At 54.1% G+C, this 57671-nt stretch carries 48 protein-coding genes, 1 tRNA gene, 1 pseudogene and 1 riboswitch (2 of these 51 only partly in view); of the genes and pseudogenes, 33 read left to right on the forward strand and 17 right to left on the reverse strand.

Features of this window, described 5'->3' with window-relative positions:
- The 4 genes from G604_RS13170 to G604_RS0101055 form a co-directional block, all read left to right on the forward strand.
- On the forward strand, window positions 1–630 hold the 3' portion of the coding sequence (locus G604_RS13170) for a Cof-type HAD-IIB family hydrolase (protein WP_155941819.1). It extends 255 nt beyond the left edge of the window; 630 of the gene's 885 nt are visible here — the last part of the coding sequence; its start codon lies beyond the left edge, outside the window; it ends in the stop codon at window positions 628–630.
- A 147-nt stretch (window positions 631–777) separates the two neighbouring features.
- Window positions 778–1959: a MalY/PatB family protein gene (locus G604_RS0101045; protein ID WP_028908920.1), complete on the forward strand. Its 1182-nt coding sequence runs from the start codon at window positions 778–780 to the stop codon at window positions 1957–1959.
- A 130-nt stretch (window positions 1960–2089) separates the two neighbouring features.
- The gene (locus G604_RS0101050; RefSeq protein ID WP_028908921.1) at window positions 2090–2431 is read left to right on the forward strand and encodes a type II toxin-antitoxin system RelE/ParE family toxin; all 342 of its coding nucleotides are present in this window, start codon (window positions 2090–2092) and stop codon (window positions 2429–2431) included.
- On the forward strand, window positions 2403–2708 hold the full coding sequence (locus G604_RS0101055; RefSeq protein WP_028908922.1) for a helix-turn-helix domain-containing protein: 306 nt from the start codon (window positions 2403–2405) through the stop codon (window positions 2706–2708). The genes G604_RS0101050 and G604_RS0101055 overlap by 29 nt, the downstream gene beginning before the upstream one ends.
- A 203-nt stretch (window positions 2709–2911) precedes the next feature.
- Here G604_RS0101055 and G604_RS0101060 read toward each other — a convergent pair whose 3' ends face one another.
- Entirely contained in the window at window positions 2912–5926 is a 3015-nt protein-coding gene (locus G604_RS0101060; protein ID WP_028908923.1) for a TonB-dependent receptor, read from the reverse strand.
- A 148-nt stretch (window positions 5927–6074) separates the two neighbouring features.
- On the opposite strand from G604_RS0101060, the gene aroB reads away from it, so the two are divergent.
- From aroB to G604_RS0101085, 5 genes are all read left to right on the forward strand, one after another.
- Entirely contained in the window at window positions 6075–7151 is a 1077-nt protein-coding gene (aroB, locus tag G604_RS0101065) for a 3-dehydroquinate synthase (RefSeq protein ID WP_028908924.1), read from the forward strand.
- A gap of 5 nt (window positions 7152–7156) precedes the next feature.
- Window positions 7157–8194 (forward strand): o-succinylbenzoate synthase, encoded by a 1038-nt coding sequence (locus G604_RS0101070; protein WP_028908925.1) that lies wholly within the window; start codon window positions 7157–7159, stop codon window positions 8192–8194.
- A gap of 134 nt (window positions 8195–8328) precedes the next feature.
- Window positions 8329–9357 carry an AMP-binding protein gene (locus tag G604_RS0101075; RefSeq protein ID WP_028908926.1) on the forward strand — a complete coding sequence of 343 codons (1029 nt, stop codon included), beginning with the start codon at window positions 8329–8331 and terminating at the stop codon, window positions 9355–9357.
- 76 nt (window positions 9358–9433) lie between these two features.
- The gene (locus G604_RS0101080) at window positions 9434–10981 is read left to right on the forward strand and encodes a DUF438 domain-containing protein (protein WP_028908927.1); all 1548 of its coding nucleotides are present in this window, start codon (window positions 9434–9436) and stop codon (window positions 10979–10981) included.
- 102 nt (window positions 10982–11083) lie between these two features.
- Window positions 11084–12385, forward strand: coding sequence for an NAD(P)/FAD-dependent oxidoreductase (locus G604_RS0101085; RefSeq protein WP_028908928.1), 1302 nt, complete (start codon window positions 11084–11086; stop codon window positions 12383–12385).
- Between the two features lie 20 nt (window positions 12386–12405).
- On the opposite strand, the gene G604_RS0101090 is transcribed toward G604_RS0101085, so the two are convergent.
- Complete coding sequence (locus G604_RS0101090; protein ID WP_028908929.1) at window positions 12406–13740, reverse strand: MATE family efflux transporter; 1335 nt, start codon at window positions 13738–13740, stop codon at window positions 12406–12408.
- A 166-nt stretch (window positions 13741–13906) separates the two neighbouring features.
- Between G604_RS0101090 and G604_RS0101095 the strand changes: the two genes are divergently transcribed.
- Complete coding sequence (locus G604_RS0101095) at window positions 13907–16546, forward strand: beta-glycosidase (protein WP_028908930.1); 2640 nt, start codon at window positions 13907–13909, stop codon at window positions 16544–16546.
- 197 nt (window positions 16547–16743) lie between these two features.
- Here G604_RS0101095 and G604_RS0101100 read toward each other — a convergent pair whose 3' ends face one another.
- Complete coding sequence (locus G604_RS0101100; protein ID WP_028908931.1) at window positions 16744–17124, reverse strand: fluoride efflux transporter FluC; 381 nt, start codon at window positions 17122–17124, stop codon at window positions 16744–16746.
- 267 nt (window positions 17125–17391) lie between these two features.
- On the opposite strand from G604_RS0101100, the gene G604_RS13175 reads away from it, so the two are divergent.
- From G604_RS13175 to G604_RS0101125, 5 genes are all read left to right on the forward strand, one after another.
- Window positions 17392–18288, forward strand: coding sequence for an APC family permease (locus G604_RS13175; RefSeq protein WP_196801075.1), 897 nt, complete (start codon window positions 17392–17394; stop codon window positions 18286–18288).
- A gap of 19 nt (window positions 18289–18307) precedes the next feature.
- Complete coding sequence (locus tag G604_RS0101110; protein WP_028908932.1) at window positions 18308–19681, forward strand: ethanolamine ammonia-lyase subunit EutB; 1374 nt, start codon at window positions 18308–18310, stop codon at window positions 19679–19681.
- A gap of 87 nt (window positions 19682–19768) precedes the next feature.
- On the forward strand, window positions 19769–20593 hold the full coding sequence (eutC, locus tag G604_RS0101115) for an ethanolamine ammonia-lyase subunit EutC (RefSeq protein ID WP_051220146.1): 825 nt from the start codon (window positions 19769–19771) through the stop codon (window positions 20591–20593).
- 143 nt (window positions 20594–20736) lie between these two features.
- Entirely contained in the window at window positions 20737–21885 is a 1149-nt protein-coding gene (locus G604_RS0101120; protein ID WP_081657600.1) for a sensor histidine kinase, read from the forward strand.
- 23 nt (window positions 21886–21908) lie between these two features.
- Entirely contained in the window at window positions 21909–22733 is an 825-nt protein-coding gene (locus G604_RS0101125; protein WP_036904227.1) for a LytR/AlgR family response regulator transcription factor, read from the forward strand.
- 256 nt (window positions 22734–22989) lie between these two features.
- On the opposite strand, the gene G604_RS0101130 is transcribed toward G604_RS0101125, so the two are convergent.
- Entirely contained in the window at window positions 22990–24414 is a 1425-nt protein-coding gene (locus tag G604_RS0101130) for an alanine/glycine:cation symporter family protein (RefSeq protein ID WP_028908936.1), read from the reverse strand.
- Window positions 24415–24563: 149 nt separating this feature from the next.
- Here G604_RS0101130 and G604_RS0101135 point away from each other — a divergent pair, with 149 nt between their 5' ends.
- Both G604_RS0101135 and G604_RS0101140 read left to right on the forward strand, forming a co-directional pair.
- Window positions 24564–25202 carry a CatA-like O-acetyltransferase gene (locus G604_RS0101135; RefSeq protein ID WP_028908937.1) on the forward strand — a complete coding sequence of 213 codons (639 nt, stop codon included), beginning with the start codon at window positions 24564–24566 and terminating at the stop codon, window positions 25200–25202.
- Between the two features lie 119 nt (window positions 25203–25321).
- A tRNA-Val gene (locus G604_RS0101140) sits at window positions 25322–25396 on the forward strand.
- A gap of 44 nt (window positions 25397–25440) precedes the next feature.
- On the opposite strand, the gene G604_RS0101145 is transcribed toward G604_RS0101140, so the two are convergent.
- The 5 genes from G604_RS0101145 to lysS all read right to left on the reverse strand — a co-directional run bounded on the left by G604_RS0101145 (window position 25441) and on the right by lysS (window position 32593).
- A complete protein-coding gene (locus G604_RS0101145; protein WP_028908938.1) occupies window positions 25441–27558 on the reverse strand; it encodes a Tex family protein in 2118 nt (705 codons plus the stop codon).
- Between the two features lie 175 nt (window positions 27559–27733).
- Window positions 27734–28411, reverse strand: a complete 678-nt coding sequence (locus tag G604_RS13180) for an HAD family hydrolase (protein ID WP_051220148.1) — start codon at window positions 28409–28411, stop codon at window positions 27734–27736.
- The gene (locus tag G604_RS0101155; RefSeq protein ID WP_028908939.1) at window positions 28404–29759 is read right to left on the reverse strand and encodes a glucose-6-phosphate isomerase; all 1356 of its coding nucleotides are present in this window, start codon (window positions 29757–29759) and stop codon (window positions 28404–28406) included. The genes G604_RS13180 and G604_RS0101155 overlap by 8 nt, the downstream gene beginning before the upstream one ends.
- A gap of 26 nt (window positions 29760–29785) precedes the next feature.
- Window positions 29786–30838, reverse strand: coding sequence for an NAD(P)H-dependent glycerol-3-phosphate dehydrogenase (locus G604_RS0101160; RefSeq protein ID WP_051220149.1), 1053 nt, complete (start codon window positions 30836–30838; stop codon window positions 29786–29788).
- Between the two features lie 15 nt (window positions 30839–30853).
- The gene (gene lysS / locus G604_RS0101165; RefSeq protein WP_028908941.1) at window positions 30854–32593 is read right to left on the reverse strand and encodes a lysine--tRNA ligase; all 1740 of its coding nucleotides are present in this window, start codon (window positions 32591–32593) and stop codon (window positions 30854–30856) included.
- Between the two features lie 289 nt (window positions 32594–32882).
- Here lysS and G604_RS0101170 point away from each other — a divergent pair, with 289 nt between their 5' ends.
- The 12 genes from G604_RS0101170 (at window position 32883) to G604_RS13200 (ending at window position 44519) form a co-directional block, all read left to right on the forward strand.
- On the forward strand, window positions 32883–34013 hold the full coding sequence (locus tag G604_RS0101170; RefSeq protein WP_028908942.1) for a TlpA disulfide reductase family protein: 1131 nt from the start codon (window positions 32883–32885) through the stop codon (window positions 34011–34013).
- A gap of 114 nt (window positions 34014–34127) precedes the next feature.
- Complete coding sequence (locus G604_RS0101175) at window positions 34128–34583, forward strand: PaaI family thioesterase (RefSeq protein ID WP_028908943.1); 456 nt, start codon at window positions 34128–34130, stop codon at window positions 34581–34583.
- On the forward strand, window positions 34576–35712 hold the full coding sequence (locus tag G604_RS13185; protein ID WP_051220151.1) for an isochorismate synthase: 1137 nt from the start codon (window positions 34576–34578) through the stop codon (window positions 35710–35712). The genes G604_RS0101175 and G604_RS13185 overlap by 8 nt, the downstream gene beginning before the upstream one ends.
- A 104-nt stretch (window positions 35713–35816) precedes the next feature.
- Window positions 35817–37451, forward strand: coding sequence for a 2-succinyl-5-enolpyruvyl-6-hydroxy-3-cyclohexene-1-carboxylic-acid synthase (menD, locus tag G604_RS0101185; protein ID WP_028908944.1), 1635 nt, complete (start codon window positions 35817–35819; stop codon window positions 37449–37451).
- 13 nt (window positions 37452–37464) lie between these two features.
- On the forward strand, window positions 37465–38289 hold the full coding sequence (gene menB, locus G604_RS0101190; protein ID WP_028908945.1) for a 1,4-dihydroxy-2-naphthoyl-CoA synthase: 825 nt from the start codon (window positions 37465–37467) through the stop codon (window positions 38287–38289).
- Window positions 38290–38490: 201 nt separating this feature from the next.
- Window positions 38491–38589, forward strand: a riboswitch (TPP riboswitch).
- A gap of 69 nt (window positions 38590–38658) precedes the next feature.
- Window positions 38659–39432, forward strand: a complete 774-nt coding sequence (locus G604_RS0101195) for a thiazole synthase (protein WP_028908946.1) — start codon at window positions 38659–38661, stop codon at window positions 39430–39432.
- 58 nt (window positions 39433–39490) lie between these two features.
- Window positions 39491–39691 (forward strand): sulfur carrier protein ThiS, encoded by a 201-nt coding sequence (gene thiS, locus G604_RS0101200; protein WP_028908947.1) that lies wholly within the window; start codon window positions 39491–39493, stop codon window positions 39689–39691.
- Between the two features lie 5 nt (window positions 39692–39696).
- On the forward strand, window positions 39697–40824 hold the full coding sequence (gene thiH / locus G604_RS0101205) for a 2-iminoacetate synthase ThiH (protein ID WP_028908948.1): 1128 nt from the start codon (window positions 39697–39699) through the stop codon (window positions 40822–40824).
- Entirely contained in the window at window positions 40821–41636 is an 816-nt protein-coding gene (gene thiD / locus G604_RS13190; RefSeq protein ID WP_036904231.1) for a bifunctional hydroxymethylpyrimidine kinase/phosphomethylpyrimidine kinase, read from the forward strand. Before thiH ends, thiD begins: the two co-directional genes overlap by 4 nt.
- The gene (locus G604_RS13195) at window positions 41623–42261 is read left to right on the forward strand and encodes a thiamine phosphate synthase (RefSeq protein ID WP_051220152.1); all 639 of its coding nucleotides are present in this window, start codon (window positions 41623–41625) and stop codon (window positions 42259–42261) included. Before thiD ends, G604_RS13195 begins: the two co-directional genes overlap by 14 nt.
- Before the next feature lie 89 nt (window positions 42262–42350).
- Window positions 42351–43916 (forward strand): phosphomethylpyrimidine synthase ThiC, encoded by a 1566-nt coding sequence (thiC, locus tag G604_RS0101220; RefSeq protein WP_028908949.1) that lies wholly within the window; start codon window positions 42351–42353, stop codon window positions 43914–43916.
- 9 nt (window positions 43917–43925) lie between these two features.
- Window positions 43926–44519 (forward strand): thiamine phosphate synthase, encoded by a 594-nt coding sequence (locus tag G604_RS13200; RefSeq protein WP_036904233.1) that lies wholly within the window; start codon window positions 43926–43928, stop codon window positions 44517–44519.
- A gap of 337 nt (window positions 44520–44856) precedes the next feature.
- On the opposite strand, the gene upp is transcribed toward G604_RS13200, so the two are convergent.
- The 4 genes and pseudogenes from upp to mnmA all read right to left on the reverse strand — a co-directional run bounded on the left by upp (window position 44857) and on the right by mnmA (window position 49444).
- Window positions 44857–45513: a uracil phosphoribosyltransferase gene (gene upp, locus G604_RS0101230; protein WP_028908950.1), complete on the reverse strand. Its 657-nt coding sequence runs from the start codon at window positions 45511–45513 to the stop codon at window positions 44857–44859.
- Between the two features lie 124 nt (window positions 45514–45637).
- Window positions 45638–46135 (reverse strand): anaerobic ribonucleoside-triphosphate reductase activating protein, encoded by a 498-nt coding sequence (nrdG, locus tag G604_RS0101235; RefSeq protein ID WP_036904237.1) that lies wholly within the window; start codon window positions 46133–46135, stop codon window positions 45638–45640.
- A pseudogene (locus G604_RS13205) lies at window positions 46135–48087 on the reverse strand (anaerobic ribonucleoside triphosphate reductase); the annotation flags it as partial. The gene nrdG and the pseudogene G604_RS13205, both read right to left, overlap by 1 nt.
- A gap of 271 nt (window positions 48088–48358) precedes the next feature.
- Window positions 48359–49444, reverse strand: coding sequence for a tRNA 2-thiouridine(34) synthase MnmA (gene mnmA, locus G604_RS0101245; protein ID WP_036904331.1), 1086 nt, complete (start codon window positions 49442–49444; stop codon window positions 48359–48361).
- 176 nt (window positions 49445–49620) lie between these two features.
- Here mnmA and G604_RS0101250 point away from each other — a divergent pair, with 176 nt between their 5' ends.
- Together G604_RS0101250 and G604_RS0101255 are read left to right on the forward strand one after the other, a co-directional pair.
- Window positions 49621–50190 (forward strand): hypothetical protein, encoded by a 570-nt coding sequence (locus G604_RS0101250; RefSeq protein WP_155941820.1) that lies wholly within the window; start codon window positions 49621–49623, stop codon window positions 50188–50190.
- 129 nt (window positions 50191–50319) lie between these two features.
- On the forward strand, window positions 50320–51186 hold the full coding sequence (locus tag G604_RS0101255; RefSeq protein WP_028908954.1) for an aldose 1-epimerase family protein: 867 nt from the start codon (window positions 50320–50322) through the stop codon (window positions 51184–51186).
- Between the two features lie 288 nt (window positions 51187–51474).
- Here G604_RS0101255 and G604_RS0101260 read toward each other — a convergent pair whose 3' ends face one another.
- Genes G604_RS0101260 through rsmA form a run of 4 tightly spaced genes read right to left on the reverse strand, consistent with a single transcriptional unit; the run spans window position 51475 to window position 54726 of the window.
- Window positions 51475–52347 carry a DMT family transporter gene (locus G604_RS0101260; RefSeq protein ID WP_028908955.1) on the reverse strand — a complete coding sequence of 291 codons (873 nt, stop codon included), beginning with the start codon at window positions 52345–52347 and terminating at the stop codon, window positions 51475–51477.
- Window positions 52348–52379: 32 nt separating this feature from the next.
- Entirely contained in the window at window positions 52380–53312 is a 933-nt protein-coding gene (rsgA, locus tag G604_RS0101265) for a ribosome small subunit-dependent GTPase A (protein ID WP_028908956.1), read from the reverse strand.
- 4 nt (window positions 53313–53316) lie between these two features.
- The gene (gene frr, locus G604_RS0101270; RefSeq protein ID WP_028908957.1) at window positions 53317–53877 is read right to left on the reverse strand and encodes a ribosome recycling factor; all 561 of its coding nucleotides are present in this window, start codon (window positions 53875–53877) and stop codon (window positions 53317–53319) included.
- Window positions 53878–53907: 30 nt separating this feature from the next.
- Window positions 53908–54726 carry a 16S rRNA (adenine(1518)-N(6)/adenine(1519)-N(6))-dimethyltransferase RsmA gene (gene rsmA / locus G604_RS0101275; protein WP_028908958.1) on the reverse strand — a complete coding sequence of 273 codons (819 nt, stop codon included), beginning with the start codon at window positions 54724–54726 and terminating at the stop codon, window positions 53908–53910.
- Between the two features lie 517 nt (window positions 54727–55243).
- On the opposite strand from rsmA, the gene G604_RS0101285 reads away from it, so the two are divergent.
- Together G604_RS0101285 and G604_RS0101290 are read left to right on the forward strand one after the other, a co-directional pair.
- Complete coding sequence (locus tag G604_RS0101285; protein ID WP_028908959.1) at window positions 55244–56233, forward strand: lysylphosphatidylglycerol synthase transmembrane domain-containing protein; 990 nt, start codon at window positions 55244–55246, stop codon at window positions 56231–56233.
- A 61-nt stretch (window positions 56234–56294) separates the two neighbouring features.
- Window positions 56295–57671: the 5' portion of an aminoacyl-histidine dipeptidase gene (locus G604_RS0101290; protein WP_028908960.1), read on the forward strand. It continues 69 nt past the right edge of the window; only the first 1377 of its 1446 coding nucleotides appear in the window; the start codon lies at window positions 56295–56297; the stop codon falls past the right edge of the window.

Raw genomic sequence — 57671 nt, forward strand, 5'->3', positions numbered from 1 at the left:
AACCAGAGTCTCAACCCGCAATATGTGCCCCTCCTCTACCATGCCGCCATGGATGCGGGCATGGAGATCCTCACCTATCAGGGCGAGGGCATCGCCGCGACGAAGAAGGAGAACAAATATGTGCTCCATGAGGCGTTCATCAACAAGATGCCCGTCAAGCAGTATGACGACTTCCTCCATCAGGTACAATACCCGATCAATAAATGTCTCATCGTCGGTGACCCGAAGCCGCTCCATGAGTTGGAGCAGAAGCTCACCATGGAGCTCAGAGGCAAGATGGAGGTATATCGTTCTGCCGGTTTCTTCCTCGAATGTGTCCCTCTGGGCATCGAGAAAAGTAACGCCATCGACATGCTCGCCCACACCCTCGGTATTGACCGCAGTGAGATCATCGCTGTCGGTGACGGTTACAACGACAAGAGCATGATCGAATATGCCGGCCTCGGCGTCGCCATGGCCAACGCCTCCACGGAGGTACAAGATGCCGCCGATTATATCACCTACAGTAATGAGGAGGACGGTGTGGCCCATGTCGTCGACAAGTTCATCCTCAAGAAGGAGTCCCGTCCTGACTTCGTCTCCAACCACCGCGAGGAGGAAGAGGAGGAGGAAGAAGACTTAGAAGAATAAAGCCCATTCCCTTCTGCAGGGGCCGTCCCTTGTGGCGGCCCGTCGGCGGAACGCCGAATTATTTTTGTACACCTTCTGAATGCCGTACCGGCATCGGGCCGCCACAAGGGACGGCCCCTGCAAGAAAATAAATAAACACATCCGACAATGTACGATTTTTCAACGGAAATAGAACGCCGCGGCAGTGGGGACCTCATGCATGAGGCCCTGCTGCCACGTTGGGGCCGTGACGACCTGCAACCGATGTGGGTCGCCGATATGGACTTTGCCGTCTGCCCCGATATCCTCAATGCCATACGCCGTCGCCTCGACCATCCCATCCTCGGCTATACCGTGGAGCCAGAAGACTTCTGGCCGTCAGTACAGTACTGGATCCTCTCCCATCATGGCTGGCAGGTGGAACGGCCATGGCTGAAATTCATCCCCGGTATCGTCAAGGGTATCGGAATGGTCATCAACGTCTTCGTCAAGCCCGACGAGAAGGTCATCGTCATGCCGCCTGTCTACCATCCCTTCTTCCTCACGCCCCGGGGAAACCATCGGGAGGTTGTGTGGAATCCGCTGCGACGCCGTGATGGCGGCTACTACGACATCGATTTCGACAACCTCGAGAAGGTCTGCGACAACAAATGCCGCCTTCTCATCCTCTGCACCCCCCATAATCCCGCGGGAATCTGTTGGGATAAGGAGACATTGCAGAACCTCGCTGCCTTCTGCTATGACCACCACCTCCTTGTCATCAGTGATGAGATCCACTGCGACCTGGCCCTCTTCGGTCACAAACATATCCCCTTCGCCACCGTCAGCGATAAGGCCCGTGACATCAGCATCACGTTCCAGGCACCGACGAAGACCTTCAATATCGCCGGTGTCATCAGCTCCTATGCCATCGTGCCGAACCCGGAGATCCGCCGGAAATTCTATGGCTGGATCACGGCCAACGAACTCGACGAGGCGAATCTCTTCGCACCCATCGCCACCATCGCCGCCTACCGCCATGGAGAGCCGTGGCGACGGGAACTTATCGCCTATCTCGAGGATAACGTCCGCTTCGTGGAGGACTACTGCCGTCAGTATATCCCCGGCATCCGTCCGCTGCGCCCACAGGCCAGCTTCCTCGTATGGCTCGACTGCCGGGATCTCCATCTCTCCCATGACGCCCTCCTGGACCTCTTCATCGACAAGGCCCATCTGGCCCTCAACGACGGTGAGATGTTCGGTCCCGGTGGTGAGGGTTTCATGCGTCTGAACATCGGATCGCCCCGCAGCTACATCGAGCGTGGTCTCCGCCACCTCGCCGACGCAGTGAACTCCACCGTAGGGACATGATTTATCATGCTCCGCCCCAACAAAAAAAGACAGAGTAACAGAAGAAACATATACTGCGCAGTGTATGTAAGTTACACTAAAAATCGAGATAAAAGTTGTATGATATGGAAACTTTTTGTATCTTTGCAACATGGAACGAAGGATCCTGACATATGGCGGTTATTTTGAAGCTTTCATGGAAACGCTTTCAGAAAAAGAGCAGACTAAGATACAGTATGGTCTTCTCCTCTTAAAAACGCAAGATAGGTTGCCAAAGAAGTTTGTCAAACTTATTCGTGATGGTATTTATGAATTAAGGACAGAATGGAGTGGCAATATTTATCGAGTATTCTTTATATTTGATGAAGGAAGAATAGTCGTTCTGTTTAACGGATTTCAGAAAAAGACTCAGAAGACACCACAGTCAGAAATAGAAAAAGCTATAAAGATAAAGGAGGCATATTATGCAGACAAACAATCACAAGATCGTTGATTACGACGCAATACTGGATCAGAAATTTGGCAAGCAGGGAACACCTCAGCGTGCAAAGGCTGAGGAAGATGCTTATGCTTTTTACTCAGGACAAGTGATTCATGATGCCAGGAAGGAGGCTAATGTCACACAGGCGGAGTTAGCCAAGCGAACGAATATGACAAAGTCTTATATCTCGAAAATAGAGAATGGGGTGATAACTCCAAGTGTCGGTGTCTTTTACAGAATTATCGGTGCTCTTGGAATGAGAGTAGAAGTTGTTAAACCTGTGTATTAGTTATTATTTGAAAAAGACAGAGTAACAGATGAAACATATACTGCGCAGTGTATGTAAACATCTGTTACTCTGTCTTTTTCGTTTCCCTTTGCAGGGGCCGTCCCTTGTGGCGGCCCGTCGGCGGAACGCCGAATCCCAATACCGCCAAAAAAGAATGCCGTACCGGCATCGGGCCGCCACAAGGGACGGCCCCTGCAGGGCGATCAGAACATCGGACGACCACCGGGACCGCCGCCGGGACCGCCCATGCCGCCACGACGGAACTCCGGACGGCTGAAATCGGGACGGGGACCATCACCGGGACCTTGTCGGCGGGCCTGCTTGCCACCGAAGAGGTTGAAGCGGTAGATGGCATGGAGCATGATGTAACTGTTGATACTGTTATACTCCACATCACTGCGCTGCAGGGCAGAGATCGTACGGGAGATATTGCTCTGGTTATGGAGGATATCGTAGAACTGCAGGGAGAAGGTCAGCGCCTTGCCCTTGAGCATGCTCTGAGCTATCTGTGCGTTCCAGACGAGCTCATTCGTATTCATCGAGGCATCACTGTATCCGCGGCGGCTGTTCTCCGAGAGATCGGTGGAGATGCTCATGCCCCAGGGTAGCGTCACCGTCGCCGTAGGACCATAGGAGAACTGCCAGGTGCTCAAGTTGCTGGCCTGCTGCAGTTTATTGTCGGCATGGGTATAGTCGAAGGATCCGTTGACACCAATCTCCAGCCAGTCATTACGATAGGAGAAATCGAGTTTCTCACCAATTGTTGTCGTCTTCGTCGTATTCTTCTGAGAACTGCTCTTGGAGTTGAGAGCGAGATAGGACACATAATGGTTATAGTTCACATTCGTGAAGGAGTTGATGTTCCATACCCCGGCAGTATCGATAGCGGTATTGAACATGAACGCGCCATTCACGTTCCAGTTGCCATTGATATTCTCGGGCATCGTCGTCCGTCCGCCCGTCGTCTCGTCGTAACTCACCCTATTAGATATGGCATTACTCGTCGTGGAGAAATTCAGGAAGGTCATCACGGCACGCTGGTGACGCTGCACATAGGTGTTATAGAAGAGTCGGAGGTTCTGCGTATACGACGGCTTCAATCCCGGGTTACCCTTCGTGATATTCAGCGGGTCACTGTCATCGGTGATATCGAGCAACTGAGAGATCGACGGCTGGTCCGTAGAGCCCTTGTAGTTGATGCGCAGGTTACTGACCTTGGAGAAACGGTAACGGAAGTCGAACATCGGCGACCAGTTGGTCACGGTCCTCACGGTATCAACATGGATGCCCTGATAGTCCTGCATGTATTTCGAGCGCTGCGGCGTCATCTCCACACCGACATTCAGGTTCCATTTCGAGCGTACGAAACGGAGCACGAGACGGATATTGTGAATATAGTTGCGGTACTCGGAATAACGACTGAGATCATTGTCGAGATAATCGGACAACGGGCTCGTCAGTCGATTGATATAACTATCCCAGGAACGGTAGGCAGTGTTCAGACCGTCGAAGGTTCCGGCAGCAATATCACTGAAGTCATACGTCGCCCGGTCACTCTTACTGTACTTATAGTTGAAACGGTAACTGAGCTGCAGGAAAGTTGCCTTCCACAAAGGCTCACTGTACATCACGCGGAAGCCATAGCCGTAGTTTGTCGTCGGCGTATAGTTGTACCGGTTCGTCATATAAGTGGAGTCCTCACCGAGGGCTGTCTTCACGAGATAGAGGTAGGTATTGTTGAGCTGGAGGTCACGGGCTGTCGTCTTGCCATAGTTACCGTTGACACGCACGGTGAGGTTACGGCCCTTACGACTCAGCCGGCGGCTAAGCTGTACCATAGCCTCGGCACTGTTACTCTTACTGTAACTTATATCATCATTCTCCTGCTCATTGACGGCAACGGCTTTCTCAGCCAGTTCCTGAATACTGTTCTTGTCAAGGGCATCCTTCACGTATTTGTAGGGATCCTCATTGAAAGAGGCACTATGACTGTCCGTGAGGCCATCGGTCGTACCCCAGGAGACGCTGCCTCGCGTCATCACATCAGTCAGCGAGTCAGCTTTCCACTCGCCCCAGAAACGGCCATCCCAGGAGTCACTGCGTGAGAAGTTCTGCCGGCGACTGTTGGAGAACGATCCCGTCGTACTGACGAAATTCTCCGCTGCCGTCGTCGTCAACAGATCGCCGTCACTATGATTCCAACGGAGACTGAGGTTGAGGTTGAGCTTCTTGCCATTGGTGAAGTTATAGTTGCCACCAATCATCTTCGTTGCCTGGAGCCCCTGACGGCCGGCACCGAAGAAGCCACGGCCGCCACCACCGGGGAACCCTTTGTCGTTGACATTATTGGCATTGGTGAAGATCATGAACCGGTTCTTGTCGTTGAAATAGGCACCCATGCCACGCCAGGAATAGCGGTTCTGAGTGCCGATGCCGAGGTCGAGGTTGGAGAACATACCTTTGTTCATGCCTTTCTTCACGCCGAAGTCGAGGACCGTCTGTTCCTCGCCATCATCGATACCCGTCACCTTCGCCTCGTCACTCTTCTCATCGTAAGCCTTGATCTTGTCGATGATAGAGGTCGGCAGATTCTTCAGCGCCGTCTTCGTATCACCGGTCATAAACTCCTTACCGTCTACGAGGATCTTCTTCACGGTCTTGCCATTGATAGTGATCGTACCATCATCGGAGACCGTGGCACCGGGGAGACGCTTCACGAGTTCCTCAATGGTAGAACCTTCGGGGGTACGGAAGGCGGAGGAGTTATAGACAAACGTATCCTCTTTCAGCACCACTTTCTGGGCCTGTGCCGTGACGACGGCGCCCTTGAGCATGATAGCATCGGCATGGAGGGCGATATTCCCCATGGCGAGGTCATGGCCCTCCGCCATATGGATATGACGGAACACCGGTTTATAACCGACACTCGTAATCTTCAAGAGATAATCACCAGGCTTGACGATGTTGATACCAAAGAGGCCCTTCTCATTCGTCAGAGCTCCATCCACATAACTGCTGTCCTTGGCCAGGAGGAGCTGGACAGTAGCCTGTTCAATAGGTTCCTTGTTGTCCTTGTCCGTGATCTCTCCCGAGAGGAGGAGGGTCTTCGGCTGAGAGGCAGTAGCGGCAGGGGCCACAGGGGTTGTTATAACGGGATTCTGTGCCGACACTATAACGGTTGACAAGGTCAACAGGAACATCCAAAAAAGTCGCTTCATCTTGCTATTCTTTACAATCCTTTATTATATATATCGTTTTGACGGCCTGCAAAGGTAAACGTTTAATTTTAAAAATCAAAAAAAATCTTACACTTTTCACCTTTCTGAAATAAAATCCGTATCTTTGCGAAAACAAAACGAGTATGTTATGGCACAGAGAATCATTATTTCCAAACAACTGGAGGAAGAGCTGGTGACAGCTATCTCCGAATGCGAGCACGACAAGATCTTCGTACTTACCGATGAGACCACACGCGAGAAATGCTGGCCACGCCTGCAGACCTTCTACCGCCTGCGTGACGCCCACCTCATCACTATTGGCGCCACCGACAGCAACAAGAGCCTGGAGAGTCTCTCCCACGTGTGGAAGGCCCTGAGCGACGGTGGTGCCACGCGTCACTCCCTGCTCATCAATCTCGGCGGTGGTATGGTCACCGACCTCGGCGGCTTCGCGGCCTCTACCTTTAAGCGCGGTATCAACTTCATCAATATCCCCACGACACTCCTGGCCATGGTCGATGCCAGTGTCGGTGGAAAGACGGGCATCAACTTCAATGGGTTGAAGAATGAGATCGGCGTCTTCAACGACTCCCGTTTCGTCATCCTCGACACCGAATTCCTGCGTACCCTCGACGAGGAGAATATCCTCAGTGGCTATGCCGAGATGCTCAAGCACGGCCTCATCGCCAATGAAAAGATGTGGAGTGAGCTCGTGACCTTCGACATCGAGCATCCCGATCTGAAAAAGCTCTCCCGCATGCTCGCCGACAGCGTGAAGGTGAAGGAACGTATCGTCAAGAAAGATCCTCATGAACTCAATATCCGTAAGGCCCTGAACTTCGGACATACCTTCGGACATGCCTTCGAGAGCTTCTCCCTGCGCACGACAAAGGCCGACGGCAGCGCCACAGGCCGCCAGGCGATCCTCCACGGTTATGCCGTCGCCTTCGGCATCATCCCCGAGCTCTACCTCAGTGCCACACGTCTCCATTTCCCCCAGGATCAGTTGCGGCAGACCGTCGACTTCATCCGCCAGCACTATGGCACACTGCCCATTACCTGTGATGACTACGACGAGCTCATCGAACTCATGCACCACGACAAGAAGAATACAGCCGGACAGATCAATGTCACCCTCCTCGCCGCCGTCGGTGATATTCATATCAACCAGATCATCAGTGAGGAAGAGGTCAAGGAGGCCCTCGATTTCTTCCGGGAAGGATAATACCAATTATGCAAATAACTATCTCTGATAAAATACTCCACTTCAAACAACCCGCGGGAACATCCCGCGGCGTCTATACCACCCGTCACTCCTATTACGTCACCATTGAGAAAGACGGCGTACGGGGCATCGGCGAATGTGCCACCCTCCCCGACCTCAGCTGTGACACCCTCGGATCCGATGATGCCTACCGGCAGACCCTCTCACAGCTCTGCCAGTTGACAGCCTCTATGGGCTCCATCCCCTTCGACCTGCTGCGTCCCTACCCCTCCATGCTCTTCGGCTTGGAGACGGCGATGGCCCAGGTGAATGCCGGAGGAAGCCTCGACTTCTTCCACACGCCCTTCGGACGTGGCGAGGAGGGAATACCGATGAACGGTCTCGTATGGATGGGAACCTTTGAAGAGATGTACGCGCGCATGAAGGCAAAACTCGACGCGGGCTTCCACTGCATCAAACTGAAGATCGGGGCCATCGACTGGGACCGTGAGCTCTCCCTCGTACAGTTCATCCGCCAGCATTTCTCCAAGGAGGATATCGAACTGCGTGTCGATGCCAATGGCGGATTCACACCCGAGAATGCCATGAGCCGTCTGGAGCAACTGGCCAAATATGATGTCCACTCTATTGAACAGCCTATCCGTCAGCATCAGTGGAAAGAGATGGCGGCACTGTGCCGCAACACGCCACTTCCCATCGCCCTCGACGAGGAACTCATCGGCGTGAACCTGAAGATGATGAAAGAGGATCTCCTCGACACCATCCGCCCCCAGTATATCATTCTCAAACCCAGCCTCCATGGTGGCATGCGGGGCACGGAGGAATGGATTGCCCTGGCCCGTAGCCGTGGCATCGGCTCATGGATCACAAGTGCCCTGGAGAGTAACATCGGCCTCAACGCCATCGCCCAACTGGCCGCAAAGATCTACGGCCCCCATATCTCCATGCCCCAGGGCCTCGGCACCGGTCAGCTCTTCACCGATAACATTCCCTTGGACCATGCCGTGCTGCAGCTCCGCGGCGACAAGCTGTGGCTGAAATGATCCCACTGCAGGGGCCGTCCCTTGTGGCGGCCCGTCGGCGGAACGCCGAAACGAACTGGGAATAAACCCTTGTTTGGAATGCCGTTCCGGCATCGGGCCGCCACAAGGGACGGCCCCTGCAAATCCCCAAAATAATGACTTTAGAAGAATTTCTTGCGGAGTGGTGCAGTCCCTCCCCCACCGTATTGGTCCACACTAGTGGCTCCACGGGGACTCCCAAACCGATGTACGTAGAAAAGCAACGGATGCTCAACAGTGCCCGTATCACCTGTGACTTCCTCGGCTTGAAGCCCGGCGATACGGCCCTCCTCTGTATGCCCTTGGATTTCATCGCCGGTAAGATGGTCGTCGTCCGTGCCATCGAGCGCCACCTCAAACTCCTCTACACACATCCCACTGGCCATCCCTTCAGCGACAATACCACATATACTCTCTACGATTTCAGTAAAGAGGAACCACATGTAGTCGCTATTTCCCCAAAGGAGGCTTCTTCCTTTGCTGCTCTTGTCCCCCTTCAAGTCTACAACTCCCTCTCCATCCCCACGGAGCGGACCCGATTGGAACATATCGACCAGCTCATTATCGGCGGCGGTGCCATCGATGGCGACCTGCAACGACAGCTTCGTGACTTTCCCCATAGTGTCTGGTCCACCTATGGCATGACAGAGACGCTCTCCCATATCGCTCTGCGGCGCCTCAACGGTCCCACGGCGAGTGAATATTATCAGCCCTTCGACTCCGTAAAGGTTAGCCTCAACGACGACGGCTGCCTCGTCATCGACGCCCCTCTCGTCCACGATGGTCCCCTCGTCACCAACGACCGGGCAGAGATCATCCCCGGTCGTGGCTTCCGCATCCTCGGTCGTAAGGATAATGTCATCGACAGCGGGGGTATCAAGATACAGATTGAGGAGGTGGAGAAGGTACTGCGCCCCCTTCTCTCCGCCCCCTATGCCATCACGAAAGCTCCCGACAAAAAGTTCGGCGAACAGGTCGTCCTCCTCTCTGAGGATCCCGACACGGCCGCCCTCGCCGCCATCTGTCGTGCCCATCTCCCAAAATACTGGCAACCCAAGCGTATCGTCCATGTCGAACAGATTCCGATGACAAAAACAGGAAAGATTGCCCGCGCCGATTGTGAGTCGTTGGTTAAACAATCCTAAAAAACACAGATATCAAACATTTGTGACCAACGGGATCTCGTCTTCCACCGTATCTTTGCCGAAAAAACAGAAAGATATGGAAAAGAAACAAATCAACCTCTCCAACTCCGTGTTCTCCCTCGTCCACCAGTATCCCGAGATCGTGGAGATCATGGCCGACCTCGGTTTCACGGAGATCCGCAAGAAATCCGTAGTCAACTCCATAGGCAAGCTGATGACGATCCCCAAGGGCGCCAAAATGAAACATATCGACCTCGGCACCATCAATAAAGCCCTCGAGGACCATGGTTTCGAAGTTGTCGACCAGGCAGCAGCACCGAAGTCCGCCACACCGTCGATCCGTCCGTTGAAGAAGATCACGAACATCTTCTCCCGCAAGAGTTCCCTCTCCGAAGAGCGCATGCAACTCCTCAAGAGTTACCTCCGTCGTCTCGGTACCGGTGAGGATCTGGAGGCTGTCCGTGCTGACTTCGTCGCCAATTTCAAGGATGTCGAAGCCTCCGATATCATGAAGGCCGAACAGGAGCTCATCGCCGAAGGACAGCCCGTCCGTGACGTCCAGAAACTTTGTGATGTACATTCCGCCCTCTTCCATGGCAACACGCGTGAGGAACAGATTGCCAATGCCGAGAAAGCCGCCGAAGAAGGTCTGCGACGCGAACAGGCAGTGGTCCGTGAGGCCCATGAGAACCGCAGCCATGCCGAGGAGCTCATCGCTATCCCCGGTCATCCCCTCAGCACATTCACACAAGAAAATGATACTGTGAAACCCCTCATCCTCGAGGCTGAGAAAGCCCTGGAGGAAGGCCGTGATATCCAAAATCTCCTGCCGCGAATCCGTGAGATCGCCCTCCACTATGCGAAGAAAGGCGACCTCCTCTATCCTCTGTTGGCCACGCGCTATGATATCACGGGCCCCAGTCAGGTGATGTGGTCTGTCGATGACGAGATTCGTGATGCCCTCGCACGTCTCGTCAAAGCCAAGGAGATCGATGGTGCCTGGAAAGAGAAGGCTGCCGCCACCCTCCAGCGTGCCCGCGAGATGATCTACAAGGAGCGTAACATCCTCTTCCCCATCTGTGCCGCCCATTTCACTGATGCCGAGTGGCAACAGATCTACCATGACAGCCAGGACTATCCCGTATGTCTCCGTGTGGAACATGAGACATGGGAAGAGGCAGAAAAAGCACCAGCTGCCGCCCCTGAGACGGACACGGCTGCAAAACCCGTCACAGCAAGTGATGAGATTGTCCTCCCCGGTGGTCATTTCACGCTCGAGCAGCTCCGTGCGATGTTGAACACCCTCCCTCTGGAGATCAGTTTTGTCGATGCCGATGACTATAACCGTTTCTTCAACGAGGGTCCGAAACTCTTCAAACGCCCGTCCATGGCCATCGACCGTAAGGTCTTCTCCTGTCATCCGCCGAAGATCCAGCCGATGGTCCAGGCCATTATCAACGACTTCCGTGAGGGCCGTCGTGATGAGGTTCCCGTATGGATGGAGAAGAACGGCCGCACGGTCTATGTCAATTACATGGCCGTCCGTGACACCGAGGGCCATTATGTAGGCACCCTTGAAGTTGTCCAGGACATGGAGTTCGCCAAGAAACACTTCCTGCACTGATCCATCAGGAATGGGCGGGGAGGCATGATTTTTTCTGTGGAAAGATAGAGGTCATATCCCCGAAAAATATTACCTTTGCAATATCGATAAAAACGAGCAACTATGAGAGCAAACATCAGAAGAAACGAACTCACGAGAGTGGTCATTGTCGGTGGCGGCACCGGAGGTCTGAAACTGGCCATGGCGCTGCGCCATACCAACTACCAGGTGGTGCTGGTGGATAAGAACAACTACAACCAGTTTCCGCCGCTGATCTACCAAGTGGCCTCTGCCGGTCTGGAGCCGAGTAATATTGCGTTCCCCTTCCGCCGGATGTTCCAGGGCCGGAAGCATTTCTTCTTCCGTATGGCCGACGTGAAGCGTATCGACGAGGAGGAGCAGGCCATCGAGACCTCCGTGGGTCTGATCCACTACAACTACCTCGTGCTGGCGCAGGGAGCCACTACGAATTTCTTCGGCAACAAGGACGTGGAACAGAATGCCATGCCGATGAAGACCGTGGAGGATGCCATGGTGCTGCGCAACAAGATCCTCATGGAGCTCGAGCGGGCAGAGACGGAGGAGGACCCGGAGGCGCGGAAGAAATTCCTCAACTTCGTCATTGTCGGCGGCGGTCCCTCGGGCGTGGAGATCGCCGGTGCTCTGGCCGAGATGAAGGCCAATGTGCTGCCGCGAGACTATCCCGACCTCATGGACCGCGCCCATATCTACCTCATCGACTCCGGTCAGCGGCTGTTGAAGACCATGGATGAGAAGCTCAGTCAAGAGGCCTATGAGGACCTTCGGAAGATGAATGTCCACGTGCGTTTTGGCTGGCGTGTCATCGACTATAAGGACAACACGGTTACGGCGCGCAATAGTGAGACGGGAGAGCTCAAGACCCTTCCTTCCCGTTGTGTCATCTGGGTCAGTGGTGTCCGTGCGAACACCATCGGCGGCGTCCCCGAGGAGGCTGTCGGCCATGCCGGACGGTTGCTCTGTGACCGCTACAACCGCGTGAAAGGCATGAAAGGCAACGTGTTCTGCATCGGCGATCAGAGTCTCATCGAAGGAGATCCCGACTACAAGCTCGGTCATCCGCAGTTGGCCCAGGTGGCCATGCAACAAGCCGTAAATGTAGCGAAGAATATCCAGAAGATGGATGCCGCCGACCATCCGCTGACGGATGAGGAGTTGACCGTGTTCAGTTATAAGAATCTCGGAACGATGGCGACGATTGGTCGTAAGTGTGCCGTGGCACAGATCGGTAAGGTGAAGTTCGGTGGCCTCTTTGCCTGGCTTCTCTGGCTTGTGGTCCATCTCCGCAGTATCCTCGGTGTGAAGAACAAGTTCATCGTCCTGCTGAACTGGATGTGGAGCTATTTCAACTACAAACAGAGTCTGAGGCTGATATTGAGGAAGTAAGGACATGATTTATCATGTCCCTACTGCAGGCTTCTTAGTGTATGCAGAATGATCGGCAGTGATAGGGTACAGGCGCAGATGTCACTGATGCTCTGGCACATCTCCACACCCTGAAGAGCGAAGAGACGGGGGAGGAGGAGAATCAGGGGGATGAAGAAAAGACCGTTGCGCGCCGCGGCAAGAATGTTCGCTGCCAAGGGCTTACGGCACGTCTGCGTGAGCATGTTTCCGCTCATGGAGATGATGTTGAGTGGGATCGTCGACAACTGCAAGCGCAGGGCCACGGTACCCACGGCGATGACGGCGTGGTCGTTGCGGAAGATTTGGATGACATCCGACGAGCACAGCCAGCCGGCCACGGAACAACAGAGGAGGAAGACGAGGCCCACACGGACGGTGAACCAATAGGCGGCCCTCAGACGGTCGTAGAGGCGTGCCCCGTAACAGAAGCCGCAGACGGGTTGGAAGCCCTGTCCCAGTCCGATGACAAAGGCCATGATCATCATCGTCACACGGTTGACGATCGACATACCGGCGATGGCAGCATCCCCGTAGGCCCCGGCGGCATGGTTGAGGAGCATGACGGAGATGCACATCATCCCCTGGCGGTTCAGCGACGGACTGCCACCGTAGAAAATCTCACGGAAGGCTGCCCATGACGGCGTGAAATTACGGAACCGGATGGCGATGCTCCCACCGTGGCGCGTCATGAAGAAGAGGATCACGCAACTCACCACCTGTCCGATGACCGTGGCAATGGCGGCACCGCGGATGCCGAGACCGCAGCTGAAGATCAGCAACGGGTCGAGGCCGACGTTGAGGACGGCCCCCGTGACGATGCCCACCATGGCATAGGCGGCATTGCCCTGCAGACGCAGTTGGTTGTTAAGCGTCAGTGAGGAGGTGAGGAACGGTGTGCCGAGGAGGATGATACCGAGATACTCCATCGTATAGGGCAGGATGCTCTGTGTCGATCCGAGGAGGAGTGACAGCGGCCGGAGGAAGACCAGTCCGGCGATGAGGAAAAGGATCCCCGTGAGAAAGGAGAGGACGAAGCCCGTGGCCGCCATCTTCTCCGCGTTACCGTGGCGTCGAGCTCCCAGTTCACGGGAGATATAGTTGCCCGAGCCGTGTCCGAAGAAGAAGCCGAAGGCCTGGATGAAGAACATCAGGGAGAAGACGACGCCGATGGCTGCCGTGGCCTGCGTGTTGATACGTCCCACAAAGAACGTGTCGGCGATGTTATACAGGCTGGTGACGAGCATGCTGATGATCGTCGGTATGGCCATGGTGGGGATGACACGGCGTATCGGTGCCGTCGTCAGATAAGTATAATTGTCGTGATGGTGAAGCATTTTCGTTTTTTTGAGCTATCCTTGCCGCAAAGTTACCCCTAAATTTCTTTACAGCCAAATATTTTTTGTATTTTTGCACAAACTGTAGGGACATAAGCGCGACCTTGCGCTTGCAAAGCGCCAGCACACGAGGGCAGGCCATTCAACAACAAAGACAGAGTAACAGATGAAACAGATACTACACTACAACAAAGACTTCCTCTTAACAGGATTGTTGTTATTGACGGCAATCATTGCACGTGCTGACGGGGGCGCGGCAGGGTCGCTCGACCTCCGTGGCACGTGGCAGTTCACCACCTCTTTCGAGAAAGGTTTCACGGAGACCGTCGTTCTGCCGGGGACAATGGCGGAAAACGGGAAGGGCATTCCGGCGTCTGTCACTACGGAGACCACCCATCTCACGCCCCGCTACAGCTACCGCGGTCCGGCCTGGTATCGGCGGGAGATCATCATCCCGCGGCATCAGGACTGGCGCAAAGCGCATGTATGGCTCTATCTCGAACGGACGAAACCGGCAACGGTATTCGTTGATGGTGACAGTATCTCCTATTGTAATGATCTCTCTACGCCACAAGTTCATGATCTGGGGCCTTTGCGTCCAGGCCGTCATGTGCTGATGATCCGTGTGGACAACGGCAGTGGCATCCCGGAGCAGCTCTATGCCTCCAGTCACATGCTCTGTGAGGATACACAGACAAACTGGAACGGGATCATCGGGGAGATTTCCCTCCGTTGGGGGTTAGGGTGCGACCCTTGTGGCCGTCCTAATTCCAAATTGGCGGAACATGATGAATCATGTCCCTACAAGGGCCGATTTGAGATCCGCGGACAGCACTTCTATGCCGATGGTCATGAGATCTTCCTCCGTGGCCGTCATGATGCCTGCGTATGGCCGCTGACGGGCCATTGTCCGATGGACAAGGCGTCGTGGCGCCGGTATTTCGAGACGTGTAAGGCCTATGGGCTCAATCATGTCCGCTTCCATTCCTGGTGTCCTCCCGAGGCCTGCTTTGCAGTGGCCGACAGTATGGGCTTCTACCTCCAGCCTGAGCTGCCGTTTTGGGGCGACTTCAACGCCAAGGATACCGTACTGATGGCCTTTCTGATGAAAGAGGGTAAGAATATCCTCCGGACGTATGGCCATCATCCCAGTTTCGTGATGATGGCCCTGGGCAATGAGCTTTGGGGCAGTATTGACGAGATGCGCCATTTCGTGGAAGAGTTCCGTAAGATCGATCCCCGTATCTATTATACTTTCGGCAGCAACTACTACCTCGGTTATCAAGGCGCGAAAGAGGGCATGGACTATCTCACGACCTGCCGCATCGGTGGCGAGCAATGGGGGACCTATACGACCCATACCCGTGGCAGTTTCTCTTTCGCCGATGCCTATGAGGGAGGCCTCATTAACCACTGCCGACCGAATACGGAGATGGATTTCCAGCAGGCCTGCAGCACCGTCACGATCCCCGTGATCAGTCATGAGACGGGCCAGTTTCAGAGTTATCCCGACTACCGTGAGATTGACAAATATACCGGCGTCCTCCTACCCTATAACCTCATGACGTTCCGTCGCCGGCTTGAAGCGGCCGGTATGGGCGATCAAGCGGAGGCCTTCCACCATGCCAGTGGGCGGTGGGCTTATGAGCTTTACAAGGCGGACATGGAGATGGACTTGAGAACCCGTGACATGGCGGGATTCCAGTTGCTTGACCTCCAGGATTATCCCGGGCAAGGCAGTGCCTATGTCGGGATGCTTGATGCCTTTATGGACTCAAAGGGCTTCGTCACGCCTGAGGAGTGGCGCATGACGTGCAGTCCCGTGGTACCGATGCTGGCCATGCCGTCCTACTGTTATGAAGAGGGAGACACGCTCAAGGCTCATGTGCTCATCGCCAATTACGGCGGCAGCAGTCTGGCGGGGAAGACGCTGAGAGTGACGATGGATGGCACACACGAGGATTTTCAGATTCCGGAGGGAGAGGGGTTGATAGAGGTCCCCCCTTGTGGGCGCCCTGATGTTCACGAATGGCGTGCCGTTCTGTGCTTGCGCTTTGCAAGCGCAAGTCGCCAGTTAGGACGGCCACAAGAGCTGCCCGTACGGAGGGAGATCGACCTTTCTATCCTCGACACGCCCTGGCATAACCGCTATCCGATATGGGTCTATCCGAAGAAGATGGTGAAGGCGAAGGAGGTCATCGAAACATCGGTGATGGATGCCGCTACGATCCGACGGTTGGAGAAAGGCGCAAAAGTACTGTGGACACCCGATACGACGACCTTGAAGGGACATACCTTTGGCGGACTGTTTATGACGGATTATTGGAACTACCGCATGTTCAAGACAATCTGTGAGAACAACCACAAGACCGTGTCGCCGGGTACCCTCGGTATCCTCACCGACCCCACACTGCCGCTGTTCCGTGACTTCCCCACGGAGGAACATACCAACTGGCAGTGGTGGGCCGTGGTGAAGCACTCACGGCCACTGATCCTTGACGGGATGCCGAGGGGCTACAGGCCACTGGTACAGGTGATCGACAACATCGAGCGGAACCATCGCCTTGGACTCGTCATGGAGTTCCGCGTTGGACAGGGCCGTCTGCTCGTCTGTATGGCCGATCTGAAGGCGGCGGCGCAGTGGCCTGAGGGGCGTGCCTTCCACAACACATTGCTGGACTATATGCAGAGCGGCGACTTCCGGCCGTCCATGGCCTTCCCGTCGTTTCAGGCACTGTGGCAGTGTGTCACCGCCAAGGCTCCCGAGGCGGCCTTGGAACGGCTGGATAACATTTCAAAGTACTAAGGGCCACTGCGCTTCCTTGCGCTTCTTCTGCGCCTCCTTTGCGCTTTATTTGCGCTTCCTTGCGCTTGCAAAGCGCAAGCACCCAACGGAAGGCCCTGCCTGGGAACATAGGAAGGGCGTGTCTCGGTAATTGTCGCCCCGTCCCCGTTAGGGGCGGGGTCTCCCCTCCCCTTGGGGGAGGGGGTGGGGGTGAGGCCTTACGCGATGACCCTTGACAGGTGTTGTCCGGCGAAGAGGGCAACCATGCCGAGGAAAAGGCTCAGGAAGAGGTATACCACGAAGAAGTGGTAGTCATGACCGGTGATCAGCTGACCGTTCTCCTTCATAAAGGTGGAGAACGTGGTGAAGCCGCCACAGAAGCCCGTGGTGAGGACCATACGGGCCGTCGGGGAGAGGAAACGGCCGTTGAATGGCAATCCCGAGAGCAGGCCAATGATGAAGCAGCCTACGATGTTTACACCAAGGGTACCAAGGGGGAAACGGTCGGGACCAAGGACCTGAAGCCATTTGGAGATACAGAAGCGGAGGCCGCCACCCATGAAACTGCCCATTCCTACGAGCATGAAATCTTTGAACATAAAAACAATCTTTGGAATTCCGCTGCAAAGTTACAACATTTTATCGTAACGACATCTTTTTCCGACAGATATATTTGTAACCTGAATAATTCACGGATCCTATTGTAGGTGGCCGCAACATGGCGGCCACCTACAATAGGCAGAGTAGAAGTGGCCAATCTCTTGTTTCTTGACATAAATCAATTTTGTGTTAAACTGTAAGGCTTGAACCCCTATTTTCCTTACAGTATGATATGTATTTTTCGCTTCAAAACAGCATATTGTTATTTGCGAAATAATTATACTATCTTTTTATTCGTTTGGTGGTGCTACACCGGTTTCGAGACCTGCTGCTCCGTCGGTGGTGAGACGAAATTCCCGCAGTACACCCTGCCGAGAGCCCTGAAACTCTCCGTCTTCCTCGTCTTTGCCGTCAACGCCCTCTTCCAGTGGTTCCTCGTGGCCCTCGTCAGTCCGGCCCACTATGGTATGCTCGCCGTCTCCGACGCTCCTTATGCCGAAGGTCTGAAGGCTGCCGGATTAGTCGGCGCCCCGATCATCCTGCTCTGTATAGCTATCACCTTCGGTGGTGACCTGAGTACCATCAACCCGGGTATTGCCGCACCGGCCCGTTATATCTACACGATGGCCGAGGATCACAGTCTGCCGAAATTCCTCGGTAAGATCTCCCCGCATTTCAACACGCCGAACAACGCCATCATCCTCGTGGGTATCATCAACTTCATCCTCATCGCCACGAACTCCATCACGTATATCGCATCCGTATCCCTGATCTCTCTGGCTGTCTGCTACATGATTGGTTGTCTGGCCTATCTCGGACTGAAGAAGAAATATCCCGAACTGAAGCGACCGTATAAGGCTCCCTATGGTACCTTCGGCTGCTGGTTCACCATCGTGGTCTACACGTTCATGCTCATCTTCGCTGACCACATGGCCCTGATTACCGCCGCCATCATCGGTGTTGCCTCTCTCATCTACTTCTTCCTCTACACTCGCGGCCATAAGGATGTGATGCCGTCCATCGAGGCTGAGGTCGGTGAGGTCGACGAGCCCACAGCAGTGGAGAAGAAGCACATCGACAAGGAGTATAAGATCTGGGCATGGGGCACGGCCGTTGTGACCGTCATCTCTCTGGCCATCTATCTCGTACCGATCCTGTTTTAAAAGAAATTCATTTCTGCCTATGTATAAGATCACGTTAGATCATACCACCTTTGCGTTCCCCGACTTGAAGATGTTGATGGCCAAGGCCACCCCCTTGAGGTCCGGGGACCAATTGGCTGGTATCGCAGCCAAAAGCATGGAAGAGCATGTGGCGGCACAGATGTGTCTTGCTGACGTGCCCTTACGGCGTTTCCTGGAGGAACCGCTCATAGACTATGAAAAGGATGAGGTGACACGGCTGGTCTTCGACACCCATGACGCCGGGGCTTTCGCACCCATCAGCGATCTCACGGTGGGGGAGTTCCGCAACTGGATCCTCAATGACCATACGACACCGGAGATGCTCACGGCGGCAGCACCGGGTATCACGCCGGAGATGGCGGCTGCCGTCTCGAAGCTCATGCGCAATCAGGACCTGGTGCTCGCAGCACAGAAATGTCATGTGGTGACGAAGTTCCGCAATACCATCGGTCTGCAGGGCTCCATGGCGTCCCGCTTGCAGCCGAACAGTCCAACCGACGACCTCAAGGGTATCGCCGCGAGTATCATCGACGGACTGATGTACGGTTGTGGTGATGCCGTTATCGGTATCAATCCGGCCAGTGACTCCGTACCGTTGCTCGTCAATTTGGAGAAGATGCTGGACGCTGTCATCACGAATTATGAAATCCCCACACAGAGCTGTGTGCTCAGTCATATCACCACAGGTATCGAGATGATCGAGCGTGGTGCGCCGATAGACCTCCTCTTTCAGAGTATCGCCGGAACGGAGAAGGCCAATGCCGGTTTCGGCATCAACCTCAAACTCCTCGACGAGGGTTATGATGCCGTGCGCAGTCTCCATCGCGGCACCCTGGGCGACAACTGCATGTATTTCGAGACCGGTCAGGGCTCAGCGCTGTCGTCGGATGCCAACTTCGGCGTTGATGAGCAGACGTGTGAGTGCCGTTGTTATGCTGTGGCCCGTCGCTATCACCCGTTGTTGGTGAATACCGTCGTCGGGTTCATCGGTCCCGAGTATCTCTATGACGGCAAGCAGATCACGCGTGCCGGTCTGGAGGATCATTTCTGTGGCAAGCTCATGGGGGTCCCCATGGGGTGTGACATCTGTTATACGAATCATGCTGAGGCCGACCAGGATGATATGGACAATCTGTTGCTGTTGCTCGGTGTCGCCGGAGTCAGTTATGTGATGGGGATCCCCGGCGCTGATGATATCATGCTCGGTTATCAGAGCACCAGTTTCCATGATGTCATCTCCACGCGGAAGATGCTCGGCAAGCGTCCCGCCCCCGAGTTTGAGCAGTGGCTGGAGAAGATGAAGCTCTTCAATGCCGAGGGCCGCATTCTCCAGGCTGCGCCGACGCACGCCCTGATGAAACTCGTGGGGTAGGAAAGTAGGTGGCCGCCATGTTGCGGCCACGCACCCGCATTGATCTATGAATTATGCAGGATAGAGAGCTATAAATATGAGTGAAAAATGGAAGCATCAATCAGTATAAGACCGAAACATCTGGAGGAGAAGGACTGCTGGCAGTCGCTCCGCCAGTTCACCGATGCCCGTATCGCCTTGGGACGAACGGGCAGCAGTGTCCTCACCAATGATTATCTGCAGTTCCGGCTGGCTCATGCCCGGGCCCGTGACTCCATACAGATGCCGTTCGACTCCCGGAAGGTCGCCGAGCAACTTCATAAGCTCGGACTGCATACCCTGGAGGTGGAGAGTAAGGCTGTAGACCGTGCTACCTTCATCCGTCGTCCCGATCTCGGCAGACGGTTGAATGATGAGAGTAGGGCGCGGCTGAAAGCCATGCATTATCCCGGTTGTGACGTGCTCCTCGTCATCGCCGACGGCCTCTCGTCGAAAGCCGTCCACCGGCAGGCCGTACCCCTTGTGGCCCGTCTCCTTCCTTATCTCAAGGCCCTTCATCTATCGGTCGGCCCTGTCGTTCTGGCCCATGAAAGCCGTGTCGCCTTAGCCGACGATATCGCGGGGATCATGAATGCCAGTTTGGTGGCCCAGCTCATTGGGGAGCGTCCGGGCTTGTCCTCCCCCGACAGTCTGAGCGTGTATATGACCTACAAGCCTTATTTCGGCCGTATGGAGAGTGAGCGCAACTGTATCTCCAATATCCGTCCCGAGGGACTGGGTTATGATGCCGCCGCCTTTAAACTCGCGTGGCTCATCGATGCCGCTTTCAACCGCCGACAGAGTGGTACGGGGCTGAAAGACGAGAGCGATGATCCGTCGAAATACGGGCGTCTCGCGCCGTTGCGGGAGAAGTTTTATGGCATTGAGGCCTGATTTCCCCCTTATAGGGTGCGGCCCTTGTGGCCACAAGGACCGCGCCCTACCCTTTTCACAGAAAGAATCAAACTTTTTGCTGAAAGATTTTGTTTTCGTCACGGATTGTTCTTATCTTTGTAATCCGAAACATTTAAAAGCTGATGAGAACAATCACAAGGTTGAAAATTTTGAAATATCATATCACGCGGGAGAAACTGATCTATGTGGGGTTGTGGATCGTCCTTTTCCTCACACCCGTCATCAGTTTCTATTTCCGTCCCATTACTTCCGGAGCTCATCGGATCTTGCTTTGGAAGGATGTATGGCCGTTGTGGTTGATGATGTCCGTCTATCTCATCATCTTCGTCATTCATGACTTTATCCTTGCCCCGTTGCTCATATACCGTCAGAAGCGGAGAATCTATCTGCTTTCCACGACCATCCTCATTGCGGCATTCCTGATGGTGCAGTGTGCCGGCGACAAGCCAAGAGATCCAAGACTGGAAGAAGAGCAACGGGAACTGCCGGGACATCTCACGCCTCCACCTGGGCCGATGGGAGCGGACCGGAGAGATATTAACGTCCTTCATAACAGTCTTGGTCCCGGTCCTATCGTCAACACGCTGATCCTGATCGGTCTGCTCGGGCTGAACCTCGGCGTGAAACTCTATTTCAAGAATGAGCGTGACCGGGCGAGTATTGAACAGTTGGAACATACGAGGGTCGTACAACAGCTGGAATATCTGAAATACCAGATTAATCCCCATTTCTTCATGAATACCCTCAATAATATCCAGGTCCTGGTCGATATGGACCCTGAGGCGGCGAAAGCGGCGCTGCGGGAACTCAGTGTGATGATGCGCTTTATCCTCTATGAGGGCGACAAGCCCCGTGTGCCGTTGCAGAAGGAGATCACATTTCTGCGCAACTATGTCAGGCTGATGCGCCTGCGCTATGACGAGCGGCTGACGGTGACGATGGATATCCCGGAGAATATGCCGGATATCCTTATCCCTCCGTTGCTCTATGTCACCTTCGTGGAAAACTCTTTCAAGCATGGCGTGAGCAACCGGCATGGGAGTTTCATCACCATCTCCATGGATGTTGAGGACGGGCAGTTGCTGTTCATCTGCATGAACAGTAAGCGGGAATCCTCCAAGGGCGACTCGACGGTGCCGACGGAGGGTGGCGTAGGTCTTCGTAATGTCCGGCAGCGGCTGGACTTGATCTACGGTTCTCGTTACGACCTGACGATAAATGATGGCAAGGAGGTCTATACCGTTAAACTGAGTTTACCATGCGATTGTTGAAATAAAAATAAAGGAAAAGAAATATGATCAGATGCCTCGCTATAGATGATGAGCCCTTGGCGCTCAAACAATTGAAAGATTTCATCACGATGGTTCCAGACCTCGAACTCACAGCAGCTTGTACGAGTGCTGTCGATGCTCAGCAGATCCTCGACCATCAGATCGTCGATGCCATCTTCTGTGATATCAATATGCCCGACCTCAATGGGATGGACTTTATCAAGGGATTGTCCTGTCCGCCGCTCGTCGTTTTCACCACAGCCTATTCAGAGTATGCCCTGGAGGGCTATAAGGTGGATGCCGTCGACTACCTTCTCAAACCCTTCGGGCTCGATGACTTCCGGCGGGCGGCAGCGAAATTGCAGCGGCGGCTCGGAGAGAGAACGACGGATGACTCCGGTGTTGCCGGCTGTCCTGCTGCCAGTGCTTCAGATGAAGAGATCGCAGCCGGCTCGGATGTAGCCACTGAGGCCGCTGATAACCGTCGCCTCTCTGCCGATACCGATTCTCTCTTCGTGAAGGTAGAGAACCGGATGGTCCGTGTGGCTTTGAGTTCCATCGTCTATGTGGAGAGTATGAGTGAATATCTCAAGCTCCATCTCGATGGTGTCGACGCCCAAGGCCATCCCCTGCGCCCCGTCATCACCCTCTATTCGATGAAGCGGCTGGAGGAGCGCCTGCCATCCTATTTCCTGCGTATCCATCGTTCCTATATTATCAACCTCCGGTATATTAAAGAGGTGAGTAAGACGCGCGTCCTTCTGCGCGATGATGTCCTTCTGCCTATCGGTGAACTCTACAAGGAGGCCTTCAATGATTATCTGAACAAAAACTATGTGGGGAAATAAGTAATAGAATGTGGATGTGGAACATGATGAATCATATCCCTACACTATTCATTTCACTGAATGAAATGGCAGTTTGGCTGAATGATTTGCTGAGGGAGAGCAAAGATATTGTATCTTTGCAAATGTAAAAACTTAGTAGGTATTTAGACAGAGAGATAGAGAGACAAAGTCCAACTTCAACTTCAAATAGTAGTTTTTTTTATGACCAGCCGGCAGACAAGGACGAAGCGTACGTCCCAATGTCTGCCGGTCTTTTTTATTTCCATCCTTTCAGTTCATCCTGTTCCACGTCGGGGATCTGTTCTTTGTGGAAGACAGGACTCTTGATGCCTGATCGTTTCTGTTTCTGATAGTCACGGAGGAGCCAGAGGGCCTGAGGATGAAGTTTGACGATGGCCACGAGGTTACAGAGGGTGATACAACCCATGCAGAGATCACCGAGGTTCCAAACAAGGTCGAGGCTGGCAAGGGCACCGAAGAGGACCATCACGGCACCGTTCATGATTCTGACGAAGAAGAGCCACCGCTTGTCGGAGGTCAGGAATTTCACGTTCATCTCACCATAGGTGTAGTTGCCGATGATGGAGGAGAAGGCGAAGAGGAAGATGGCGACAGCCACGAAGGCGGGGCCCGCACTGCCGATCTCCTGTTGCAGGGCCGTCTGTGTCAGTTGGATACCGTTGAGGCTGTCGTTGGTATAGACCCCACTGATGAGGATGATGAAGGCCGTACAACTGCAGATGAGGATAGTATCGGTGAAGACGCTCAGCGCCTGTACGAGACCCTGTTTGACGGGATGGCTGACACTGGCGATACTCGCCGCACAAGCTGCCGATCCCTCACCGGCCTCATTGGAGAAGAGGCCGCGCTTGATACCCGTCATGACCATCATACCGAAGGTGCCGCCGGCAAAGGGCCGGAAGCCAAGGGCGTTGGAGAGGATGAGCTCGAAGACCTGCGGGATCAGTCGGATGTTCATCGCAATGATGACGATGGCGAGGATGATATAGAGGATAGCCATGACGGGCACGAGGATGGCACTGACTTTCGCAATACGGTTGATACCGCCGAAGACACATGCCGTGGATATGACGACGAGGAAGATGCCCACGGAGAGGGGCGAGATGCCAAAGGCCTTATCCATTGCTCCGCAGATGGTATTGCTCTGTACGGAGATATAGGCCATACAGAAGGTCGCCGTGATGAGGACAGCATAGAGCTTGGCCATCCAGGGCTTGTGGAGACCGTACTGCATATAATAGGCCGGTCCACCGATGAAGGATCCTGCCGTATGCCGTTTGTAGAGTTGGGCGAGAGTCGACTCGATGAAGGCCGTTGCCGATCCCATCAGGGCGATGACCCACATCCAGAAGATGGCGCCGGGACCGCCCACGGCAATGGCCGTGGCTACGCCTGCGAGGTTGCCTGTTCCCACACGCGAGGCAATAGATACGGCGAAGGCCTCGAAGGACGACACATGTTTCTCATGCTCTTTCTTCGTGGAGTCACCGAGGAGGCGGATCATCTCACCGAACATTCGGAACTGTACGCCACGGGTCTTCCACGTGAAGAGGATGGCACAGCCGATGAGGGCGATGATGAGGATATAGGACCACAGTACGTTGTTGATGCTGCCGATGGTGGTGTTCAGCCAGCCATCAACGGAAAAAAATCTCTCCATTTATTGTCGTTTTTGAAATTTATTGATGCCGGGATGGGCGGAACATGATGGGTCATGACCGTACGGGTTGCAAAGGTACGAATTTATTTGGAGATTCTTGTTCGTTTCGTTTCTTTTCCGTTTTTTTGCAGCAGAATAAAAGAAAAGTTATGAAACATCCTGTAGATATTGAACATTGGGACCGACGGGACAACTGGCGGTTCATGCGTGATTTTGCCAATAGTTGGTATAGTATCACCTCGGAAGTGGATGTCACGGAGGCTTACGCGGAGGCGAAGCAACGGCATGAGAGTTTCTTCATCCGTTATCTCTATGCCATCCTGCGGGCCGTCAATGAGATCCGGGAATTCGGCTACCGTCCCGATGGTGACGGCGTATGCTGGTTTGACGAAATAGGTGCCACAGTGCCCCTCGCCGTTCCAGGGAAGACGTTCTATACCGTATTGATTCCTTATATCAAGGACTACAAGACTTTTTATGAGAAATTCATGGAACTCAAGAGTCATATTCCGGAAGACGGTGATCCTTATGGCGTCAATCGGGAACTTATTGAGTCGGGACAGACGGGCGTGGTGAATATCTCCGTCACGCCGCGGTTGTACTTTACGAGTATGACCTATACCTTTCATAAGCCTGGCTTGGGCAGTGACTGGCCGCTGATGAATGTCGGGAAGGTCGTGCACAGGGGGGACCGTCTCATTATGCCTATCGCCGTCTATGTCGACCATTGCTTCGTGGATGGCGGAAACCTCTCCACACTGATGGAGAAGATCCAGAGCTACCTCTGATCCCCCTCCTCTGTAGGGGCATCCCTTATGGGCGCCCTCCGATGAAAAAGAAAAAAATACGGCAAATAATTTGGATATTCCGAATATTTGCCGTACTTTTGCACTCGCAATTCAAACATAGAGGCATAGCCCAGCTGGTTTAGAGCGCTGCAGTCACATTGCAGAGGTCATGGGTTCGAGTCCCATTGTCTCTACAAAAACCGCCTGATTCCGAAAGGAGTCAGGCGGTTTCTGTTTGTTATAGGCGCATCGTCAGGGAGATACGGTGGCGGCGGTTGTCGACGTCGAGGACACGGACGCGGACATGCTCGTGGAGATGGACCACCTCGGTGGGGTCCTTCACATAGTGGTCGGCGAGCTGACTGATATGTACCAGTCCGTCCTGATGAACACCGATGTCGACGAAAGCACCGAAGTTGGTGATGTTCGTGATAATACCCGGGAGCTCCATACCAGGCTTCAGGTCATCGGGGGTCTTGACATTCGGATCGAAGGCGAACTCTTCGATCTGTTCTCGTGGGTCACGGCCCGGCTTCTCCAGTTCTTTCAGGATATCACAGAGTGTCGGCATACCGACATCTTTAGTAACGTATTTCTCCAACCGGATCTTCTTGCGCTTCTCGGGATCATGGATGAGATCGGCAACCTTACAGCCACAATCCTTAGCCATCTGCTCTACGATCTTGTAACTCTCGGGATGTACGGCACTGTTGTCGAGGGGATTCTTCGCCCCCGGGATACGGAGGAAGCCGGCACACTGTTCAAAGGCGGCAGGCCCGAGGCGCGGCACCTTTTTCAGTTGCGCACGGGAGGCGAAGGGGCCGTTCTCCCGTCGGTAGTCAACGATATTCTGTGCCAGCGAAGGACCGAGTCCACTGACATACGTCAGCAGATGTTTGCTGGCAGTGTTGACATTCACGCCGACACGGTTGACACAGAGTTCCACGGTGGTGTCGAGGCTGTGCTTGAGGTCAACTTGGTCGACATCATGCTGATACTGTCCCACTCCGATGCTCTTCGGGTCAATCTTTACGAGTTCAGCGAGGGGATCCATCAGTCGGCGTGCGATACTCACGGCACCACGCACGGTGACATCTTCATCGGGGAACTCCTCACGGGCGGTCTCTGAGGCGGAATAGACGGAGGCGCCATCCTCGGAGACAACGAAGATCTGTACGGGATGGTTGAACTGCAGTCCATGGATGAAATCGGATGATTCTCGGGAATAGGTACCATTGCCGATGGCGATAGCCTCGAGACGGTAGTCGTTGACGAGCCGCTGCAACTGTGCCGCCGCCGTCTGTGGCTGACGGGCAATCTGTGCCACCTCATGATGCAGCAGGTTACCCTGGGCGTCGAGGCAGACGATCTTACAACCTGTTCGGATGCCGGGGTCGACACCGAGCACACGCTTCTGTCCCAGTGGGGCGGCGAGGAGAAGCTGACGGAGGTTCTCGGCGAAGACGGTGATGGCTTCCTCGTCGGCTTTCTCCTTACTCAGCGAGGAGAACTCCGTCTCCATGGACGGTTTGATGAGTCGTTTGAATCCGTCATCAACAGCCTCGCTGACGAGGTGCTGACAGGGGCCGTTGCCATGGACAAACTGGCGGTGAAGCCGATCACTGCAGTCCTCATCATCAGCAGAGATGGAGACACGCAGAATACCCTCTTTTTCTCCGCGCCGCATGGCGAGGAGACGGTGGGAGGAACAGCGTTTCAGCGGTTCTGACCAGTCGAAATAGTCACTGTATTTCTGGGCCTCGTCCGTGTCCTTCTTCTTGGCAACGACCTTTGAGGAGATCATAGCCTCACGGCGGTAGACGGCACGGACACTCTTACGGGCCTGCTCATCCTCACTGACCATCTCAGCGATAATATCTTTTGCGCCCTGGAGGGCCTGAGCGGCATCGGCGACATCGCCTTTGACATAGCGTGCGGCGACAGTCTCGGGATCCCGCTCCCGTTGTAATAATAATACGGTGGCGAGGGGCTCGAGACCTTGTTCGCGCGCAATCTGTGCCTTCGTGCGCCGTTTGGGCTTATAGGGGAGGTACAGGTCTTCGAGGCTGTTGGCATCCCAACAGTCGTCGACGCGTTTCTTCAGCTCCGGCGTGAGTTTTCCCTGAGCGGAGATGGTGTTGAGGACCGTCTCCTTACGTTTCTGCAGTTCCTTGAGTTTGGAATAGAGGTCAGCGATATGCGCGATCTGGACCTCGTCGAGACCTCCCGTCCGTTCCTTGCGGTAACGGGCAATAAAAGGGATGGTACAGCCTTCGTCCAACAGAGCCAGCGTGGCATCAATGCGACTATCCTGGAGGGACAAGGACTGAGAGATGATATGGGACAATATATTCATGACAAACTTATGTTAGATGAAACATATATTCTTATTAAAGACATAATAACAGATGGGACATATTTTCAAAGACATAATAACAGAAGAAACACATTGTATACAGTATATGTAAAATCTGTTATTCTGTCTTTTATCATTTTGCGCAGTATATATGTAAAATCTGTTACTCTGTCTTTTATCTTTCTGTCTTTCTATCCCGTAGTGTGTTGTAGAAATCTCGGATGGTGGGGAAGAGTTTGTTCGGATGTTCGGCGAGGAGGGTAGCGTCGGGGAGGGGGCCGCTGTTGATGGCGACGGTATAGATGCCGGCGGCGACACCGGAGCGGATGCCCAAGGGGGCATTCTCCACGACGACAGCATCGGAGGGCTTGAGGTTACCGGCTTTCCGGAGACCGGCGAGGTAAGGATCGGGGTATGGTTTTCCACGGTCTACGTCATAGGCTGTCGTGATGTGGTCCTCGTCAAGGAAATCGCCGAAGTCATGGAGGAGGCGGCGAATCAAGGGGCGCTGTCCACTGCCCGTGACGACATTGACGGAGATATGATGATCGTTGAGCCACTGCATGAGGTCGAGGACACCATCGAAGATCGGGGCGTCACCCATCTCATGGAAGATGCGCGTCTTCTCGTCGTACATCTCCTGGGCCTGTTGTAAGGTGAGTTCCTCATGGAGCTGCTGACGGGCAAAGAGCCGGATGGTGTCGATGCCGCGGGCTCCTTCCGTGGCATAGGCGTCGGCAGCCGTCATATGGATGCCGAATTTCTTCATCGACTGTTGCCAGGCAATGGCATGGTGCGGCATGCTGTCGTACAGCACGCCGTCCATGTCAAAGAGAAATGCTTTTTTACTCATTCTTCAGTCTTTCCTGGATCGCCTTGCTCTCAGCCTCGTAACCGGGCTTGTTGAGGAGGGCGAACATGTTCTTCTTGTAAGCCTCAACACCCGGCTGGTTGAAGGGGTTCACACCGAGGAGGAGCCCACTGATACCGCAGGCCTTCTCGAAGAAGTAGATGAGCTGGCCAATGTAGTATGCCTCGAGACGGGGAACAGAGATACGGATGTTAGGTACGCCACCATCGACATGAGCCAGACGGGTACCGAGCTCAGCCATCTTGTTGACCTCGTCGACACGCTTACCCTCGAGGAAGTTCAGACCGTCGAGGTTCTCGTCGTCATGCGGGAAGAGAACCTTCTTCTCCGGCTCCTCAACGCTGATGACCGTCTCGAAGATGGAGCGCTCACCCTGCTGGATCCACTGACCCATGGAGTGGAGGTCGGTCGTGAAGTCGCAGGCAGCGGGGAAGATACCCTTATTGTCCTTACCCTCACTCTCGCCGTAGAGCTGCTTCCACCACTCAGCGAAGAAGTGGAGCTTCGGCTGGAAGTTGGCAACGATCTCAATCTTCTTGCCGGCCTGGGCATAGAGACCATTACGAACGGCAGCATACTGTGCGGAGGGGTTCTCAGCGAAGGGAACATCGATGGCCGTAGCCTTCTCCATATCCTGTGCGCCCTTGACGAGCTCCTTGATGTCGTAACCGGCGACAGCGATCGGCAGCAGACCTACCGGCGTGAGGACGGAGAAACGACCACCGACATTGTCGGGGATGACGAAGGTCTTGTAACCCTCTTTCGTAGCAGCGGCGCGGGCGGCACCCTTATGGGCGTCGGTGACGGCGACGATGACATCCTTAGCCTCTTCCTTGCCACGCTGAGCCTCGCACTGACGCTTCAGCAGACGGAAGGTGAGGGCGGTCTCCGTTGTCGTACCGGACTTGGAGATATTGATGACACCAAACTTCTTATCCTTCAGATAGTCGGTGAGCTCAGCGAGGTAGTCCTCACCGATGTTGTTACCGGCGAAAAGGATCGTGGGGTTCTTCTTGTCGTTGACGAGCCATGCGAAGGAGTTGTTCAGGGCCTCGATGACGGCACGGGCGCCGAGATAGGAGCCACCGATACCGGCGACGACGACAGCCTCGCACTTGGAGCGCAGCGTGTCTGCGACAGCCTGGATCTGTGCCAGGAAGTCATCAGTGATGGAAGACGGCAGGTGGAGCCATCCGAGGAAGTCGTTACCAGCGCAGGTGCCATCCTCGAGGGCTTTCTGTGCGTCTTTTACCTGGGCCTCATAGCCCTCAACCGTGCCCGGCTTGAGGAACTGGGCAGCCTTGGTGATGTCTAAAGTGATATTCTTCATAACTTTATTTGTGAAACATTCAGAAATCAATTTAATTGTGTAGTGAGCCCGGCGATATCCTGTCGTGCGTTGCCCCCCTCATATAATATATGGTGTACAGTACGTAGGATGGGCATGTCGACATGGACCTGTGCGTTGAGCTCTGTCATGCATTTTGTGCCGTAATAGCCTTCGGCCACCATCTTCATCTCTACCTGTGCGCTCTTGATGGAATACCCCTTGCCGATCATCATACCGAAGGTACGGTTTCGGGAGAAGTTGGAATATCCCGTGACAAGGAGGTCACCGAGGTACACGCTGTCGCAGATGTTCCGGTGGACAGGGTTAACGGCGGAGAGGAAACGGTCCATCTCACGGATGGCATTCGTCAGCAGCACGGCCTGAAAGTTGTCGCCATAGCCGAGACTACTGGTGATACCGGCGCAGATGGCATAGACATTCTTCAGCACGGCGGCATATTCGATGCCGACGACATCGGGGGATGTCTCCGTATGGATGTAGTTGCATTCGAGGACCTGTTCGGCAAACTCCCGGGCTACCTTTTCCTCGCTGCAGGCGACGGTGAGGTAGGTCAGCCGTTCCAGCGCCACCTCCTCAGCATGTGATGGGCCGCCGATGCACAGCAGCTGGCGGTAGGGCACGTGGTAGCGGTTGTGGAAATATTCCGAACAGACGACATCCTCCTCGGGCACGATACCCTTGATGGCCGTGACGATGATCTTCTGGCTGAGGTCCGTCGTGAGCTTCCTCAGATGATCCTTGAGATAAGGAGAAGGGGTGACGAAGATCAGCGTGTCGTAACGGCGTACGATGGCGTTGATGTCGGAGGAAAAGTCGATCTCATCAGTGTCGAAATGCAGTCCCGTGAGATAGGCGGGGTTATGGCCGAGCTTAAGGAAGTCGGCGATGCGGTCGTCGCGCCGCATATACCATCCGATGTGATGGGTGTGATCCACCACAATCTTGGCGATGGCGGTAGCCCATGAGCCGCCCCCGATGATGGCGACACGGCCGAAATCGGGGACATAGCCTCTCTTGGCGAGGCCGAGGGCTTGTTTGATCTTATGAATCAGGCGCATGGACAGTCGTAGAATTTATTCGGCAGCACTGTTGCCTGCGGCATCAATCCATTTCTGGATGTCGTCGACAGACGGTTTCTCGTAGCCGAGTTTATATTTCTTGTTGATCTCACCGATCTTCTGCTGCAGACCCTGGGCTTTCTCACCCTTGATATCCGTGATGAGGTTGAAGCCGGCCTTGCGAAGCACGTAGACCCAGTCTTCGGGGACACCGATGGCGGCCCACTCCTTGATGGAGCTCTGCGGGATCTTAGCCTCAGGCTTCATCTGCGGGAAGAGCATGATCTCCTGGATATTCTCCTTACCGATCATGAGCATGCACAGACGGTCGATTCCGATACCGATACCACTCGTCGGCGGCATACCATACTGCAAGGCGCGGAGGAAGTCATGGTCGATGATCATGGCCTCATCATCACCCTTGTCGGCGAGGCGCATCTGCTCCTTGAAGCGCTCCTCCTGGTCGATGGGGTCATTGAGCTCAGAGTAGGCGTTGGCGAGTTCCTTGCCGTTGACCATCAGTTCGAAGCGCTCGGTCAGTCCGGGCTTGCTGCGGTGCATCTTCGTCAGCGGACTCATCTCCACGGGATAGTCGATGACGAAGGTCGGCTGGATGAAGGTTCCCTCACAGAACTCGCCAAAGAGCTCGTCGATGAGCTTACCCTTACCCATCGTCTCGTCAACCTCCATACCCTTGCTGAGGCAGAACTGGCGGATCTCGTCCTCACTCTTGCCGTTGCAGTCGAAGCCGGTCTTCTCCTTGATGGCATCGAGGATAGGGATACGGCGGAACGGGGCCTTGAAGGAGATCATGTGATCACCGTTCTTCACCTCCGTAGAGCCGTTGACGGCAACACAGATTGTCTCCAGGAGTTTCTCCGTGAAGCTCATCATCCAGTTGTAATCCTTATACTGAACATAGAGTTCCATACAGGTGAACTCAGGATTGTGGTATTTGTCCATACCCTCGTTGCGGAAGTTCTTGCCGATCTCGTAGACACCCTCAAAGCCACCAACGATGAGTCGCTTGAGGTAGAGCTCTGTAGCGATACGCATGTACATATCGATGTTCAGGGCATTGAAATGGGTGATGAACGGACGGGCGCTGGCACCACCGGGGATAGACTGCAGAATCGGCGTCTCCACCTCCGTATATCCGGCCTTGTCGAAGAAGTCACGCATCGTACGCAGCACGGTGGCACGCTTGAGGAACGTGTCCTTGACGCCATCGTTGACGATGAGGTCGACATAACGCTGACGGGCGCGCAGCTCGGGATCGTCGAACTTATCATAGGCCACGCCATCCTTGTATTTCACGATGGGCAGCGGTTTGAGGCTCTTGCTGAGGAGTTTCAGGCTCTGGGCATGGACACTCACCTCTCCGGTCTGTGTCTTAAAAACGAAGCCTTTGATGCCGATAAAGTCACCGATGTCAAGGAGTTTCTTGAAGACCTTATTATAGAGGTCCTTGTTCTCGTCGGGACAGATATCATCACGGGTGACATAGACCTGAATACGGCCCTTGGAGTCCTGGAGCTCAACGAAGCTGGCCTTACCCATGACACGACGTGTCATCATACGGCCGGCGATGACGACTTCGCGTTTCTCGCCCTCTTTGTATTCTGCCTTGATATCCGTACTGAAGGCATTGGTGGGAAACTCGGCTGCTGGATAGGGGTCGATACCCATGTTGCGCAGCTCCTGAAGACTCTGGCGGCGACCAATCTCTTGTTCGCTTAACTCTAAAATGTTCATAAATCTAATTTTCGAAAATTCTTTTATGCTGCAAAGTTACAAAATTATTCCGAACTCCGAACATAAAATACAGATTTTTACTCGAACAGACGGGATGATAAAAGACAGAGTAACAGATTTTACATACACTGCACTGTATATGTGAAATCTGTTATTATGTCTTCTTAATGAATAAGGAACATGATGAATCATGTCCCTACAGTGTTATATATTCTTAAATTTCCTGGAGATGATGTGTCGGATAACGTATAAAGATGTAGTTTTGTAGTAAAATTGATTCAAAAAAGCTATGAACAAGAAGTTATTGAGTTGTATGGGAGCCTGGGCGCTCACCACTACTGTTTTCGCCGGTACGCCACAGCGTTTTGTCGTCAAGGGCCAGTTGGCTAACATCGGCGACACACTGATCGTCCTGCGGTCGGCACAGCCGAAACTGTTGCGTGATACGATTCTCGTGAAGAAAGGGAAGTTTGAGTATACCGCCAATATCGACAAGCCGAAGAGCGTGTATTTCTTTACCCCAGCCACAATGCGCCATCAGGATCACAAGCGGTTCACCATCGTTGCTGTTCCCGGTGAGGAGGCGCAGCTGAAGGGCGATATCAACATGCGTTATGACATCACGGGCAGTAAGTTCTATCAGCAGTATCACCAGGCCGACCTGATGATGGAGGCGGGGCAGCAGAAGATCAATGCCCTCGAGAAAGCCTGTGATGACCGTCTGTCGAAAGGCGAGAGTCGTGATGCCGTAGCCAAGGACTATGACGCGCAGATGCCGGCTCTGGAGAAAGAATACCACGAGACGGTGTTGAACTATATCAAGGCTCACCCTTCGGAGGAGGCCTCTGCCGCCATCATCCCCGAACTAGAGGATCTTGATCTGATGAAAGCGGGTGTCGCCGCCCTCGATTCCTCTGTCCGTGACGGTAGGATGAAATGTTATTATCAGCGGTTCCTCGACCAGGCACAGAAAGAGAAAGAGGAAGAGGTCCGCGCTGAGAAGATCCAGGCCAGTGGGGTTGAGGCTAAGGACTTCACGCTGAAGGACATCGACGGCAAACCCTTCACGCTGAGCAGTCTCCGTGGCAAATATGTCGTCATTGATTTCTGGGGCTCCTGGTGCTATTGGTGTATCAAGGGTATGCCGGAGATGAGAAAATACTATGCTAAGTACAAGGACAAGCTGGAAATCGTCGGTGTCGACTGCCAGGACACGCCGGAGAAATGGCGTGCTGCCGTGAAGAAGAACGGGATGACATGGAAGCAGGTGTATTGTGACAAGGACAGCCATTTGCTGGAGGACTATGCCATCAGTGGCTTCCCCACGAAGATCCTCGTCGATCCCCAGGGCAAGATCGTCAAGACGGTCGTCGGTGAGGATCCCGCCTTCTATGAGTTGCTGGATAAGACACTGGAATAATAAAGCCTTCCACGTCGTAGGGACATGATTCATCATGTCCCTACTTTTTTTCTTGTTTTTTTTCCTTATCTCATCCTTTTTTCTTATTTTTGCAAGTAAGAAAAAATAACGCTTATGAATATCGATCATTTGAAAGAAGTGTTGGAGAATGAGGACGGCCTCTCCAGAACATTGGGGATGACCTTTATTTCCACGCCCGAGGAAAATACGCTGAAGGCGACGATGCCCGTCGATGACCGTACGAAGCAAGTCTTCGGCTTCCTCAGTGGCGGTGCCTCCCTGGCTCTAGCGGAGAACCTTGCTGGTGTGGGCTCCGTAGCCCTCTGTCCCGGTAAGATCTGTGTGGGAATCAGTGTCAGCGGCAATCATATCAAGGCCATGCCTTACGGCGGAACGGTGACAGCCTACGGTACGCTGCGCCATAAGGGCCGTACCCTTCACCAGTGGCAGGTGGATCTTTACAATGATGGCCATGACCTGATATCCACGGTGATGGTGACAAATTATGTCGTACGTGGAGAAACACCAAAGAAAGAGAATCCGAAGAAAGCGCAGAAAGGCAATGAGTAACTTTGTTCTCTACCGTCTGCCCCATAGTGATCGCTATGTCCGTCTTGTGCAGCATAGCGGTCATCCGGAAATGGTCACGGGAGTCGCCGACCTCAGTGGAAAGAGTGGGTTCGTCTTTGCTCCCTTCGTGGAGAACAAGGAATGTCCGCTTCTGCTCCTTCACCCCGACGAGCGGGAGGAGGAGAGGTTGACCGACAGTCCCGCCATTGCTGTCGATCCCTGTCAGGCCATCCAAAAGGGACAGCCCCTACGGAACGAACACAAGGCGGCGCCGTTGCAGGCCTCAGAAACGGAATATGGCGATTATGCCATCGACTATGCCAATTTCCATGCCCATCTCGAGGACGGAGAGTTTCAGAAGATCGTCCTCGCCCGTCGCAGCCGTGTAGCCCTTGCCCCCGGCACCGATGCCGAGGCGCTGTTCTTCCGAGCCTGCCGGCTCTATCCCCGCCTCTTCATCGCCCTCGTGGAGATGGAGGATGCCGGCACATGGCTCATGGCCACGCCGGAGGTGCTGTTGGAAGGTGACGGAATGGAATGGCACACGATGGCCCTGGCCGGAACGATGCGCCTCGAGGGAGAAGCGCTGAAGACGGAAGGGGAGTTCACCACGTGGTCGGCGAAGAATATCCAGGAACAGCGGTATGTGGCGACATATATCACGCAGTGCCTCGAACAGTTCACGGATACGTTCCGTGAGGAGGGACCGCGGACGATGCGTGCCGCCGATCTCGTCCATCTGCGCAGTGATTTCTTCTTCACCCTCTCCGACGACCGTTATCTCGGTGATGTCCTCAACCGCCTCCATCCCACGCCCGCCGTCTGTGGTCTGCCGAAGGCGGCGACGCAGGCCTTCATCCTGGCCAACGAGCATGCGCCGCGGCGTTACTACAGTGGCTTCCTCGGTCCCCTCAATCCCCATGAGGAGACCCATCTCTTTGTCTCCCTGCGTTGTATGGAGCTCCATCAGGATCATGCCGACCTCTATGCCGGTGGTGGCCTGATCACCGACAGCCGTCTGGCCAGTGAGTGGCAGGAGACGGAGAACAAGCTCGGAACCATGAGGAGGGTTTTGGTCCCTTTGCAGGGGCCGTCCCTTGTGGCGGCCCGTCGGCGGAACGCCGAATGACCAACGTCTTCATCCGGGAATGCCGTACCGGCATCGGGCCGCAATATTCCCGGTTAGGGCGCCCACAAGGGGTGCCCCTACGGTGATAAAAAATATACGAAAAAATGTATTCAAACAAGAAAAATGTCAATATCTTCACGGCGGTGCTCGTGAAAGGCGGTATCCGTGATGCCGTGGTCTGTCCCGGCAGCCGTAACGCCCCTATCGTCAACAATCTCAATGAGACGAAACAGATCCGCTGTCATGCCGTCACCGACGAACGCAGCGCGGGTTTCTATGCCCTCGGCATCGCCCAGGCCACGGCCCGTCCCGTCGTCGTCTGTGTCACCTCGGGCACGGCACTGCTGAACCTCCTCCCCGCTGTCGCCGAGGCCCGTTACCAGCACCAGAGCATCATCGTCGTCTCCGCCGACCGTCCGCAGCAGTGGATCGACCAGCTCGACGGACAGACCATCGTACAGCCCGGTGCCCTCGGCCGTTTCGTCCGTAAGAGTGTCTCGCTCCCCGAGCCCGTCGATGCCGAAGGAGAGTGGTACTGCAACCGCCTCGTCAACGAGGCCCTGCTCGCCGCCACCCATCACGGCAAGGCCCCCGTACACATCAACGTGCCCATCTCCGGTGACCTCTATGAGTTTACGGAGAAGAAGCTCCCCGATGTCCGTCTCATCACCCGTTGGGAGAATAACGATGTCAGCAGTGCCGCCATGGATCATTTCATGGAGACCTTCACGAAGGCGAAGCGCCCGATGATCGTCATCGGTCATATGGCCCCGAACTCCTTCGACTCCATCTTCCATGACATCAACGAACAGCCGGGCCTCGTATGGATCACGGAGGCTACGGCCCCGTCGCCGTTCTTCGGTGAACAGATCGACGCCGCCCTCGACAATATTGAGGCGGGAGGGGAAGAGAATATCGAGCGCTTCCTCCCAGACACGATCCTGTATATCGGTGGCGCTCTGATCAGCAACCGGCTGAAGGCTTTCCTGCGCCGTGCGAAGGATGCCCGTACGTTTGTCGTCAACGAGGATGGTGCCGTCACTGATACCTTCTGTCATCTGACGGATATCATCGAGTGTGATCCTGTCGATTTCCTCCGTTTCTTCCTTCAAAAGCTGCCAACAGATTTCCGTAATGAGTTTATGGAGCGCTGGGAGGAGAAGATCTGGGCCGCCAAGGAGCAGACCTATGCCGAGATCGAGGCGCAGAAGAACAAATGGCGCCCCGATACCGTCCTTATGCGCCTCAATGTGGAGCTGAACCTCCACGGCCAGGAGGGTATCCGCGTACAGGCCGCCAACAGTATGCCCGTGAGACTCTGTAACCGGAATGTCAACCATGTCGTATGGTGCAACCGGGGTATCAATGGCATCGACGGTTCCCTGTCGACGGCGGCCGGTATGGCACTGGCCTCGGAGAACCGCGTACTTTGTATCATCGGTGACCTGAGCTTCTTCTACGATGAGAACGCGCTGTGGAACAAGGAACTCGGCGGAAACTTCCGCATCCTCTTGCTCAATAACGGCGGTGGAGAAATTTTCTCGAAGTTCGACGGTCTGAAGGACAGCGGGGCACGTCCGATGGTCATGGGTACACATAAGACGAGTGCCGAGGGTATCTGTAAGCAGAACAACTGCCTCTATTTCTCTGCCCGTAACCTGAAAGAATATGCGACGGCATTGCCGCAGCTCCTGGCCTCAAGCGCCGATAAGCCTGTCGTGCTGGAAGTGTTCATCTAATAAACGAAAATATATGCCAAGAGAATGGAAAAAGATTGAGGGTTTCGACTTCAAGGAAATCCTCTTTGAAGAGTACAACCACATTGCGAAGATCACGATCAACCGACCGCGCTACCGCAATGCCTTCACGCCTCTGACGGTGTGGGAGATGAGTCAGGCCTTCTCCTATTGTCGTGAGAGCCTCGACATCCGTGTCGTTATCCTCACGGGAGCCGGTGACAAGGCCTTCTGCTCCGGTGGTGACATGCATGTCAAGGGCCGTGGCGGATATGTCGGCAAAGACGGCGTGCCGCGCCTCAATGTCCTCGACGTACAGATGCAGATCCGTCGGTTGCCGAAGCCTGTCATCGCCATGGTCAACGGTTATGCCATCGGTGGCGGTCATGTGCTGCATATCATGTGCGACCTCACGATAGCCTCAGAGAACGCTATCTTCGGACAGACAGGTCCGAAAGTCGGCAGTTTCGATGCCGGTTTCGGTGCCTCCTATCTCGCCCGGATGGTGGGGCAAAAGAAAGCCCGTGAGATCTGGTATCTCTGTAAGCAGTATACGGCCAAGGAAGCCGAGGAAATGGGTATGGTCAACAAAGTCGTGCCGTTTGACCAGCTCGAGGACACCTGTGTGGAGTGGGCCGAGACAATGATGGAGCGGTCACCACTGGCTCTGCGCATGATGAAGGCCGGCTTCAATGCCGAACTCGACGGGCAGGCCGGTATCCAGGAACTCGCCGGTGATGCCACGATGCTCTATTATACCCTTGATGAGGCCCAGGAGGGTGGCCGTGCCTTCCTTGAGAAGCGCAAGCCCGACTTCGACAAATATCCGAAATTTCCTTGATCATAGGGACATCATCATCAGGTTCAACTTCCCCAAAACAAAAGACAGAGTATCAGACGAAAAATATACGGTGCAGCGTATGAAAAATCTGTTACTCTGTTTTTTTATAATTTTTGCTGCAAAAATAACAAATATTCTGTCATTTTTCTGTTTTTTCTTGCATCTTTCAAAAATTCTTTATACTTTTGCAGCCGTCGTAAATAACGACAAAGGGGTGCCTGCCTGTTGGCAGTGCTGAGATCATACCCATACAACCTGATGCAGATAATGCTGCCGTAGGGAAAAAGTTTCTCTTTCTTCGGAAGAGAAGCGTTCTATGCCGTAATCTCTCTTGCTCCTTATTCATTTAATCACTCATGAACGCATAGTATGCAGACATTGAACATTGCGGGCAAGACGTTCTCATCCCGCCTCATCCTGGGAACAGGAAAATTCAGTAGTAATGAAATCATGCAGAAGGCGATCAAGGCCTCCGGCACACAGATGGTCACGATGGCCATGAAACGCATCGACCTCGGCGACAAGAACGACGACATGCTCAGTCATATCGCCCAGCCCGGTATCCAACTCCTTCCCAACACCTCAGGCGTGCGGGATGCCCAGGAGGCTGTCTTCGCCGCAAGGATGGCCCGTGAAGCCTTCGGGACCAACTGGATCAAACTTGAGATCCATCCCGACCCCCGCTATCTCCTGCCCGACAGTACGGAGACCCTCAAGGCCACGGAGGAACTTGTAAAAGACGGGTTCGTCGTCCTCCCCTACTGTCAGGCTGACCCCGTACTCTGTAAGCGTCTCGAAGAGGCCGGTGCCGCCACCGTGATGCCCCTCGGTGCCCCCATCGGCTCCAATCTCGGCCTGCGGACCCTCGACTTTCTGAATATTATCATTGAGGAGGCCCGCGTCCCCGTTGTCGTCGATGCCGGTATCGGCGCACCCAGTGATGCCGCGAAGGCCCTGGAGATCGGTGCTGACGCCGTGATGGTGAACACCGCCATCGCCGTCGCCGATGACCCGGTAGCCATGGCTGCCGCCTTCGCCAAGGCTGTGGAGGCCGGCCGTGAGGCTTATGAGGCGGGGCTCGGCAGCCGCCATCTCGATTTCCAGGCTGACGCCACATCACCCCTCACCAGTTTTTTGGATTAAAAGACTGAAAGATATTCTACGGAACATGATAAATCATGTCCCTACAACGGCCTATACAATGAAAATCCATATCAATAAGAAAGAGGTGGAACTGCCCGAGGGCAGCCGCCTCACCGATGTCGCGCAACGGGAGAAACTGCCCAACAAGGGCGTGGCCATTGCCGTGAACAACGAGCTCGTCTGTTGCGACGACTGGAAAGATCACCCATTGAGAGAGGGTGACGATCTGTTAATTATTAAAGCATTCTGCGGAGGATAATATTTATGTTTTACGATGTAATCAAGCATATCGACTGGGAGGAGACGAAAGCCCGCATCCTGGCCAAGACCGACAACGATGTCAAGAACGCCCTCAACGCCCTCCATCCTACGGTGGACGACTTCATGGCCCTCATCTCACCCGCTGCCGACAAGTTCATTGAACCCATGGCCCGTCTGAGCCGCAAACTGACCCGTGAGCGCTTCGGCAAGACCATCAATATGTTCATTCCGATCTATATCACCAACTCCTGTACAAACTCCTGCGTCTACTGCGGATTCCACGTACAGAACAAGATGAAGCGGACCATCCTCACTGAGGACGAGATCGTACGGGAATACGAGGCAATCAAGAAACTCGGGCCCTTCGACAACCTCCTCGTCCTCACGGGCGAGAACCCCCGCCTCGCCGGCGTCGACTATATCGCCCGCGCCCTCGACCTCGCCAAACCGTATTTCAACAACCTGCAGATAGAGGTCATGCCCTTGAAGGAGGAGGACTATGCCCTACTGGCCCGCGACCACGGCCTCGACGGCGTCATCTGTTTCCAGGAGACCTATCATGAGACGAACTACAAGAAATATCATCCCCACGGCATGAAGTCGAACTATGAATGGCGCCTCAATGGCTTCGACCGCATGGGACGTGCCGGTGTCCATAAGATCGGCATGGGTGCTCTCATCGGTCTCGAGGACTGGCGGACGGACGTGACGATGATGGCCTATCATCTCCGTTATCTCGAGAAACACTACTGGCGGACCCAGTATAGCGTCAACTTCCCACGTATGCGGCCCTCGGAGAACGGCGGTTTCCAACCCAATGTCATCATGAGTGACCGGGAACTGGCCCTGGCGACGTTTGCCATGCGAATCTTCGACCCCGATGTCGACATCAGCTATTCCACCCGTGAGAGTCCGGAGATACGCAACCACATGGCGACCCTCGGCGTGACAACAATGAGTTCGGAGAGTCATACCGACCCGGGAGGCTACTGTTGTTATCCCACAGCCCTGGAACAGTTCCATGTCGCCGACAGCCGTCGTACGCCTCAGGTCATCGCCGACCTCAAGGCCATGGGCGTCGAGCCGGTGTGGAAAAACTGGGACCGCTGCTTCGACCACGGAAAACGATGAAACATTATCTCTCTACGCTGACGATTGCCGGCTCTGACTCCAGCGGTGGCGCCGGCATCGCCGCGGACATCAAGACGATGACGGCACTGGACTGTCTGACCTCTCTCGTCGTCACGGCCGTCACGGCGCAGGACAGCCACGGCGTCCATGCCGCCCTGCCGATGCCGCCGGAACTCGTGACAGCACAGTTGGAGACGGTCCTCAGCGAAACGCCTCCCATGGCGGTGAAGATCGGAATGCTCCCCAACGGAGCCGTCATCCATGCCGTCGCCGCGACACTCCGCCGGTTTCCCTCCTGCCCCATCGTCATCGATCCCGTGATGGTGGCTACAAACGGCAGCCGACTGATGGACGAAGAGGCCATCGGGACCTTCATCGACGAACTGCTGCCCCTGGCGACGCTCCTCACGCCGAACATCCCCGAGACAGCCTGCCTCACGGGACTCCCCGTCTCCACTCCCGATGAGCTCCGCACGGCGGCCCTCCGTCTGCGGGACATGGGTGCCCGTGACGTTCTCATCAAAGGGGGTCACCGGAAGGGAACGACGAAGGACGACCTGCTCCTCACGGGCTCTGATTTCCATACGTTCTCCGCCCCTACCCTGCAGACAACGAACACCCATGGTACGGGTTGCGTCCTCTCCTCCGCCATCACGGCTTTCCTGGCTCACGGTCTCCCCATGCCCGAGGCTGTCCGCCGCGCCAAGGAGTTTCTCTATCTGGCCCTCCTCCGTGGAAAGGATTACGACCATGGCCCAGCGTTGGGAACAATGGAAAATGGACAATGGACAATAAAAAATGGATCATATTAAATTTCAATTTATATCGCACGCAACGAAACACTACAGCGACCTCGACGGGATCCGCATGGCCCTCGAAGGAGGCTGCCGATGGATCCAACTGCGCATGAAGGATGCCACGGACGATGAGGTGGCAGCAGTATCCCGACAGGCGGCAACGCTCTGCCACAACGCCGGTGCCACACTGATCCTCGACGACCGCGTAGGCCTCATCAGGGAGACAGGTGCCGACGGGGTCCATCTCGGCCGACATGACATGCCCGTCGACGAGGCCCGCAAGCTCCTCGGCACATCATATATTATAGGTGGTACGGCGAACACCATCGACGATGTCCGCCGTCTCCACCGCCAGGGGGCTGACTATATCGGCTGCGGCCCCTTCCGGTATACCACAACGAAGGCGAATCTCAGTCCCATCCTCGGCCTCGACGGTTACCGACGGATCATCACGGCCATGCATGCCGAAGGGATCACCCTCCCCATCGTCGCCATCGGCGGTATCACCCTCGAGGATATCCCCGATATCCTCGCCACGGGTGTCACCGGCATCGCCGTCAGCGGCGCCATCCTCCGTGCCGCTGATCCCGTCCAATACGCTGCCGCCGTAGGGGCGGCCCTGTTTCAGGGCCTGCCGTAGGGTGCTGTTTCAGGGCCTGCCGTCGAGTGCTTGCGCTTTGCAAGCGCAAGGAAGCGTAATAATAACGACCCCCAAAAACAAAACGAAAGATGAACCAAGACTGCAAACAGGAATCAACCTATTCTAAAAAGATTTACCGGGCGGGGACGCTGTTCCCCGACCTGCGCGTGGGCATGCGGGAGATCTCCCTCACGCCTACCGTCACCATCACCGACGGAAAGAAGGTCATGAAGGCCAACGACCCCGTCCTCGTTTATGACACCAGTGGTCCCTATGGTGATCCCAACTATCAACAAGACCTCCACCGTGGCCTGCCGAAGCTCCGTGAAGGATGGATCCGCCGCCGTGACGGCAAGTCCCTCCTCGACTGTGCCCGTCAGGGCATCATCACCGAAGAGATGGAGTATGTCGCTATCCGCGAGAACATGGACTGCCAGGAGAAAGGCATCGAGACGAGGATCACCCCGGAATTCGTCAGAGCGAAGATTGCCGAGGGTACCGCCGTCATTCCTGCCAACAACCACCATCCCGAAACGGAACCGATGATCATCGGTTCCGACTTTCTCGTGAAGATCAACACGAATATCGGCAACTCAGCCGTATCGTCGGGCATCGAAGAGGAGGTCGACAAGGCTCTATGGAGCTGCCGTTGGGGCGGTGACACCCTCATGGATCTCTCCACGGGCGACCGCATCCACGAGACACGCGAGGCTATCCTCCGCAACTGTCCCGTCCCTGTGGGAACGGTACCGATGTACCAGGCTTTTGAGAAAGTCGATGGGAAGATTGCCGATCTCTCCTGGGAGGTGTTCCGCGACACCCTCATCGAACAGGCCGAACAGGGCGTGGACTATTTCACGATCCACTGTGGCATCCGTCAGAACAATATCCCCCTGGCCCTCCACCGTCTCACGGGAATCGTCAGCCGTGGCGGCAGCATCATCGCCCAATGGTGCCAGCAACACCATGAGGAGAGTTTCCTCTATACGCATTTCGATGAGATCTGTGACATCTGTCACCGCTATGACGTCGCCATCTCCCTCGGCGACGGTCTCCGACCGGGCAGTATCCACGATGCCAATGACGCCGCACAATTCGCCGAACTTGACACCCTCGGTGAACTCGTCCAGCGGGCCTGGGATCATGGCGTACAGGCTTTCATAGAAGGTCCGGGCCATGTGCCGATGCAGAAGATCCGTGAAAATGTGGAGCGTCAGAAGGAGAAATGCCACGGCGCACCCTTCTATACCCTCGGTCCGCTCGTGACGGATATCGCACCAGGCTATGACCATATCACGAGTGCCATCGGCGCCGCCATGATCGGGTGGTACGGTACGGCCATGCTCTGCTATGTCACACCGAAGGAGCATCTCGCCCTGCCCGACAAGGACGATGTGCGCACGGGTATCATCACCTATAAGATTGCCGCCCATGCTGCTGACCTCGCCAAGGGACACCCAGGGGCACAGCTCCGTGACAATGCCCTCTCGAAGGCCCGTTATGACTTCCGATGGAAAGACCAGTTCCATCTCTCCCTGGATCCTGAACGCGCCGAGGAATACTATCTCGCCGCCAACCCGCAACAGGGTAACTACTGTTCCATGTGCGGCCCGAACTTCTGTGCTGCCCGCATCAGTCATCAGTTGAATCGTTAACCTCAGCATATGCTTCGTATCGCTATCACACGACCGGATGTCTTCGAGGGAGAGGCGGCGATGATCGTCGACCGCCTTGCCCGTTTCGATCTCATCCATATTCGAAAGCCGGGAGCATCACGGGAGGTCATAGCCAGCCTCCTCGATGCCCTCCCGGCATCTTGTTATAACCGTCTCGTCCTCCATGACCATTACGACCTCGTCAGGGAATATCATCTCCGTGGCATCCATCTCAACCACCGCAATACCACACCCACATGGGTCGATCCGACCGCCACGGGCAGGGGCTGTCCCTTGTGGCGGTCCGTCGGCGGAACGCCAAATGAGCCCTCCATTTCCCGCAGTTGCCACTCCCTCGAAGAAGTGGCGCACTATAAAGAAAGGTGTGATTATGTCTTCCTCAGTCCTATCTACGATAGTATCTCCAAACAAGGATACCACAGTGCCTTCACGACGGAAGACCTACTCCAGGCCCGTGACGAGAGAATCATCGACGCGAAAGTCATTGCGCTGGGAGGAGTGAGTGAGGAGAAAATTCCCGAAATCCAAATTCTCGGTTTCGGCGGTTATGCCATGCTCGGTGCGGCATGGAGTGCTATGTAAATGGAGAATGGAAAATAGAAAATAGAAAATGGAAAATAGAAAATGTCCTAAAAAAATTTACGCCACAACTCTCAAACGAGCTGTGGCATAAAATATGTTTAACTTGAAAAGTAATTTCATGTAATGAACACTGCCTCACGACAATCTTCGTTACCGTTAAACAATCATCTTTTACCTTAACCTAATAACTAAAAACCTAAATCTATTACTACTAACCTAAACAATCTATTAACCTTTTGACGAGTGCAAAGGTACATCGATTATCTTTACTAGCCAAATATTTTCGTGATAAATTTTCGAAACCAATAATATACTTGACTTAAATCAAGCCTTTTGCTTATATTTTCTCACCATAACACAAATCTCCGGCATCTCCGAAACCCGGCACAATGTATTTATGCTCATTCATCCCGGGATCGATAGCGGCACACCACACCGTCGTATTTTCCGGGAAGGTCTTGCGAATATGATCGATTCCCTCCGGCGTGGCAATGACACAACAGACATGGACTTGGCGCGGCGTGCCCTTCGTCAGAAAGGCCTTGTAACCGAGTTCCATACTACCTCCCGTGGCCAACATCGGGTCGGCGATAACAAGGACCTTCCCTTCGAGACTCGGCGTGGCCAAATACTCCACATGAATATCGACCTCCTCATGGGCGGCATCCCGATATTCACGGTAAGCGCTCACAAAGGCATTACCGGCATGGTCGAAGACTCGCAGAAAGCCCTGATGAAACGGCAGACCGGCACGAAAAATCGTGGCAAGGACAACCTCTTCCGACGGGACGTCGAGGGTAGACACGCCAAGGGGGGTCTCCACCTTCACAGAATGATAGTCAAGGGTCTTCGAGAGTTCGAAGGCTTCAAACTCCCCAATCCGTTCAATGTTATTGCGAAAGAGCAGTCGATTACGTTGGTACTCCTTATCCCTCACCTCGGCCATATATTGGTTGATGATGGAATGTTGTTCACTAAAATTAATAATCTTCATTGCTTGTATTTTTTCCGACTGCAAAATTACAACAAAAAATACAACCAAGAAAACATAACGGGGATTTTTTGTAGGGACATATCACTCCCCTCCCCCTTCGGGGTGGAGTTGGGGGGTGAGGCTTCTAAATATCCATCTCCGCCTCCACCACTTTCCCTTGCCGCAGCGACTCCTGTACATCAATGAGGCGCTGATTGCTGCTGCCACGGAAAAGGAGGTCGGGATCCTTCAGAGCCTCCACGAAACGACCGTCGACGAGGACGTCAAGCTGGGTGAGGAGGCGGCGCTGCGCCTCGTTCTTCACAAGGTCCTCAAAAGAGAAACCGGTATAGCACCAGATCGTCTTCTTACTCTTGGCCCGGATCGCCTTCGCCAGTTCATAGAACCCCTCCGGCTGGAACATCGGATCACCACCGGAGAACGTGACATCGGCGAAAGGATCACTCAGCACTTCTTCCAGGAGAGCCTCCGTATCTACCTCATGACCATTATGGATGTCCCACGACTGAGGATTATGGCAGCCCTTGCAATGGTTCGGGCAACCGGCACAATAAATGGACGTCCGGAATCCCGGCCCGTCCACCATTGTATCGTGAATAACTTGTAATATGGATATCTTCATTAATCTAATTTTGACCCTTGGATATGTGTCACACGGTCATGGAGCTCAGCGAGTTTACCGGAGTTCCAGCGGTCGGTGGTACCAACGAGATAACCGGTGATACGCTGCAGACGGTCGATATGGGTGCTGCCACATTTCGGACAACTCTTCATATTCGGATCGGCATTCTCGTAACCACAGTTCATACAACGGTTGCGGTTGTGGTTCACACTGCCGTAACCCATATTGAACTTATCCATCATATCGACGACACGCATGATGACCTGCGGGTTATGGGTAGCATCACCATCCATCTCCACATAGAAGATATGGCCGCCACGCGTCATCTCATGATAAGGACCCTCTACCTCCGCCTTGTGGAGGGCGGAGCACTTATAGTATACCGGAACATGGTTGGAGTTCGTATAATACTCACGATCGGTGACACCGGGGATGATACCGAACTGCTTACGGTCCTTCTTCGTGAACTTACCGCTCAGTCCCTCTGCCGGCGTGGCGAGGATAGAATAGTTATGATGATAACGCTCACTGAAGACATTGGCACGGTCACGCATATGACCGACAATCTTCAGACCTAGCTGCTGAGCTTCCTCACTCTCTCCATGATGCTTACCGACAAGGGCCTTCAGACATTCTGCCAAACCGATGAAGCCGATACCCAGCGTACCCTGGTTGATGACACTCTCGATGGTGTCCTCGGGATTGAGCTTGTCTGCGCCGATCCACAGATATTTCATCAGCAGAGGGAACTGCTTGACCATGGCCGTCTTCTGGAACTGGAAGCGCTCGTCGAGCTGCTTGGCCGTAATGTCGAGCATATGGTCGAGCTTCTCGAAGAAGAGAGCGATACGGTCCTGTTTGTCTTCCACACCCATGCACTCAATGGCGAGTTTCACGATATTGATGGTGGAGAAACTCAGGTTACCACGGCCCACACTCGTCTTCGGTCCGAAACGGTTCTCGAAGACACGTGTACGACAACCCATCGTAGCGATCTCCCACATATAACGATTGGGATCATCAGCACGCCAGTTTTCGTTCTGGTTGAACGTAGCGTCGAGGTTCAGGAAGTTGGGGAAGAACCGGCGCGCCGTCACCTTACAAGCCAACTTGTAGAGGTCATAGTTACGGTCCTCAGGGAGGTAGTTGACACCACGCTTCTTCTTCCAGATCTGAATAGGGAAGATAGCCGTCTCACCATTGCCAACACCCTGATAGGTACTCTTCAGAATCTCACGCATGATGCAACGCCCTTCGGCACTCGTATCCGTTCCGTAGTTGATGCTGGAGAAAACCACCTGGTTACCACCACGGCTGTGGATGGTGTTCATATTATGGATGAATGCCTCCATGGCCTGATGGACACGGTGGACGGTCTTGTTGATGGCATGCTGCTCAAGGCGCGCCTTTCCCTCGAGACCGTCAAGGTCCTTCTCGAGATAGTCGTCGATGGCGATATCGTAAAGATCATGGAGATCCTCACCCGTGAGCTGCTCAAGATTCTTCACCTCTTCTTGATAAGAGCTGCGGACATAAGGAGCAAGATAGAAATCGAAAGCGGGAATGGCCTGACCTCCGTGCATCTCGTTCTGACAGGTCTCCAGGGAGATACAAGCCAGGACGGCAGCGGTCTCTATACGCTTGGCGGGACGACTGCTGCCGTGACCAGCCGTGAAACCGTGCTTGAGAATGACATCAAGAGGATGCTGCACGCACGTCAGACTCTTCGTGGGATAATAGTCCTTGTCGTGGATATGGAGATAGTTGTTCTTCACAGCCTCACGGACATCATCACTCAGAAGATAGTCGTCGGTAAACTGCTTCGTCGTCTCCGAGGCAAACTTCATCATCATACCGGCAGGCGTGTCGGCATTCATATTCGCATTCTCACGCGTAATATCGTTGTTCTGAGCGTTGACAATACTCATGAAGATATCGCGCTGGCGATTCTTCGCTTCCTTCATCCGAACCAGACGGACGTGCTGGGCCTCAATGGTCTCTATCGTTGCTTGTTCTTTCATTTTTACGGGTTTATTTGACTTGCCAGGAATTGTGATTGCAAAGGTAGCAAAAAGAACAATACAACGATAATTTTGGACAACTTTTTACGTGTTAATTTATGTCAATTCGGTATTAATCAATAAGTTACAAAAAGTTTTGGAAAACTTTCCCGATTGTTTATGGATGAATGTTCACAAAATCGAGCAAGTTTTCCTTTAAGTATTACAGTGTAATTTCCCCACTACCAAAGCATTTGTGATGTTCCGCGTCATAGATCACGCAGAACTGTCCGGGGGCCACGCCGTGGATCTTCTCGTCACTCAAGACCCGATAACGGCCGTCGGAGAGCATCTCAACGGTGGCCGGATGATACTCGGGCGTATGACGGATCTTGAAGGTCACACGATCAGGAAGACTGTTGATACCCTCGGTGAGAAAGTCAAAGTCATGGATCAGGAATTCTTTCTTATAGGCCGTCTCGGGATCATAGCCGTGAGAGACATAGAGGATGTTGTGCGCCACGTCTTTCTTGACGACAAACCAAGGACCACCACCGAGACCAAGTCCCTTGCGCTGACCGATGGTATGGAACCACAGCCCCTTGTGCTCGCCAATCTTCTTACCCGTCTCGAGCTCAATGACATCACCGACCTGTTCACCGAGATAACGGCGGACATATTCATTATAGTCAATATTCCCGAGGAAACAGATGCCCTGGGAATCCTTGCGATGGGCATTGATGAGATGTTCACGCTCGGCGATCTCCCGCACCTGCCCTTTCACGAAATGGCCGATGGGGAACAGCGCCTTCTTGAGCTGCCACTGGTAGATCTGCGCCAGGAAGTCCGTCTGGTCCTTCACGGGATCGGGACTCGTCGTGAGCCATTTGCGGCCGTCGATGATCTCCGTCTGGGCATAATGACCCGTGGCGATGAGGTCATAGTCATGGCCGCGCTTCTCGTCGAAGGCACCGAACTTGATGAGCCGGTTGCACATCACGTCGGGATTGGGCGTGAAGCCCGCCTTCACCTTCTCCATCGTATAGCGAGTCACCTGTGACCAGTATTCCTGATGACAATCTACAACCTCCAGACGACAGTCGAAACGGCGTGCCACGGCTGTCGCCATCTCCAGGTCCTCCTCGGAGTTACAGTCCCACGACTCCTTCTCCTCGGGACCGATCTTGATATAGAAACAGTCGGGATGGAGGCCATGGGAAGCCATCTCCCAGACGACGACGGACGAGTCGACGCCGCCGGAGAGCAACACGGCAATGCGCTTGTCTTTGAGTGCAGAATAATCAATCATGGTGCAAAAATACAAAAAAAACGGCAATCCCCGACATTTTCCGTCTATATTCTGTTGTAGATTTTCACGTTCGATATTGTTCACTGAGAGAGAATAAATACAAAAAACCCCCATCACGATCGTGTTTTTTCCCTATTTTTGCATTAAAATAATATGTAGGCCAATAAAATACAACTTTGAAACGATTATTTTCTCTATTCATCACCTGTCTGTTGCCGCTGACAATGGCAGGTTCTTTAAAAACCGCGAAAGACACCACGGCAATGGATGTCAGTGCCCTGCGATGGCTCTCCACCATCAGTCAGGGTCGCGACCTCATGGACAATGATCATGACGCTGAGGGGGCCACGGAGAACGAGCAGGCCCTCCTCAAACGGATCAGGGAGATGAAGTCTGAGGGCTGTGACGCCATCAGACTTTCCGTCTGTTGGGATACTTCTTTTTATGATTCAAGATGTCGTTCTTTCGCCCCGGCATGGCTTGATCATATCCAAATCGTGGTGTCGCCGGAGTTGGCTTCGAGTTCATTGCCGAGATTCCACCCCGCACGGATGTTCTTCACCGTCTGCCAGGCTGTCTCCATGGATTCCTGTGCCCCCGCTGATGCTGACAGCAAGAGCAAAACTAAGGTGACACTTGTTTTGATTGTCTTCATAAATAATTTGATGTATTGTTGTTGGTTAAATAACAGCTACAAAGATAATCTTTTTCCTCCATTTAATCATCCGAAAAAACAGAAAAAATGAATCTTCTGGCTAATCAAGACCCATCTTTAAAACATTTCCTACCCACAAAATTTTGAAAGATGGAGATTTTTTCCTATTTTTGCAAGGACAAGCTCAAAATGGCAATACATTTACCAGAATACAAATACAATGGAACAAATCAACAACGACACACTGACGCTGACCATCAGTGAACATGGTGCAGAACTGCAGAGTATCCGCGACGCCAAAGGTCAGGAATATCTCTGGGATGGTGACGAACACTATTGGAACCGCCACTCTCCGATTCTCTTCCCGCTCGTCTGTGGACTGTGGCAGGATACCTACCGCATAGACGGAAAGGAATATCATCTCTCCCGCCATGGCTTCGCCCGCGACACCGACTTCAAGGTAGTACGCAAGTCCGCCGACCGCATCACTTTCGCCCTCTCCGACAGCGAGGAGACCCTCAAGGTCTATCCCTACCATTTCAACCTCGCCATCTCCTATCGTCTGGAAGGCAACAAGATCCATGTCGTATGGCATGTGGAGAATACCGACCGCCAGACCATCTTCTTCCAGATCGGTGGCCATCCCGCCTTCCTCGTTCCCGGAGCCCGCAAGGGAGAGCCACTGCGCGGACGACTGCGCTTCGACAATCCACGCCCCGAGCGCCTCTATGGCAATGACCATGGCTGTATCGTCAAAGGCTATCACCCCATAGAGACCGACAACGGCGTCTGGGTCTTCACGGAGGATATGTTCCGCGATGACGCGCTGATCTTCGACCGTAGCCAGATCCGACATATCGAGATCCTCGATGACGACGACAAGGCTGTCGTCACCGTCGACTGTAAGACACCGGCCCTGGGCATCTGGAGTCCCGCCGGCAAGCATGCGCCCTTCGTCTGCATCGAACCGTGGTATGGCATCCATGACTGGGCCGGCTACCAAGGGGAGTTCAAAGACAAGTATCTCATGAACCAACTCCTCCCCGGCGCCTCCTTCATGAGCGAATATACCATCACCATCGGCTAACCAGTTTCATGGCCTGCCGTCGAGTGCTTGCGCTTTGCAAGCGCAAGTAACCAAAAAGCCCGTCTAAGAAGATCCCTCCTCTTAGACGGGCTGATCCATACACGCCTGTATGAGTTAAACCTATAAAATGTCATGTGATACGATACTGCAAAGGTAAAAGCATCAAGGGTTATGAGAACTATTTTTTCAGCAAAACGCTTGTTTTATTCAGTAAAAAAAGAATGCCCCCTGCCTCAAGGCAGAGGGGCACCATCCTGAAATTCACGGTACAAACTACTAATAAAATTCTTACTTTCTCAGAACAATGAGGATCACGGCGGAGAGGATGAGAAGAATTCCTATGGCCAAACGGAAGGTAAAGCTCTCACCATATATGGCACAACCAATGAAGACAGCCGTCATCGGCTCCAAGGCGCCCATGATGGCCGTCGGCGTTGATCCGATGTTGTCGATGGCAACATTGATGAAGAAGATGCTCAGCACGGTCGGCAGTAAGGCCAACTGCAGCGCATACGTCCACTCCCCTGCACCATGAAGCATCGGCACATGCTCGCCCGTGATCAGCAGCCACAGACAGACGGTGATACTGCCGAAGAGGAGTACCCAGAATGTGAAGCGCAGGGCGGAATAGCCCATGTGTACCTGACTCGTGGCGATAAGATAGAACGCATAGAGCAGAGAGGAGAGCATGACGAGGGACACGCCTACCGTACTCAGTGTCGCCCCTCCTGCGCCACCACCTCTATATAATAGGGCAATACCGAGGACAGCGAGGGTGATGGAGATCGTCGTCGACCACCTCAGCCGCTCATGGAAGAACGCCACCATCAGAATAGCCGTCATGATCGGATAAGAGAAGAGGATCGTCGAGGCCACACCGGCATCCATGTAATTGAAGCTCAGATAGAGCGTCAGCGACGACATCGCGAAGAAGGCGCCAAGGATCGACAGACGGATGGCATTGCCGCGCTTGATATGGAAGGTCTCATGCCGGCAGGCCATCCAGACGGCAATGATCACCGTCGCCAGAACATAACGATAGAACAGAACGGCCCCCGCCGTGAAATGGTCCTGATAGAGGGCCAGTGTTCCCAGTGGGTTCGTGCCATAGAAGATAGCGCCGAGGATCCCGGCGAGATAACCTTTTACTTTTGTATTCATAATTCATCGGAACATGAACAATCATGTTCTTACTAGAATGCCTCACGATATTTGTTCTCGTCCTTATCCTCCAACATGGAGAGATAACTCTGATAACGGCTCTCGGCAATGTAATGTTCCGCCACGGCCTTGCGCACGGCACATCCTGGCTCATGGGTATGGGTACAGTTGGAGAAACGACAGTCCTTGGAGAACTTGAAGATCTCACGGAAATAACTCGTCAGCTCTTCCTTCTCGATATCAAAGGTGCCGAAGCCCTTGATTCCCGGCGTGTCGATGAGCCATCCCCCACCGGGAAAGGGCAGCATCTCGGAGAAGGTCGTGGTATGCATGCCCGTGTTGTGAGCATCACTGATCTCCGCGGTACGCAGATGGGCCTCCGGGATGAGCTGGTTGATGAGCGTGCTCTTCCCCACTCCACTGTTTCCGCTGAGGAGTGTCGTCTTTCCCTTGAGCAACGGCCGCAGGGCATCGACCCCGTCGCCATGGACGGCGGAGATCTCATGACACTCATAACCGATGGTGTCATAGAGCGTCATCATCATCCGCTCATAATGGATCTCCTCCTCGGAGAGCAGGTCATGCTTGTTGAAGATGAGCACCACAGGCACACGATAGGCCTCGGCACCGGCCAGGAAACGGTCGATGAAGGTCGTGGAGGTCTGCGGATAGTTGACGGTGACGACGAGGAAGGCCTGGTCGAGGTTGGCGGCGATGATATGACTCTGTTTCGAGAGATTGGAGGCCTTGCGGATAATGTAGTTCTTCCGGTCCTCGATCTCCGTGATGAATGCCGTTCCCTCGGCATTCTCCACAAGGGTCACACGATCGCCGACAGCCACGGGATTCGTAGAACGGATACCCTTCAAACGGAAGTTTCCCTTGATCTTCGACTCCACGAGACGGCCGTCATCGGTCTTCACCGTATACCACGACCCGGTATTCTTGATGACAAGTCCTTTCACTGGCTTAGACCGTCATGATTTCCTTCTGCTTGGCATTAAGAAGTTCATCGACAACCTTGATATACTTGTCGTGAACCTTCTGCAGACTGGCCTCAGCATCTTTCTCGTTATCCTCGGAGAGACCATCCTTGATGGCCTTCTTCAGCTTGTCCTTGTAGTCACCGCGGACATTGCGGATCTCCACCTTCGTCTTCTCGCCGATCTTGTTGCACTGTTTGACAAGTTCCTTACGGCGCTCCTCGGTAGGCTGCGGGAGATTCAGACGGATCACCTCACCGTTATTCTCCGGCGTGATACCGACATCAGAGTCCATGATACCTTTCTCAATGGCATGGATCTGCTTCCGGTCCCAAGGACGGATGGCGATGGTACGGGCATCGGGAATCGTCACGTTGGCAACCTGGTTCAACGGCACCATCTGACCGTAACTCTCCACACGGACAGAGTCAAGGATGGCGATATTGGCACGGCCGGCACGGATACGCGCCAGCTCTTCCTCAAGATAGACAGCGGCCTTCTTCATGCGGCCCTCTGCATCTTGCAATGTTTTCTTAACGTCTAACATATCTGTTTTTTTTAGATTTTTGCCACAAATTTAGTCATTTTCCGCCGAATGAGCAAACGATTGCAGTGTTTTTTCCACTTCACGGGTCAAAGAAACGAAATCGGCCACACTGAGTTGCTCGGGGCGGCGCGTCATGATGTCTTGTTCGAAGAATGCCGCCGACGGCTTCTCCTTACCGAAGAGCTGTTTGATACTCACGCGCAGCATCTTCCGCCGCTGTCCGAAGACGGTCTTGACAATCCGCTTGAAGAGACGCTCGTCGCAGTCGAGATGATCCACGCCGTTGCGCGTCATGCGGATGACGGCACTCTTGACCTTAGGTGGCGGATTGAAGACATTCTCGTCAACCTGGAAGAGATACTCCACATCATAATAAGCCTGGATAAGGACACTCAGGATGCCATTGGCCTTCGACCCGGGCGCGGAGGCGATGCGCTGTGCCACCTCCCGCTGGATCATTCCCGTGCAACAGGGGATGAGATCCTTGTTCTCCAACATCTTAAAGAAGATCTGGGAGGAGATATCATAGGGATAATTACCCGTGAGCACAAACGGCTGCCCCTCAAAGACCTTCGTGAGATCCATCTTCAGGAAGTCGGCGCCGATGATATCCTCATGGGCGATGTGGAAGTTCTCATGCAGCCACTGCACACTCTCGGGGTCGATCTCCACGACACGCACGCGGCGGCCTTTCTGACAGAGATACTGCGTCAGCACACCCATGCCCGGCCCTACTTCCAGGATGGGGATATCAGGACAGGCATCAACGGTGTCGGCGATGCGCTTGGCTATAGACAGATCGGTCAGGAAATGCTGACCGAGATTCTTCTTTGGTGTAACGAGTTTCATTAGCTTACGTTTTCTGTCTGCAAATATACAAAAAAAACAGGGAGGAGCGAAGAAAGACCGTAGTTATTTTCTTAATTTCCCGGCCTGCCGTTAAGTGCTTGCACTTTGCAAGCGCAAGGAAGCAAAAAAAATCCGGCCCCCAAAAAGGGAACCGGACCATATGAAACATTTTCTTGCTTTCTCAAAAAAAGAGGACGACCATGTGTCTGTCGCCCTGTCGGGCAGCCTTACTTCTCGTCGAAGTTGATCTTGTTGCCCATGTTTACTGCCTGTGCCACCATGATGGCAACAACGGCAAATGAAATCAATGCTAACATAATGTGTGTCTCCTAAATTTTATTTGTTACCTGAATTTCTCTTGCACCCTTGCGGATGCCAATCTTTTTTCTTTTGACACTGCAAAGGTACAAAACCTTTCGTGTGCACGCAAACAAATGAAGTATTTTCTTCCATTTTCGCTTTTTTTCTTGATTTGGGTCAAAGGTCTCAGATTTTTTCCCTAACTTTGCACGACAAGATGAAGCAAACATTAAACGATATCATGAAGGTCGTCTTCTCGCTCCTTTTGGGCGGCGCGATCCTCTACTGGATGTACCGGGGTTTTGACTTCGGGAAGGTGGAGTATGTCCTTTTGCACGAGATGGACTGGACCTGGATGATCCTGTCCTTTCCCTTCGGCATCCTGGCACAGACCTTCCGCGGCTGGCGGTGGAAACAGACACTGACACCGCTCGGTGAGCACCCACGCGACAGTGTGAGCATCAATGCCATCTTCATCAGCTATGCTTCCAGCCTGCTCATCCCGCGCATCGGCGAGTTTGCACGCTGCGGCGTTCTCCGTCGGTGGGACAACGTGTCCTTTTCCAAATCCCTCGGTACCGTAGTGACGGAGCGGGCCATCGACTCCCTCCTCGTCATGATCATTACCCTGCTCACCTTTATCACGCAGATCCCCGTCTTCATGACGTTCTTCCGCAAGACCGGCACAAGCGTGGATGCCATCCTTGGAAAGTTCACCGCCACGGGCTATCTCGTCACCATCGGCTGTGCCCTTGTCACGGGAATCTTCGGATATTACCTCATCCGGAAACTCTCTATATATAATAAGGTGAAAGATATGATCGCCGGGATATGGGCGGGCATCACCTCACTGAGGAACGTGAAGAACGTCCCGCTGTTCATCTTCTTCACCATCGCCATCTGGGTCAGCTATTTCCTCCATTACTACCTCACGTTCTTCTGTTTCCAGGAGACGAGTCATCTGAGTATGGCCTGTGCCCTCGTGACTTTCATCGTTGGCTCCATCGCCGTCATCGTTCCCACACCGAACGGCGCCGGTCCCTGGCACTTTGCCGTGAAGACGATGCTCATCCTCTATGGCGTGAGTCAGAATGCTGCCCTCTATTTCGTACTCATCGTACACTCCATCCAGACACTCCTCGTCATCGTCCTCGGCATTTACGGTTGGATCGCCCTCCAGCTGACTGCCCGAAGAAATGAAAACTAATTATAAATCTATCGTGAGCTATAGAAATCTATAGCGAGCTATATAAAAAAACTATCAAACTATGAGCGCAATCACAAACTTATCCCCCGCCGCCATCTGGCGCAACTTCGACCTGCTCACGCAGGTGCCCCGTCCCTCCGGTCATCTGGAGAAAATACAGAAATTCCTCGTCGACTTCGGCAAGAAATGTGGCGTAGAGGCCTTTGTAGACCCCGCCGGCAACGTCATCATGCGCAAGAAAGCCTCCGCAGGCTATGAGGACCACCCCGGCGTGGTCCTCCAGGCCCACATGGACATGGTGCCGCAGAAAGCCTCCGACAGCAACCATAACTTCGAGACAGATCCCATCGAGACGCGCATCGTCGATGGCTGGGTCTATGCCAACCATACCACTCTCGGCAGTGATGACGGCATCGGCGTGGCGACGATCATGGCCGTCATGGAAGATGACAGTCTCAAGCACGGCCCCGTGGAGGGCCTCATCACCGCTGATGAGGAGACGGGGATGTACGGTGCCAACGATATTCCCGAAGGTGAGCTACACGGCAAGTTCTACCTGAATCTTGACTCCGAGACCTGGGGTAAGTTTGTCATCGGCTCTGCCGGCGGCGTCGATGTCACGGCAACCCTCGGCTATCAGAATGAGGCCAACAGCCTCGACGCTGCCGTAAAGGTCACTCTCAAGGGACTCCGTGGCGGCCACTCCGGACTGGAGATCAACGAGGGCCGCGCCAATGCCAACAAGGAGATGGTACGCCTCGTCCGCGAGGCCATCGCAGAGGATGAGGCTCGCCTCGTCAGCTGGAATGGCGGTAATATGCGCAATGCCATCCCCTTCCACGCTGAAGTCGTCCTCGCCCTGCCGAAGAACCGCGTCGACAGTCTGAAGAAACGGGTAGAGAAACAGAAGGATCTCCTCGAGGAGGAATACAAAGGTATCGAGAACGGTATCGAGTTCTTCACCGAGGATGTGGAGCGCCCCGCCGAGATCGTCCCCGAGGAGATCCAGGACAACCTCATCGACGCCATCTATGCCTGCCATAACGGTGTCCTGCGTATGATCCCCGCCTATCCCGATGTTGTGGAGACCTCCAGCAACCTCGCCATCATCACCATCGACGGCGGTAAGGCGGCCTTCAAGATCCTCGTTCGCTCCAGCCGTGAGGACATGAAGATGGTACTCGCCACACAACTCGAAAGCTGCTTCTCCATGGCCGGCATGAAGGTGGAGTTCTCCGCCAGCTACGGCGGCTGGGATCCGAATCCCGACAGTCCCCTGCTCCATCTGTTGATGAAGGTCTACAAGGAGCAGAACGGCACCGACGCTATCCCGCAGGTGGATCACGCCGGACTGGAGTGCTCGGTCATCATGGCGAAATATCCGGGCATGGATGTGGTCAGCCTCGGTCCTACCCTCCGTTCTCCCCACACGGCCAAT

It is taken from the genome of Prevotella sp. AGR2160, assembly GCF_000424185.1.
Lineage (GTDB): Bacteria > Bacteroidota > Bacteroidia > Bacteroidales > Bacteroidaceae > Prevotella.

Coding starts and splice junctions, on each gene's coding strand:
- G604_RS0101045 (WP_028908920.1), top strand. CDS start 778: ATGTACGATTTTTCAACGGAAATAGAACGCCGCGGCAGTGGGGACCTC.
- G604_RS0101050 (WP_028908921.1), top strand. CDS start 2,090: ATGGAACGAAGGATCCTGACATATGGCGGTTATTTTGAAGCTTTCATG.
- G604_RS0101055 (WP_028908922.1), top strand. CDS start 2,403: ATGCAGACAAACAATCACAAGATCGTTGATTACGACGCAATACTGGAT.
- G604_RS0101060 (WP_028908923.1), bottom strand. CDS start 5,926: ATGAAGCGACTTTTTTGGATGTTCCTGTTGACCTTGTCAACCGTTATA.
- aroB (WP_028908924.1), top strand. CDS start 6,075: ATGGCACAGAGAATCATTATTTCCAAACAACTGGAGGAAGAGCTGGTG.
- G604_RS0101075 (WP_028908926.1), top strand. CDS start 8,329: ATGACTTTAGAAGAATTTCTTGCGGAGTGGTGCAGTCCCTCCCCCACC.
- G604_RS0101080 (WP_028908927.1), top strand. CDS start 9,434: ATGGAAAAGAAACAAATCAACCTCTCCAACTCCGTGTTCTCCCTCGTC.
- G604_RS0101085 (WP_028908928.1), top strand. CDS start 11,084: ATGAGAGCAAACATCAGAAGAAACGAACTCACGAGAGTGGTCATTGTC.
- G604_RS0101090 (WP_028908929.1), bottom strand. CDS start 13,740: ATGCTTCACCATCACGACAATTATACTTATCTGACGACGGCACCGATA.
- G604_RS0101095 (WP_028908930.1), top strand. CDS start 13,907: ATGAAACAGATACTACACTACAACAAAGACTTCCTCTTAACAGGATTG.
- G604_RS0101100 (WP_028908931.1), bottom strand. CDS start 17,124: ATGTTCAAAGATTTCATGCTCGTAGGAATGGGCAGTTTCATGGGTGGC.
- G604_RS0101110 (WP_028908932.1), top strand. CDS start 18,308: ATGTATAAGATCACGTTAGATCATACCACCTTTGCGTTCCCCGACTTG.
- eutC (WP_051220146.1), top strand. CDS start 19,769: ATGGAAGCATCAATCAGTATAAGACCGAAACATCTGGAGGAGAAGGAC.
- G604_RS0101120 (WP_081657600.1), top strand. CDS start 20,737: ATGAGAACAATCACAAGGTTGAAAATTTTGAAATATCATATCACGCGG.
- G604_RS0101125 (WP_036904227.1), top strand. CDS start 21,909: ATGATCAGATGCCTCGCTATAGATGATGAGCCCTTGGCGCTCAAACAA.
- G604_RS0101130 (WP_028908936.1), bottom strand. CDS start 24,414: ATGGAGAGATTTTTTTCCGTTGATGGCTGGCTGAACACCACCATCGGC.
- G604_RS0101135 (WP_028908937.1), top strand. CDS start 24,564: ATGAAACATCCTGTAGATATTGAACATTGGGACCGACGGGACAACTGG.
- G604_RS0101145 (WP_028908938.1), bottom strand. CDS start 27,558: ATGAATATATTGTCCCATATCATCTCTCAGTCCTTGTCCCTCCAGGAT.
- G604_RS13180 (WP_051220148.1), bottom strand. CDS start 28,411: ATGAGTAAAAAAGCATTTCTCTTTGACATGGACGGCGTGCTGTACGAC.
- G604_RS0101155 (WP_028908939.1), bottom strand. CDS start 29,759: ATGAAGAATATCACTTTAGACATCACCAAGGCTGCCCAGTTCCTCAAG.
- G604_RS0101160 (WP_051220149.1), bottom strand. CDS start 30,838: ATGCGCCTGATTCATAAGATCAAACAAGCCCTCGGCCTCGCCAAGAGA.
- lysS (WP_028908941.1), bottom strand. CDS start 32,593: ATGAACATTTTAGAGTTAAGCGAACAAGAGATTGGTCGCCGCCAGAGT.
- G604_RS0101170 (WP_028908942.1), top strand. CDS start 32,883: ATGAACAAGAAGTTATTGAGTTGTATGGGAGCCTGGGCGCTCACCACT.
- G604_RS0101175 (WP_028908943.1), top strand. CDS start 34,128: ATGAATATCGATCATTTGAAAGAAGTGTTGGAGAATGAGGACGGCCTC.
- G604_RS13185 (WP_051220151.1), top strand. CDS start 34,576: ATGAGTAACTTTGTTCTCTACCGTCTGCCCCATAGTGATCGCTATGTC.
- menD (WP_028908944.1), top strand. CDS start 35,817: ATGTATTCAAACAAGAAAAATGTCAATATCTTCACGGCGGTGCTCGTG.
- menB (WP_028908945.1), top strand. CDS start 37,465: ATGCCAAGAGAATGGAAAAAGATTGAGGGTTTCGACTTCAAGGAAATC.
- G604_RS0101195 (WP_028908946.1), top strand. CDS start 38,659: ATGCAGACATTGAACATTGCGGGCAAGACGTTCTCATCCCGCCTCATC.
- thiS (WP_028908947.1), top strand. CDS start 39,491: ATGAAAATCCATATCAATAAGAAAGAGGTGGAACTGCCCGAGGGCAGC.
- thiH (WP_028908948.1), top strand. CDS start 39,697: ATGTTTTACGATGTAATCAAGCATATCGACTGGGAGGAGACGAAAGCC.
- thiD (WP_036904231.1), top strand. CDS start 40,821: ATGAAACATTATCTCTCTACGCTGACGATTGCCGGCTCTGACTCCAGC.
- G604_RS13195 (WP_051220152.1), top strand. CDS start 41,623: ATGGATCATATTAAATTTCAATTTATATCGCACGCAACGAAACACTAC.
- thiC (WP_028908949.1), top strand. CDS start 42,351: ATGAACCAAGACTGCAAACAGGAATCAACCTATTCTAAAAAGATTTAC.
- G604_RS13200 (WP_036904233.1), top strand. CDS start 43,926: ATGCTTCGTATCGCTATCACACGACCGGATGTCTTCGAGGGAGAGGCG.
- upp (WP_028908950.1), bottom strand. CDS start 45,513: ATGAAGATTATTAATTTTAGTGAACAACATTCCATCATCAACCAATAT.
- nrdG (WP_036904237.1), bottom strand. CDS start 46,135: ATGAAGATATCCATATTACAAGTTATTCACGATACAATGGTGGACGGG.
- mnmA (WP_036904331.1), bottom strand. CDS start 49,444: ATGATTGATTATTCTGCACTCAAAGACAAGCGCATTGCCGTGTTGCTC.
- G604_RS0101255 (WP_028908954.1), top strand. CDS start 50,320: ATGGAACAAATCAACAACGACACACTGACGCTGACCATCAGTGAACAT.
- G604_RS0101260 (WP_028908955.1), bottom strand. CDS start 52,347: ATGAATACAAAAGTAAAAGGTTATCTCGCCGGGATCCTCGGCGCTATC.
- frr (WP_028908957.1), bottom strand. CDS start 53,877: ATGTTAGACGTTAAGAAAACATTGCAAGATGCAGAGGGCCGCATGAAG.
- rsmA (WP_028908958.1), bottom strand. CDS start 54,726: ATGAAACTCGTTACACCAAAGAAGAATCTCGGTCAGCATTTCCTGACC.
- G604_RS0101285 (WP_028908959.1), top strand. CDS start 55,244: ATGAAGCAAACATTAAACGATATCATGAAGGTCGTCTTCTCGCTCCTT.